Annotated in this window: 59 protein-coding genes, 1 tRNA gene and 1 pseudogene (2 of these 61 running past the window's edge); 31 read left to right on the forward strand and 30 right to left on the reverse strand. The window is 67.6% G+C overall.

All coding sequences use genetic code 11. From position 1 onward, the window contains the following. The 3 genes in view from SLQ33_RS30475 to SLQ33_RS30485 are tightly spaced (at most 46 nt apart) and all read left to right on the forward strand, a layout consistent with a single transcriptional unit that may run on beyond the window. Positions 1–442, forward strand: the end of a protein-coding gene (locus tag SLQ33_RS30475; protein ID WP_319457720.1) for an ABC transporter permease subunit. The gene continues 1,013 nt to the left of window position 1, outside the view; only the last 442 of its 1,455 coding nucleotides appear in the window; its start codon lies beyond the left edge, outside the window; it ends in the stop codon at positions 440–442. Continuing rightward, positions 439–1,215 (forward strand): amino acid ABC transporter ATP-binding protein, encoded by a 777-nt coding sequence (locus tag SLQ33_RS30480; protein WP_319457654.1) that lies wholly within the window; start codon positions 439–441, stop codon positions 1,213–1,215. Before SLQ33_RS30475 ends, SLQ33_RS30480 begins: the two co-directional genes overlap by 4 nt. Before the next feature lie 46 nt (positions 1,216–1,261). Continuing rightward, positions 1,262–4,081 (forward strand): DEAD/DEAH box helicase family protein, encoded by a 2,820-nt coding sequence (locus SLQ33_RS30485; protein ID WP_319457655.1) that lies wholly within the window; start codon positions 1,262–1,264, stop codon positions 4,079–4,081. A gap of 22 nt (positions 4,082–4,103) precedes the next feature. Here the strand turns inward: SLQ33_RS30485 and SLQ33_RS30490 are convergent, their stop codons facing one another. Together SLQ33_RS30490 and SLQ33_RS30495 are read right to left on the reverse strand one after the other, a co-directional pair. Next, entirely contained in the window at positions 4,104–5,750 is a 1,647-nt protein-coding gene (locus tag SLQ33_RS30490; protein ID WP_319457656.1) for an FAD-dependent monooxygenase, read from the reverse strand. A gap of 83 nt (positions 5,751–5,833) precedes the next feature. Then, positions 5,834–6,442 carry a TetR/AcrR family transcriptional regulator gene (locus SLQ33_RS30495; protein WP_319457657.1) on the reverse strand — a complete coding sequence of 203 codons (609 nt, stop codon included), beginning with the start codon at positions 6,440–6,442 and terminating at the stop codon, positions 5,834–5,836. Positions 6,443–6,532: 90 nt separating this feature from the next. On the opposite strand from SLQ33_RS30495, the gene SLQ33_RS30500 reads away from it, so the two are divergent. From SLQ33_RS30500 to SLQ33_RS30510, 3 genes and pseudogenes are all read left to right on the forward strand, one after another. Further along, complete coding sequence (locus tag SLQ33_RS30500) at positions 6,533–6,901, forward strand: DoxX family protein (RefSeq protein ID WP_319457658.1); 369 nt, start codon at positions 6,533–6,535, stop codon at positions 6,899–6,901. Between the two features lie 142 nt (positions 6,902–7,043). Then, positions 7,044–7,172, forward strand: a pseudogene (locus tag SLQ33_RS33670) (hypothetical protein); the annotation flags it as partial. A gap of 10 nt (positions 7,173–7,182) precedes the next feature. Beyond that, entirely contained in the window at positions 7,183–8,553 is a 1,371-nt protein-coding gene (locus SLQ33_RS30510) for a flavin monoamine oxidase family protein (protein WP_319457660.1), read from the forward strand. Here the strand turns inward: SLQ33_RS30510 and SLQ33_RS30515 are convergent. Then, positions 8,550–9,848, reverse strand: coding sequence for an acetyl-CoA hydrolase/transferase family protein (locus tag SLQ33_RS30515; protein ID WP_319457661.1), 1,299 nt, complete (start codon positions 9,846–9,848; stop codon positions 8,550–8,552). The two genes, SLQ33_RS30510 and SLQ33_RS30515, sit on opposite strands and share 4 nt — an antisense overlap. A 15-nt stretch (positions 9,849–9,863) precedes the next feature. Further along, a complete protein-coding gene (locus SLQ33_RS30520; protein WP_319457662.1) occupies positions 9,864–10,931 on the reverse strand; it encodes a helix-turn-helix transcriptional regulator in 1,068 nt (355 codons plus the stop codon). Positions 10,932–11,008: 77 nt separating this feature from the next. On the opposite strand from SLQ33_RS30520, the gene SLQ33_RS30525 reads away from it, so the two are divergent. Next, positions 11,009–11,305, forward strand: a complete 297-nt coding sequence (locus SLQ33_RS30525; protein ID WP_319457663.1) for a hypothetical protein — start codon at positions 11,009–11,011, stop codon at positions 11,303–11,305. Here the strand turns inward: SLQ33_RS30525 and SLQ33_RS30530 are convergent. Continuing rightward, positions 11,288–12,511, reverse strand: coding sequence for a cytochrome P450 (locus SLQ33_RS30530; protein WP_319457664.1), 1,224 nt, complete (start codon positions 12,509–12,511; stop codon positions 11,288–11,290). The genes SLQ33_RS30525 and SLQ33_RS30530 overlap by 18 nt on opposite strands. A 4-nt stretch (positions 12,512–12,515) precedes the next feature. Beyond that, positions 12,516–13,757 (reverse strand): tRNA guanosine(34) transglycosylase Tgt, encoded by a 1,242-nt coding sequence (tgt, locus tag SLQ33_RS30535; RefSeq protein WP_319457665.1) that lies wholly within the window; start codon positions 13,755–13,757, stop codon positions 12,516–12,518. Between the two features lie 19 nt (positions 13,758–13,776). Between tgt and SLQ33_RS30540 the strand changes: the two genes are divergently transcribed. The 3 genes from SLQ33_RS30540 to SLQ33_RS30550 all read left to right on the forward strand — a co-directional run bounded on the left by SLQ33_RS30540 (position 13,777) and on the right by SLQ33_RS30550 (position 16,553). After that, positions 13,777–14,208 carry a lipoprotein LpqH gene (locus SLQ33_RS30540; RefSeq protein WP_319457666.1) on the forward strand — a complete coding sequence of 144 codons (432 nt, stop codon included), beginning with the start codon at positions 13,777–13,779 and terminating at the stop codon, positions 14,206–14,208. Positions 14,209–14,405: 197 nt separating this feature from the next. After that, positions 14,406–14,903, forward strand: a complete 498-nt coding sequence (locus SLQ33_RS30545; protein WP_319457667.1) for a lipoprotein LpqH — start codon at positions 14,406–14,408, stop codon at positions 14,901–14,903. Between the two features lie 186 nt (positions 14,904–15,089). After that, a complete protein-coding gene (locus SLQ33_RS30550) occupies positions 15,090–16,553 on the forward strand; it encodes a PE-PPE domain-containing protein (RefSeq protein WP_319457668.1) in 1,464 nt (487 codons plus the stop codon). Here SLQ33_RS30550 and SLQ33_RS30555 read toward each other — a convergent pair. Beyond that, positions 16,550–17,185 carry a TetR/AcrR family transcriptional regulator gene (locus tag SLQ33_RS30555; protein ID WP_319457669.1) on the reverse strand — a complete coding sequence of 212 codons (636 nt, stop codon included), beginning with the start codon at positions 17,183–17,185 and terminating at the stop codon, positions 16,550–16,552. The two genes, SLQ33_RS30550 and SLQ33_RS30555, sit on opposite strands and share 4 nt — an antisense overlap. 152 nt (positions 17,186–17,337) lie before the next feature. Between SLQ33_RS30555 and SLQ33_RS30560 the strand changes: the two genes are divergently transcribed. The 7 genes from SLQ33_RS30560 (at position 17,338) to SLQ33_RS30590 (ending at position 21,354) form a co-directional block, all read left to right on the forward strand. Continuing rightward, the gene (locus SLQ33_RS30560; RefSeq protein WP_319457670.1) at positions 17,338–18,081 is read left to right on the forward strand and encodes a hypothetical protein; all 744 of its coding nucleotides are present in this window, start codon (positions 17,338–17,340) and stop codon (positions 18,079–18,081) included. Next, positions 18,078–18,821: a hypothetical protein gene (locus tag SLQ33_RS30565; RefSeq protein WP_319457671.1), complete on the forward strand. Its 744-nt coding sequence runs from the start codon at positions 18,078–18,080 to the stop codon at positions 18,819–18,821. Before SLQ33_RS30560 ends, SLQ33_RS30565 begins: the two co-directional genes overlap by 4 nt. A 10-nt stretch (positions 18,822–18,831) precedes the next feature. Next, positions 18,832–19,446, forward strand: a complete 615-nt coding sequence (locus SLQ33_RS30570; RefSeq protein WP_319457672.1) for a cytochrome c oxidase subunit 3 — start codon at positions 18,832–18,834, stop codon at positions 19,444–19,446. 2 nt (positions 19,447–19,448) lie between these two features. Next, the gene (locus SLQ33_RS30575) at positions 19,449–19,739 is read left to right on the forward strand and encodes a cytochrome C oxidase subunit IV family protein (protein ID WP_319457673.1); all 291 of its coding nucleotides are present in this window, start codon (positions 19,449–19,451) and stop codon (positions 19,737–19,739) included. Between the two features lie 28 nt (positions 19,740–19,767). Continuing rightward, positions 19,768–20,343, forward strand: a complete 576-nt coding sequence (locus tag SLQ33_RS30580; protein WP_319457721.1) for a helix-turn-helix domain-containing protein — start codon at positions 19,768–19,770, stop codon at positions 20,341–20,343. 307 nt (positions 20,344–20,650) lie between these two features. Beyond that, complete coding sequence (locus SLQ33_RS30585; RefSeq protein ID WP_319457674.1) at positions 20,651–20,932, forward strand: hypothetical protein; 282 nt, start codon at positions 20,651–20,653, stop codon at positions 20,930–20,932. Next, entirely contained in the window at positions 20,932–21,354 is a 423-nt protein-coding gene (locus SLQ33_RS30590) for a PASTA domain-containing protein (RefSeq protein WP_319457675.1), read from the forward strand. The genes SLQ33_RS30585 and SLQ33_RS30590 overlap by 1 nt, the downstream gene beginning before the upstream one ends. On the opposite strand, the gene SLQ33_RS30595 is transcribed toward SLQ33_RS30590, so the two are convergent. Beyond that, positions 21,351–22,025, reverse strand: coding sequence for a GAP family protein (locus SLQ33_RS30595; RefSeq protein WP_319457676.1), 675 nt, complete (start codon positions 22,023–22,025; stop codon positions 21,351–21,353). The genes SLQ33_RS30590 and SLQ33_RS30595 overlap by 4 nt on opposite strands. A gap of 96 nt (positions 22,026–22,121) precedes the next feature. Between SLQ33_RS30595 and SLQ33_RS30600 the strand changes: the two genes are divergently transcribed. Continuing rightward, positions 22,122–22,502, forward strand: coding sequence for a carboxymuconolactone decarboxylase family protein (locus tag SLQ33_RS30600; protein ID WP_319457677.1), 381 nt, complete (start codon positions 22,122–22,124; stop codon positions 22,500–22,502). A gap of 4 nt (positions 22,503–22,506) precedes the next feature. Here the strand turns inward: SLQ33_RS30600 and SLQ33_RS30605 are convergent, their stop codons facing one another. Together SLQ33_RS30605 and SLQ33_RS30610 are read right to left on the reverse strand one after the other, a co-directional pair. After that, positions 22,507–23,235, reverse strand: coding sequence for a YqjF family protein (locus tag SLQ33_RS30605; protein WP_319457678.1), 729 nt, complete (start codon positions 23,233–23,235; stop codon positions 22,507–22,509). Then, complete coding sequence (locus tag SLQ33_RS30610; RefSeq protein WP_319457679.1) at positions 23,232–23,831, reverse strand: helix-turn-helix domain-containing protein; 600 nt, start codon at positions 23,829–23,831, stop codon at positions 23,232–23,234. The genes SLQ33_RS30605 and SLQ33_RS30610 overlap by 4 nt, the downstream gene beginning before the upstream one ends. Positions 23,832–23,901: 70 nt before the next feature. Between SLQ33_RS30610 and SLQ33_RS30615 the strand changes: the two genes are divergently transcribed. Beyond that, entirely contained in the window at positions 23,902–25,320 is a 1,419-nt protein-coding gene (locus SLQ33_RS30615) for an AarF/ABC1/UbiB kinase family protein (RefSeq protein WP_319457680.1), read from the forward strand. Continuing rightward, entirely contained in the window at positions 25,307–26,491 is a 1,185-nt protein-coding gene (locus SLQ33_RS30620) for a cytochrome P450 (protein WP_319457681.1), read from the forward strand. The genes SLQ33_RS30615 and SLQ33_RS30620 overlap by 14 nt, the downstream gene beginning before the upstream one ends. Here the strand turns inward: SLQ33_RS30620 and SLQ33_RS30625 are convergent. Next, a complete protein-coding gene (locus SLQ33_RS30625; RefSeq protein ID WP_319457682.1) occupies positions 26,478–27,638 on the reverse strand; it encodes a zinc-binding dehydrogenase in 1,161 nt (386 codons plus the stop codon). The genes SLQ33_RS30620 and SLQ33_RS30625 overlap by 14 nt on opposite strands. Positions 27,639–27,765: 127 nt before the next feature. On the opposite strand from SLQ33_RS30625, the gene SLQ33_RS30630 reads away from it, so the two are divergent. Together SLQ33_RS30630 and SLQ33_RS30635 are read left to right on the forward strand one after the other, a co-directional pair. Next, positions 27,766–29,466: an alpha/beta hydrolase gene (locus SLQ33_RS30630; protein WP_319457683.1), complete on the forward strand. Its 1,701-nt coding sequence runs from the start codon at positions 27,766–27,768 to the stop codon at positions 29,464–29,466. A gap of 91 nt (positions 29,467–29,557) precedes the next feature. Beyond that, entirely contained in the window at positions 29,558–30,337 is a 780-nt protein-coding gene (locus SLQ33_RS30635) for an SDR family oxidoreductase (RefSeq protein WP_319457684.1), read from the forward strand. A gap of 7 nt (positions 30,338–30,344) precedes the next feature. Here SLQ33_RS30635 and SLQ33_RS30640 read toward each other — a convergent pair whose 3' ends face one another. Further along, positions 30,345–30,932, reverse strand: coding sequence for a TetR/AcrR family transcriptional regulator (locus SLQ33_RS30640; RefSeq protein WP_319457685.1), 588 nt, complete (start codon positions 30,930–30,932; stop codon positions 30,345–30,347). Between the two features lie 77 nt (positions 30,933–31,009). Between SLQ33_RS30640 and SLQ33_RS30645 the strand changes: the two genes are divergently transcribed. Together SLQ33_RS30645 and SLQ33_RS30650 are read left to right on the forward strand one after the other, a co-directional pair. Continuing rightward, positions 31,010–31,750, forward strand: a complete 741-nt coding sequence (locus SLQ33_RS30645; protein WP_319457686.1) for an SDR family NAD(P)-dependent oxidoreductase — start codon at positions 31,010–31,012, stop codon at positions 31,748–31,750. A 64-nt stretch (positions 31,751–31,814) separates the two neighbouring features. Next, positions 31,815–32,255 carry a hypothetical protein gene (locus SLQ33_RS30650; RefSeq protein ID WP_319457687.1) on the forward strand — a complete coding sequence of 147 codons (441 nt, stop codon included), beginning with the start codon at positions 31,815–31,817 and terminating at the stop codon, positions 32,253–32,255. 12 nt (positions 32,256–32,267) lie between these two features. On the opposite strand, the gene SLQ33_RS30655 is transcribed toward SLQ33_RS30650, so the two are convergent. The 4 genes from SLQ33_RS30655 to SLQ33_RS30670 all read right to left on the reverse strand — a co-directional run bounded on the left by SLQ33_RS30655 (position 32,268) and on the right by SLQ33_RS30670 (position 36,561). Next, entirely contained in the window at positions 32,268–33,026 is a 759-nt protein-coding gene (locus tag SLQ33_RS30655; protein ID WP_319457688.1) for an ATP-binding cassette domain-containing protein, read from the reverse strand. Next, the gene (locus SLQ33_RS30660) at positions 33,026–34,045 is read right to left on the reverse strand and encodes an ABC transporter permease (RefSeq protein ID WP_319457689.1); all 1,020 of its coding nucleotides are present in this window, start codon (positions 34,043–34,045) and stop codon (positions 33,026–33,028) included. Before SLQ33_RS30660 ends, SLQ33_RS30655 begins: the two co-directional genes overlap by 1 nt. Positions 34,046–34,049: 4 nt before the next feature. Next, positions 34,050–35,087 carry a substrate-binding domain-containing protein gene (locus SLQ33_RS30665; protein WP_319457690.1) on the reverse strand — a complete coding sequence of 346 codons (1,038 nt, stop codon included), beginning with the start codon at positions 35,085–35,087 and terminating at the stop codon, positions 34,050–34,052. Positions 35,088–35,229: 142 nt separating this feature from the next. Then, on the reverse strand, positions 35,230–36,561 hold the full coding sequence (locus tag SLQ33_RS30670; protein ID WP_319457691.1) for an FGGY family carbohydrate kinase: 1,332 nt from the start codon (positions 36,559–36,561) through the stop codon (positions 35,230–35,232). Positions 36,562–36,694: 133 nt separating this feature from the next. On the opposite strand from SLQ33_RS30670, the gene SLQ33_RS30675 reads away from it, so the two are divergent. From SLQ33_RS30675 to SLQ33_RS30685, 3 genes are read left to right on the forward strand one after another with little or no spacing between them, the layout of a single operon-like run. Next, entirely contained in the window at positions 36,695–37,702 is a 1,008-nt protein-coding gene (locus SLQ33_RS30675) for a ketose-bisphosphate aldolase (RefSeq protein WP_319457692.1), read from the forward strand. Positions 37,703–37,712: 10 nt separating this feature from the next. Then, the gene (locus tag SLQ33_RS30680; RefSeq protein WP_319457693.1) at positions 37,713–38,822 is read left to right on the forward strand and encodes a LacI family DNA-binding transcriptional regulator; all 1,110 of its coding nucleotides are present in this window, start codon (positions 37,713–37,715) and stop codon (positions 38,820–38,822) included. Further along, positions 38,819–40,039 carry an AGE family epimerase/isomerase gene (locus tag SLQ33_RS30685; protein ID WP_319457694.1) on the forward strand — a complete coding sequence of 407 codons (1,221 nt, stop codon included), beginning with the start codon at positions 38,819–38,821 and terminating at the stop codon, positions 40,037–40,039. The genes SLQ33_RS30680 and SLQ33_RS30685 overlap by 4 nt, the downstream gene beginning before the upstream one ends. Positions 40,040–40,060: 21 nt before the next feature. On the opposite strand, the gene SLQ33_RS30690 is transcribed toward SLQ33_RS30685, so the two are convergent. The 6 genes from SLQ33_RS30690 to SLQ33_RS30715 all read right to left on the reverse strand — a co-directional run bounded on the left by SLQ33_RS30690 (position 40,061) and on the right by SLQ33_RS30715 (position 46,899). Beyond that, positions 40,061–40,291 carry a hypothetical protein gene (locus SLQ33_RS30690; RefSeq protein WP_319457695.1) on the reverse strand — a complete coding sequence of 77 codons (231 nt, stop codon included), beginning with the start codon at positions 40,289–40,291 and terminating at the stop codon, positions 40,061–40,063. A 199-nt stretch (positions 40,292–40,490) separates the two neighbouring features. Further along, a complete protein-coding gene (locus SLQ33_RS30695) occupies positions 40,491–40,706 on the reverse strand; it encodes a hypothetical protein (RefSeq protein ID WP_319457696.1) in 216 nt (71 codons plus the stop codon). 104 nt (positions 40,707–40,810) lie between these two features. Then, a complete protein-coding gene (locus SLQ33_RS30700) occupies positions 40,811–43,885 on the reverse strand; it encodes a lantibiotic dehydratase (RefSeq protein WP_319457697.1) in 3,075 nt (1,024 codons plus the stop codon). Further along, positions 43,875–46,055: a peptidase domain-containing ABC transporter gene (locus tag SLQ33_RS30705; RefSeq protein WP_319457698.1), complete on the reverse strand. Its 2,181-nt coding sequence runs from the start codon at positions 46,053–46,055 to the stop codon at positions 43,875–43,877. Before SLQ33_RS30705 ends, SLQ33_RS30700 begins: the two co-directional genes overlap by 11 nt. Beyond that, positions 46,052–46,489, reverse strand: coding sequence for a hypothetical protein (locus tag SLQ33_RS30710; RefSeq protein ID WP_319457699.1), 438 nt, complete (start codon positions 46,487–46,489; stop codon positions 46,052–46,054). Before SLQ33_RS30710 ends, SLQ33_RS30705 begins: the two co-directional genes overlap by 4 nt. 59 nt (positions 46,490–46,548) lie before the next feature. Continuing rightward, complete coding sequence (locus SLQ33_RS30715) at positions 46,549–46,899, reverse strand: winged helix-turn-helix transcriptional regulator (protein ID WP_413467746.1); 351 nt, start codon at positions 46,897–46,899, stop codon at positions 46,549–46,551. Positions 46,900–47,043: 144 nt separating this feature from the next. On the opposite strand from SLQ33_RS30715, the gene SLQ33_RS30720 reads away from it, so the two are divergent. Beyond that, on the forward strand, positions 47,044–47,931 hold the full coding sequence (locus SLQ33_RS30720; RefSeq protein WP_319457701.1) for an NAD(P)-dependent oxidoreductase: 888 nt from the start codon (positions 47,044–47,046) through the stop codon (positions 47,929–47,931). A gap of 19 nt (positions 47,932–47,950) precedes the next feature. Here SLQ33_RS30720 and SLQ33_RS30725 read toward each other — a convergent pair. The 3 genes from SLQ33_RS30725 to SLQ33_RS30735 all read right to left on the reverse strand — a co-directional run bounded on the left by SLQ33_RS30725 (position 47,951) and on the right by SLQ33_RS30735 (position 49,058). Next, positions 47,951–48,041: transfer RNA gene (locus SLQ33_RS30725), tRNA-Ser, on the reverse strand. 49 nt (positions 48,042–48,090) lie between these two features. Beyond that, a complete protein-coding gene (locus SLQ33_RS30730) occupies positions 48,091–48,543 on the reverse strand; it encodes a nucleoside deaminase (protein WP_319457702.1) in 453 nt (150 codons plus the stop codon). Next, positions 48,540–49,058: a tRNA adenosine deaminase-associated protein gene (locus tag SLQ33_RS30735; RefSeq protein ID WP_319457703.1), complete on the reverse strand. Its 519-nt coding sequence runs from the start codon at positions 49,056–49,058 to the stop codon at positions 48,540–48,542. Before SLQ33_RS30735 ends, SLQ33_RS30730 begins: the two co-directional genes overlap by 4 nt. 104 nt (positions 49,059–49,162) lie before the next feature. Here SLQ33_RS30735 and SLQ33_RS30740 point away from each other — a divergent pair, with 104 nt between their 5' ends. After that, positions 49,163–50,107 (forward strand): prephenate dehydrogenase, encoded by a 945-nt coding sequence (locus SLQ33_RS30740; protein WP_319457722.1) that lies wholly within the window; start codon positions 49,163–49,165, stop codon positions 50,105–50,107. Here the strand turns inward: SLQ33_RS30740 and SLQ33_RS30745 are convergent. From SLQ33_RS30745 to SLQ33_RS30765, 5 genes are read right to left on the reverse strand one after another with little or no spacing between them, the layout of a single operon-like run. Next, the gene (locus SLQ33_RS30745; RefSeq protein ID WP_319457704.1) at positions 50,070–50,675 is read right to left on the reverse strand and encodes a putative glycolipid-binding domain-containing protein; all 606 of its coding nucleotides are present in this window, start codon (positions 50,673–50,675) and stop codon (positions 50,070–50,072) included. The two genes, SLQ33_RS30740 and SLQ33_RS30745, sit on opposite strands and share 38 nt — an antisense overlap. Then, on the reverse strand, positions 50,672–51,457 hold the full coding sequence (locus SLQ33_RS30750; RefSeq protein ID WP_319457705.1) for an ABC transporter permease: 786 nt from the start codon (positions 51,455–51,457) through the stop codon (positions 50,672–50,674). The genes SLQ33_RS30745 and SLQ33_RS30750 overlap by 4 nt, the downstream gene beginning before the upstream one ends. Continuing rightward, positions 51,454–52,128, reverse strand: coding sequence for an ABC transporter permease (locus SLQ33_RS30755; RefSeq protein ID WP_319457706.1), 675 nt, complete (start codon positions 52,126–52,128; stop codon positions 51,454–51,456). Before SLQ33_RS30755 ends, SLQ33_RS30750 begins: the two co-directional genes overlap by 4 nt. Continuing rightward, positions 52,128–53,228 carry an ABC transporter ATP-binding protein gene (locus SLQ33_RS30760; RefSeq protein WP_319457707.1) on the reverse strand — a complete coding sequence of 367 codons (1,101 nt, stop codon included), beginning with the start codon at positions 53,226–53,228 and terminating at the stop codon, positions 52,128–52,130. Before SLQ33_RS30760 ends, SLQ33_RS30755 begins: the two co-directional genes overlap by 1 nt. Positions 53,229–53,235: 7 nt before the next feature. Further along, positions 53,236–54,189, reverse strand: a complete 954-nt coding sequence (locus SLQ33_RS30765; RefSeq protein ID WP_319457708.1) for an ABC transporter substrate-binding protein — start codon at positions 54,187–54,189, stop codon at positions 53,236–53,238. 106 nt (positions 54,190–54,295) lie between these two features. On the opposite strand from SLQ33_RS30765, the gene SLQ33_RS30770 reads away from it, so the two are divergent. Next, entirely contained in the window at positions 54,296–54,676 is a 381-nt protein-coding gene (locus tag SLQ33_RS30770; RefSeq protein WP_319457709.1) for a lipopolysaccharide assembly LapA domain-containing protein, read from the forward strand. A gap of 189 nt (positions 54,677–54,865) precedes the next feature. Further along, positions 54,866–55,422 carry part of the coding region annotated (locus SLQ33_RS30775) for a hypothetical protein (protein ID WP_319457710.1) on the forward strand (this coding region is incomplete at its 3' end). 369 nt of the annotated region lie beyond the right edge of the window, so 557 of the 926 annotated nt are shown.

The raw sequence follows: 55,422 nt of genomic DNA on the forward strand, positions 1-55,422 counted from the left end.
GTTCTACGGCCTCCCGAAGTTCGGGGTCACGCTCCCGGCGTTCACCGCTGCCGTCATCGCGTTCTCACTGAACGTCGGTGGTTACGCCGCCGAGATCATCCGCTCGGCAATCCAAAGCATTCCCAAGGGTCAGTGGGAGGCTGCCGAGACCATCGGACTCAATTACACCAGCGCGCTGAGGCGGATCATCATCCCTCAGGCCACCCGCGTCGCGGTGCCTCCGCTGTCGAACACGCTGATCTCGCTGGTGAAGGACACCTCGTTGGCGTCGGTCATCTTGGTCACTGAATTGTTCCGCAAGGCACAGGAGATCGGTGCACCCACGTTCGACTTCTTCACGACGTATACCGCCGCTGCGGTGTACTACTGGGTGATCTGCCTGGTGCTGTCGTTCGGCCAGAGTCGCTTCGAACGTCGACTGGAAAGGCATGTAGCGCGATGACCGAGGAAGTCAAGGACGAAGTCGAGTATCGAGTCACCGCGGAAGGTGTCGAGAAGGCCTTCGGCGACAACAAGGTACTCAAGGGCGTGTCGTTCGACGTGGTGCGAGGCACGGCGACCACCATCATCGGGCCGTCCGGTTCGGGCAAGACGACGCTGCTGCGGGCGCTCAACGCGCTCGACGTGCCGGACGTCGGCGTGATCCGGGTCGGCGAAGAGGAGATTGACTTCTCGAAACCCGTTGCCAAGGACCAACTCCGGCGCTATCGGTCGCAGAGCGGCTTCGTGTTCCAAGGCCACAACCTGTTCCCCCACAAGACGGTGCTGCAAAACATCACCGAGGGGCCCGTCGTCGTGCAGAAGCGCCCGAAGGCCGAAGCGGAGGCCGACGCAGTCGAACTCCTCGAGCAGGTCGGGTTGGCGGCCAAGAAGGACCAGTATCCGTTTCAGCTCTCCGGCGGCCAGCAGCAGCGCGTCGGCATCGCGCGGGCCCTGGCACTCAAGCCGAAGGTGGTGCTCTTCGACGAGCCGACCTCGGCGCTGGACCCGGAGTTGGTCGGCGAGGTGCTCTCGGTGATCAAGGACCTCGCCGTCGAGGGTTGGACCCTGGTGATCGTCACGCACGAAATCCAGTTCGCCCGACAGGTTTCCAACCAGGTGCTGTTCACCGACCACGGCATCATCCTCGAGAAGGGCACCCCGGACGAAGTCATCGGGAACCCGAAGGAAGAGCGCACCCGGCAGTTCCTCGACAGGGTCCTCAACCCGCTGTAGCCCGGCCACTTCTTCCGCGAGCGCGAGCTCGCGGTTGAATGCTTCAGTGGAACCCGGTCGAGAGCTCGAGTCGCGAGGGTTCGTCGGGTCGTGGCGGGTGTATCAGAAGCAGGCGTTGGACGCGTTCGACGTCAACGTCCGAGCCGGTGACAGCCGCTCCTACCTAGTGCTGCCGCCCGGCGCAGGCAAGACGATGATCGGGTTGGAGGGGGCGCGCCGATTGGGGCGCCGGACGTTGGTGCTGGTTCCCAACACGGCGGTGCAGGCGCAGTGGGCGGCCGCGTGGGACAAGCACTTTCCGTCGACGGATCCTTCGGCGACGAAGTGTGGCACCGAGCGTGACCTCGGCTCAGCGATGAATGCACTGACGTATCAGTCGCTTGCGGTCATCGACGACGAAACGGATCAAGACTTCCGACGGGCAGTCCTGCGCCGCGGCGACCAGCAGGCGTTGTTGGGGCTGCTGCACCCGAACGGGCGGGCGCTGATCGAGCGGGCGGCGGAGCTGGGGCCCTGGACGCTGGTGCTCGACGAATGCCACCACTTGCTGGCGACGTGGGGCGCGTTGGTGAGCGCGTTGGCGTCGGTGTTGGGACCGCAAACGGCGTTGATCGGACTGACCGCAACTCCGGTGACGGCACTCACCGAGTGGCAGCGCACGCTGCACGACGAACTCTTCGGCACCGCTGACTTCGCAGTCGCCACACCGGCACTCGTCAAGGAAGGCGATCTCGCTCCGTACCAGGAGTTGGTGTATCTCACCGAGCCGACCCCCGAAGAGGAGGCCTGGGTCGCGACAGAGCGGACTCGCTTCGCGGACCTCGCGCTAGCGCTCGTCGACCAACGGGTGGGCAGCATGTCCCTCGCCGTGTGGCTGCACACCCGGATTGTGGATCGGGCGACGAACGACGGCCACCAGCTCGCGTGGTCGACGTTCGAGCGGGCCGAACCCGAACTGGCCACCAGCGGACTGCGCTTCGCGTACGACGGGTTGATTCCGCTGCCCGACGGTGCCCGCCTGCGGGAGCAGCACCGCGTCAAGCCCGCGGCTCAGGATTGGGTCAACGTGTTGACCGACTTCAGCGTCGGCCATTTGCAGCCGAGTCAGGATCCGCGTGACGCGCAGGCGTTGAGCGCCGTGAAGCGGGTGCTGCCCGGCTTGGGCTACCGGCTGACCAGTCGCGGGGTGCGGGTGGCGACCTCGCCGGTGGACAGGGTGTGCGCGCTGTCGGATTCGAAGGTCGCCGCGACGGCGCACATCCTCGATACCGAGGACGCGGTACTCGGATCGCGGATGCGCGCGTTGGTGCTGTGCGACTTCGAAAGAATGGCCGCCACCCTTCCGGCGTCGCTGACGGAGACATCGCTGAGCACGCAGTCGGGTTCGGCCCAGCTCGTGACGGCCATGCTCAGTGCGTCCGACGGTAGGCGGCGGTCCCCACTTCACCCGCTTCTCGTGACGGGGCAGAACTTCGCCTGTCCGGCTGACGTCGCCGCCGACGTGATCGCTTTCTGCGCCGCACGCGGCGTGCTCGTCACGGCCGAGCCGTTCGACGCCCACTCCGGGCTGCGGGTGATACGCGGCGACGGCAAGTTCACGCCCCGCGTCTGGGTCGGCTTGGCGACGGCGTACTTCGTCGCCGGGCACTCACGCGTGCTCGTCGGCACGCGCGCCCTGCTCGGTGAGGGCTGGGACTGCGCCGCGGTCAACGTCAGCGTCGATCTCACTAGTGCGACGACGCAGGCGGCGATCATCCAGATGCGCGGTCGCGCGCTGCGCCGCGATCCTGCCGACGCGGAGAAGGTCGCCGACAACTGGTCGGTCTGCTGCGTCGCCTCGGGGCACCCCCGCGGTGACGCCGATTACCTGCGGTTGGTGCGCAAGCACGACGCGTACTTCGCGGCCACCCCTCAGGGCCTCATCGAATCCGGTGTCACGCACTGTGATCCAGCGCTGTCGCCTTATGGCCCTCCTGCGCCGTCCGATGCACACGCCATCACCGCGCGAGCGCTTCAGCGCGTCGCCGAACGCGCACAGGCGAGGACCTGGTGGCGCATCGGTGAACCCTACGAGGGAAGGGATGTGGCGACCATCCGCGTCCGATCGGAGCGCCCACTCGGCATCGCCACCCCCCACACCTCCGGGTCGGCATTGACCCCAGCCCTGCCCGGCCATCGCCGCTTCGGATCCACGCGCGCAGCCATCGTCGCCGGACTGTCCGGCGTCGGCGCAGGGGCGACGGCCATCGCGACCGCCGGTGTCGGCCTGCTCGCCGGTGTCGCCACTGCCGGATCAGCGCTCGTCGCGGGTGCCGGCCTGCTCGGCTGGGCGGCGGCGACCGAAAGCCGCCGACTGGCCGACGCGCCGAACGCCCTCGAACAACTGGCCGCCACCGTCGCGGACGCGTTGAAGGCCGCAGCCGGCGCCGAGCGTGGCGCCGATGCCCTGCGGATCATGCCCGACGCCGACGGCTGGATCCGTTGCGAACTCGACGGCGTGCCGACCGAACAGGCCCAGCGGTTCTCCGCCGCACTGGATGAGCTCCTGGCCCCGCTGACCGAACCGCGGTACCTGATCGGACGCAAGATCCTGACGCCGCCGACCACGGGTCTTGCCCGGACGCTCTTCGCCGCCCGCGCAGTCATCGGGCTACCGCTGCCCGGCGCCGTCGCCTGGCATCCCGTGCCCCGCTGGTTCGCCCAGAATCAAAAGCGGCTGGGCGCGCTGACGTCCGCGTGGCAACAGCACATCGGCCCGCCGCGGCTGACCCGGGCCGATTCGCCGGACGGCCTCGCCATCCTCGACCTGTTCCGCGGCGAGAACCCGCTGTCGCTGATGACCCAGCTGCGCACTACCTGGCGGTGATCGACCTTGCCGAATGTAGTCACTATTGGGCGATCGACGTCACGCGAGTCTCTGGGTACGAGCCGAAGACGCGAATGTATTCATGCACAGCCGCGAAGTCGATTGTGTCGTCGCGGTAGCCGACGTACTTGTCCGGTCGGATCACATAGACGCTAGGTCGGCGCACGCCGTACCGGTTGTGCGCGTCGCTGTGAATGTCGGCGAAGACGCCCTCGGTCGGGGCTGTTGGCAGAAAGCATCGCGTGATCATATGGACCTCTCCGTGGCCAGCCATGACCTCCTCGGCCTGGCGCTGCCAATCGGCGAGGGTGCTCGGGTTGGATTCGTCTGCAGCGAAAAGCACTAGGTGGTGGCCAGGTCCTCGGTAAATGTGTCGCATCGCCACCGGCCCCGACCGCGTCTCGACGTAGCCGTCGGGCGCGACTTTGCCGGCCGCTGGCCCTGTATTGCTCGCGTCGCTCCACGGCGCGGCATGCGCATTGAACCAGTTTTCACGAACAAGTGTGCTGTCGTGGTAGTCGACCAGGTGCTCGCCGATGGCGTTGGAGAATTGCTTCTGGAGAGTGTCGAATCGACTGAAGAACCGCAAGGCATGACGGCGCGCGCGCCGGGCAACGAGTGCGGTGCCGGTGGCAACGCGGGTAGCCGTCGTGGTCGCATTGATGACGGCTACCGCCACCGGGCGGCGCTCGGCCTCATAACTGTCGAGCAGGGCAGGATCGCATCCGTCGGCAGCCACGAGTGCTAGTTTCCAGCCGAGGTTGTAGGCATCCTGCATGCCGGTGTTCATGCCTTGGCCGCCGATGGGGCTGTGGCTGTGGGCAGCGTCGCCGGCCAGTAACACTCGACCCCGGCGAAACTGTGCGGCCAGTCCCTCCCCGGCGACGAAGGACGAACTCCACTGCAGATCCCGCAGGTGTGAGTCCAGGGGGGTTCGTTCGGCGACGGCGGCGGCAAAGTCGGTCAACTGTGGGTCGTGGGGTGGACTGTCACCAGGTGTGCTGACCAGCGCCCGCCAGTAACCGCCAGGCATCGGGAAAACCGCCACCAATCCGCGCTTGGCGAACCACACGTGGAAGCGGTCGCGGGTGATGGTCCAGTCTGCTACGAAATCGCCCAGGACGAATCCACGACGGAGATCGTCTGTCTCCCAACCAATGCCGGCGGTTTCCCGTACTGTGCTGCGAGTGCCATCGCAGCCCACCAGCCATTCGGTTTCGAATGTTTCGGTGCGATCGTGTCGATCGATGATCTGTGCCCTGACACCTGGCTCGTCCGACTGATAGCCCGCCAAACGGGTATTCCACTCGATCGTCACGCCGAGTTCTGCGACCTTCTCGCGCAACAACCCGGTTGTCTGCCACTGGGCAATGCACAGGTCCATCGGGAAGGGCGAATCGACCGCAGTGACGTCGAGCTCGGCCAACAGAGTCGCGCCGTCATAAAAGTTCAGCGCACGCAGCGGGACTCCTTGCTCGATCGCCGCGGCCGCGATCCCAAGATCGTCGAGAATTTCCAGCGATCTCGCCACAACCGCGACCGCACGGCTCTCCCTCACATCGCTTGGACCGGCGTCGATGACGCGGGGCATGACACCGCGTCGAGCCAATTCGGCGGCCAGCACCAGCCCGGTCGGTCCAGCCCCGACGATGAGAACAGATGCGTCCATGGGTCACGCCTCCTCATAGAACGAATGATCGTTCTTTTTACTACAGCATCGGAAGTTGCTCTCGTCAAGGCCGAATGTTCGCGCTATTTGGTGGAGGGTGTACGGGCCGACATCAGTGCCCGCAGCCCGGCGCGGAACGCCGCAGGGTCGGCCGTCCCATGCATCGCACTCTGCACCATGAACCCGTCGATGAGCGCGATGAGGACGCGGGCGATGTCCTCGGGAGGAGTGTCATCTGGGATCAGCCCACGCCGCTGGTGATGGGCGACCAGGCCCCCAATTACGGCACGGCTTTCGGCCATCACGTCGGCCAGCTGTGCGGCCAGGGCCGGCGATCGGACTGCCTCTGACCAGATCTGAACCAGCAACTGGGCCGACTCGGGCGTCTCGGCCAGCGGCGGCTTCTCGACGTTGAGGACGAGATCGATGATGTCATCCAACGGGGGCGGGTTCTCGATGTCCGCCCCCTCGAATGTCCGCGCGACCTCGCTAAGCGCCTCAGCCACAATTGCGGCGATGATGTCGTCCTTGCTTTTGAAGTAGCGGTACATCGCACCGACCGACAATTCCGCCTCGGTCAGGATGTCCTGGACTGACGTGGCGTGAAAGCCGTTGCGAATGAAGCAACGCCGCGCCGCGTCGAGGATGTGGCGCCGGCGCGCGTCGAGATACTCCTGGGACACCCGGGCCATGGCTCCAGGCTAAAACGAACATTCGCTCTTGACAATTGGCCGCCTCGCGTTCAGGGTGAGGGAACGTTCGTTCATTTTGAAAGGCGTGCCATGTCGACGATCACCACAGCCCTGACTGTCGTTGCGGCGCTTGTCTTTCTGCTCGCCGGTGGGCAGAAAGTCCTGATGCGGCCCCGCGTGTCCACAAACCTGCGCCGCCTTGGCGTCGGTCAGGCGCTCACCCGCTTGATCGGTGTCTTGGAGATAGTTGGCGCCGTAGGCCTTATCGCCGGGGTCTGGGTGACACCGTTGGGGATCGCCGCGGCCGCTAGCCTCATTTGCCTGCTGATTGGCGCCTTGATCTACCACGCCCGTGCTGGCGACTTCGGCAACCGCGAACGTCGTGCCGAAGCTGTTGCACCGGCCGCGCTCCTCGTAACAACGGGATTAATCGGCGCGCTCTTGGTCAGTGCGCCGTGACTGCACAGCGCAAAACGCCCCACTCGACGCCACTCCGGGCGACCAGCCAAGGTCACTCGACGGGCGAGCGGCCATTCGAAGCCCGCTCAGCGGCGGCCAGCATCTCGTCACCGAAAGCCGCCGACCGGGCGCTCTGACGTCGTGGCAAGAGCACATCGGGCCACCTCGACTGACGCGCGCCGACTCGCCGGACGGCCTCGCCATCCTCGACCTGTTCCGCGGCGACAACCCGCTGTCGCTGGTGACCCAGCTGCGCACCACCCGGCGGTAGCGTCCACGGCATGTCGCAGCCACGGAGTCTGGAAGCGGACGTGATCATCGTCGGGGCGGGACTCTCGGGACTGATCGCGGCGCGCAAGGTGCTCGAGGCGGGCCTCGAACCGCTGATTCTAGAGGCCGACGAGCGCGTCGGAGGACGGATCCTCACCGAGGTCGTCGACGGCGTGCCGGTCGAGCTCGGCGCGCAGTGGATCGGCGACACCCACCAGCGCATGTTCGCACTCGCCGCCGAGCTCGGGGTCGAGACATTCCCCCAGTACGACGAGGGCGAGACATCCTACGAGCTCGATGGCTCGGGGGTGCTGCGCGAGAAGGACTTTCACGCCCGCTACGGAGCGGAGTTGGAGGAGCTCGATCGGGTGTTGCGCCGACTCGACGCGTTGGCGGCCGAGGTTCCGGTCGACGCGCCTTGGCAGGCACCGAGGGCCGCGGAGTGGGACTCCATCACGGCGGGCGCCTGGTACGACGCGCAGGGCCTCTCGGTCGTTGCCCGCACCCTGCTGGAGATCTGCACGGTCGGGATCCTCGCGGTACCGACGGCCGAGGTGTCGTTCCTGCACCTGTTGTTCACCATCCAGACCTGCGGCGTGACGGCCGAGCTCTTCGCCGAGTCCGAGGGCGGCGCGCAGACCACGCGGTTCGTCGGTGGCACCAGCGAGATACCCCGTCGACTGGCAGCCATGATCTCCGACCACCTGGTGCTCGAGGCGCCCGTGCTGCTGATCGAACACGCCGCCGACCGCGTCACCGTCCATTGCCGCGGCGGACTGGTGGCCCGCGGACGCCGCGTCATCGTCGCGATCTCCCCGACGCTCGCAGGAAGGATCATGTACGACCCGCCGCTGTCGGGGGTCCGCGACCAACTGACGCAACGGCTGCCCAACGGCTCGGCCATGAAGGCATTCTTCGGCTACGACGAACCCTTCTGGCGCGCAGCCGGATTCAACGGCCAACTCATCTCGGACGTCGGCCCCGCCCGGATGTCGAACGACACCTGCATTCCCGGCGATGGGCATGGCGTCATGCTGCTGTTCCTGGAAGGCGATCAAGCCCGCACGTTCGGGCGACTTCCCACCGACGAGCGCAGGACGGCGCTGACCGCGGAGTTGGTGCGCCACTACGGACAGAAGGCCGCGCACCCAGAGTTCTACGTCGACGGGGAGTGGTCGGATCGACAGTGGACCCGCGGGTGCTACAACGCCAACCACGGCCCGCACGTGTGGACCAAGTACGGCGCCGCCCTGTCGGCACCCATCGGTGTGATCCATTGGGCCTCAACCGATACCGCCACCCACTGGAGTGCCTACATGGAGGGCGCGGTCGATGCGGGCGAGCGGGCGGCGCGGGAAGTCGTCGACGCGTTGGTGCGCTAGAACTTTCGCGCGGCGGCCAGCAGGTCGTCACGGAACTGCGGGTGTGCGATCGCGGCAAGCGCCTCACCGCGCTCGCGCACGGTCTTGCCTTCCAGTTCGGCGACGCCGTACTCGGTGACGATCACGTCGACCTGGTGCCGCGGCGTGGTGATCACCGCGCCGGGGCCGAACGACGGCACGATCCGCGACTGGAGCCCGTCGTCCTTGGAGAACGTCGAGGGTAGGCAGATCAGCGAGCGGTCCGACAGCTCGAGCCCGGCGCCAGCCACGAAGTCCTCGGCTCCGCCGATCCCGCTGAACTGGTCGCCGGCGATCGTGTCGGCGACGACCTGGCCATGGATGTCGATCGCGAGGGCGCCATTGATCGAGATCATGTCGCTGTTGGCGCCGATCACCTCCGGCGAGTTGACGATCTCGACGGGCAGGAACGCGACGGTCTCGTTGCCGTCCAGCCACTCGTAGAGCTCCGGGGAGCCGAACGCGAACGTCGTCACGCTCACCCCGTCGTACTGCCCCTTGCGGGCGTTGCTGACCTTTCCTGCGCGATGCAGCTTCATGCAGCCGTCGGTGAACATCTCGCTGTGCAGCCCGTAGTTGCCGCCGGCTCCGTCGGCCAGCAGGGTCGCGAGCTGGTTGGGGATCGACCCGATCCCCGTCTGCAGGGTCGCGCCGGACGGGATGAACCCAACGGCGTGCCGCGCGATCGCCTTGTCGACGTCGGTGGGCGGCGCGTCGCCTCCGGGCAGCGCGAGCGGTGCGGCGGTCGAGTGCACCAGGATGTCGATCTCGTCGACGTGCAGCGCATGGCGGTGTTGGGTGCCGAGCCCGAATGTTCGCGGGTACGAGTCCGATACCTCGACGATGAGCAGTCGGTTGGGATCGGCGCCCGCGCGGCGCAACTCGCCGATCGTGCCGCCCGCGTGAAGCGACAGGGAGCACCAGCCGTCGGCATCGGGCGGAGTCGCGACGGTCGTCATCACCCGCGGTGCCTGTCGTTCGAGCAGCGGCCCGAAGCGCCGGAAGTCCGCGGGCGTGAACGCGATGTCGGCGCCCGTGGCCCGCAGCGCCCGCTCGAGCGGACCGAAGAAACCCGACAGGTAATGGACACCCGGGCGCGAGAACAGTTCGGTGAGCACCGCGAGCAGCGCGCCGTACACCCGCAGGTCGGTCCAGTCCTCGCGCTCGCCGAGGGCACGCAAAAAGTCTGGCGGCTGGCCGGGTCCGAGTGGCATACCCAGTGCGTCTTCGGGCTCGAGGCGGGCGGCGGCCTGCTCGGCGGTCAGCTCCTCTGGCATGGCGCGACCCTATCGCTAACCCGTTGGCGAACCGGAAGCCCGCGCGATCAGTTCGGCCCGGCTCGCCGTCGCCGACTTCGCGAACAGTTTCTTCAGGTGGTCCTGGACGGTGTATTCCGATACCCCGAGCCGCGCAGCCACGAGTCGAGTGGAGTCGCCCCGAGCCAGTTCGACGACGACGGCGGTCTCCCGCTCGGTGAAGCCGTGCGCGCGGCTGAACACGTCGAGCCGGTCACCGAGTCCTGTCGAGTCGATGGTGACGGCGATCGATGCCGCCATCGCCGGTCCCGACGGCCTCAGCCGCGCGGCTTGCAGTGTGACCCAGGCGCCGTCGTGCGAGTGCATGCGAGCCCTCGCAGGGGATTCGTCGACGCCGCCCTCGAGTGCGAGCAACTGCGCGGCGACGTTGAGCGCCGCGGCAGGTATCGGGGCATCCCTCGGATCGGTCGGCAGCAGCCGGCGAAAGTTCTGCTCGGCGGCTGGCGTTTCGGTGACGAGCCGGAGCTCGTCGTCCAGCAGTACCAACGCGGGACCACGGTCATCGACGGCCTCGGGCCCCGGTTCGAACATCTGGGCCACCCGCGCGCGCTGCGCGATGGTGAGGTCGGCGAGCAGCGAGCCGAGGAAGTCTGTGTCGGCGTCGGAGAACACCGGCCCGTCACTACGCCACAGGTCGAGAAAACCCCAGCAGCCATACCGATCTCGCAACACGGCCGACAGAACGTCGACCACGGGCAGTTCCTTGCTTGCGACGCGCCACAGCGCGCTGGCGTCGAGCTCACCGCCCGTCGTCGCGACCAGTCCCCCACACGCACCGGTCGACATGGAGGTCCAGCGGTTCACCGGACTCGCGTACTTCGCTGCAATGATGGTCGGCAGCATTCGCATGTCGAGGCCAGGCAGGTGCGCCAGCGGTGAAACACCCACCGAGGTAGCGGGATCCGTCAGCGCCCAGACGTACCCGTCGAACGGCAGGGCCGGTCTGAGCGCTTCCAGCACGGCGGCCCGGAACGCCCGGTCCTCGAGCGGGCTGGCGCACCGCTCGCCCACGGCCTTGCGGGTAGCGGCGTGCTGGTTGCCCACCATCTAAGCGTAGTCCCGCGCGATCCCCCAGAAAGTTGGGATACCGCGCACTGCCAGGCGAAATGGACACTCGACACATGTCCACACTGCACATCGAGCACGAGATCACCGACCTCGACACCTGGCTGCGAGCGTTCAATTCGTTCGAACCGGCCCGTCGCGCGGCCGGAGTCGTCGAGGAGCGCATTGCGCAGCCAGTCGACGACCCCCGCTACATCGTCGTCGACCTGGAGTTCGAATCATCTGCTGCCGCAGCACGATTTCGTGACTTCCTCGTCGAGCGGGTGTGGTCGTCACCCGACGCGTCACCGGCTTTGGTGGGTCGGCCTCGGTCGGTGATCCTGCACCCGGTGTTGCTAGAGGGCGATGGGTAGCGTGGCCAAACCGCGCAGCGTCACGTTCGGCTTGTAGACCGGCTCGCCCGCAATGTGGGCGTCGGGAAACCGGGCCGTCACCGCCGACAGCGCGACCGATGCCTCCAACCGAGCCAGCGGCGCACCGAGGCAGAAGTGCGGACCCTTGCCAAAGCCCAAGTGCCGGATGGTCTCCCGGTCCGGATCGAACTCGTCCGGCCGCTCGATCGCGTTGGGATCGCGATGGGAGGCAGCCGTCAGCAACAGCATGGAGTCACCCTTGGGGACGTCCACTTCACCAATGGTCATGTCCTCCCCTGCGATTCGCATGACCAGCTGCACCGGCGGGTCGTAGCGCATCGTCTCCTCGACCACGGCCCCAACCCGACTGGGTTCGGCACCGAGTGCGCGCCATTGTGCCGGCTCGCGCAGCATCGCCAGGACCGCATTGGCGATCAGGTTGACCGTGGTCTCGTGCCCGGCGATGAGCAGCAGGTTGCACGTGGCCACGATCTCGTCGACCGTCAGCTGGTCGCCGTCCTCCTCGGCCGCGATCAGGCCCGAAATCAGATCGTCTCGCGGAACCCCGCGACGTTCGTCGATGAGCCCATGTACGTACTCGCGCAACCAGCGGCCCGCCTCCAATCGCTGCTCGACGCCGTCCGGCGCATCGCCGGACAGGGTGATGAACGGGTCGAGACCCTGAGCCAGCAGTGCCGAGGCGTGGCTGAACTTCGGTTCGTCCTCGAGTGGGACACCGAGCAGCCGGCAGATCACGGCGACGGGAAGTGGGTAGGCCAGGTCGGCGATGACATCGAAGGAACCTCGAGCTTCGATCGCGTCGAGCAGTTCGTCGACCATCGCGGTGATGTCGGGTTCCAGCGCCTTGACCACCTTCGGCACGAACGCCTTGCTGACCAGCTTGCGCAGCCGGGTGTGGTCCGGCGGATCGAGGAACAGGAAGCCCGGCGGGCCGAGCGGTCGGAACGCGCCGCCTTCGGCGAGCTGACGCTGCACGACGGTGGACTTCATGCCATCGCTTGCCGAAGCCGGGTGCCGGAGCACGTCATCGCAGTCGCGAAACGACGAGAACACCGTCAGGTTGCCGTCCGGCAGGTGGAACGGACCGTGCGCGCGGATCTGCTCGTAGAGCGGATACGGGTCGGCCCGGTTCGTCGGGTCGAGCAGTTGCACCAGCAGCGTCTGCGCTTGGGCAGTGGCGGTCATACTCCTATTGTGCACGCGTTGAGTAGTAGCGCCTCAAAACGTGCTCGCGCAGTTCGTCGAACTCGCCGGCGACGATCGCCGCGCGGATCGCGTCGACGAGCCGGATCACGAAACGCTCGTTGTGGATCGTGCATAGCGTCGACGCCAGCATCTCCTTGGCCTTGAACAGATGCCGGACGTAGGCCCTGGTGTAGTGCGCGCACGTGTAGCAGTCGCATTCGGCGTCGAGCGGCGTGAAGTCTCGCTTGTAGCGGGCACCGGTGATGTTGTACCGACCCGTCGCGGAGTAGATCGACGCATTTCGCGCCACGCGCGACGGCGACACGCAGTCGAATGTGTCGGCGCCGGCGGCGACGGCCGCGAACAGGTCGTCCGGCTCGCTGATGCCGAGCAGGTGCCGCGGTTTGTCGTCGGGCAGTTCGTCGGTACACCAGCCGACGATCGTCGCGAGGTTCTGCTTCTCGAGCGCCCCGCCGATGCCGTACCCGGCGAACCCGCTGCCCGTCTCGTCGACCAACTCGGCCAGCCCGCGCGCGGCCTGCCGACGCAGGTCTTCGTACTGGGCGCCCTGCACGACACCGAACAAGGCTTGCGGCGGCTTGTCGGCCCGCTCGACGGACAGCCGCCGGTGTTCGGTCAAGCACCGCACCGCCCACTCGTGCGTGCGCTCCACCGAACTCTCCTGGTACTGGCGGGTGTTCACCAGCGTGGTGAGTTCGTCGAAGGCGAAGATGATGTCGGCGCCCAGTTGGTGCTGAATGCCGATCGACACCTCCGGGGTGAACCGGTGCGTCGATCCGTCCAGGTGTGAGCGGAACGTCACCCCGTCGTCGTCGACGTGAGCCAGCCGCTCCTTGCCCTCGGCGATGACGTCGTCGGCCTGCACGCGCGAGATGTCCATCGCGAGCACCTTCTTGAACCCCACGCCCAGCGACATCACCTGAAATCCGCCGCTGTCGGTGAAAGTGGGGCCCGGCCAGTTCATGAAGGCACCCAGCCCGCCCGCCTCGTCGAGTACGTCGGGCCCTGGTTGCAGATAGAGGTGGTAGGCGTTCGCCAGGACCGCTTGGGCACCAACGTCCTTCATCGAATCCGGCAGTACCGCCTTGACGGTCGCCTGGGTGCCAACGGCGATGAACGCGGGCGTGTGGATGTCGCCGTGGGGCGTGCGGATGACGCCGACGCGACCGGCTCGCCCCTCCAATTCGGCTTCAACTTCGAAGAAGTCCGGGGACGACGCGCTCACCGCTGTAGATTCTCACACCATGCGCATGGTGCTAGTGCTCGCCGCCGCGACGGCCATCGGCGTCGCCGGATGCTCGTCGCCGCCGCCCGAGAAGCCGCAGCAGGGGACGCTGGTCACCGGGACGGCCCAGGTCAAGGTCAACGACGCCGACGCCGGGACCACCGACGCGGTGCAATGCTCGATTGCAGGCCCGCTGACCACCATCACCACCGGCGACGACCAGTCGGGGGTGACGGCGTTGGTGAGCAACGCCGACGAGCTCACCGCCGAGTCGGTCACGATCCGGAACCTCGGCGGCTTCACTGGCAGCTACAACGCCGGCCTCGGAGGCGAGGTCAAGGTCACGCAGACCGGCCGCACCTACGACATCACGGGCACCGCCGACGGATTCCAGACCGACCAGCCGAGCTTCCGAACCACGGGTACGTTCACCGTCAAGGTGGCGTGCTGAGCTCACCGCGCGGCACGGTTGCTGAAGCGGCGGCATTCACAGGTTGCCGGCATCCAGCTGCTGGATTTCAGCCAACTGGCAGGCAATCCGGAGTCGAACAATTCTCCGAATCCCAAGTCACCCCGTGACCAGCCCCCCATACTGCTGGGGATGGCCCGCCGATCTTGACGGGTCGCAAACACAAAAGGAGCACGGGTGTGAAGCGTGGATTGCTGGTAGCCGTCGGTGGGGCGGCGATCCTGATCGCCGGATTGTCTGGGTGTTCGTCGGGTGACAAGAAGGCCGAAACGACGTCGAGTGCAGCGAGCTCGGAGAGCTCTGCGCCTGCCTCCGAGTCGGCAACTGCCGCCCCGAGTGGCGGCGAGACCAAACTGACCATCGACGGCGCCGACCAAGCGCTCAGTGGAACCCCGGTGTGCGCCACCATGGGTGGCACCGTCAACATCGCGATCGGCCAGGCGGGCACGGGCGTCGCCGCCGTCCTCAGCGAGGGCGACGCGCCCACGGTGACGTCGGTTGCGCTGGGCAACGTCGGCGGTGCCGCGTTGGCCGTCGGTCCCGGCGTCGGTGATGCCACCGCGACGAAGGACGGCAGCACCTACACGATCAAGGGCAACGCCACGGGTGCCGACATGGCCAACCCGATGGCAGGCATGGTCACCAAGCCATTCGAACTCGTGGTGGCCTGCCCATAGTTCGGGCGGGTTTCTAGTTCGTCGAGGCGGCGGCGTCCCCAACGGGACGCCGCCGCTTTGCCTTGCCGCGACAGCTAACGTCACCACAGCGCTGACGAGGGCGCCGAATCGGCCCTCGAACACCCAAAACCCGGAGTAGTGTGCGATCCGCAGCCAGGCATAGCACACGAATTCCAGGGGGACTCAGTGGCGAAGCATCGCATGCCGAAGACGCGCAGAGCGCACAAGGCAATGGTGGTGGCGGCCACCGCAGCAAGTATCTCCGGAACGTTGGTGCTCGGGCACGCCATCAACTACACCGCAGAACACCTCGACTTCGACCTGGCGAACTCCGTCATCGGCATCGGCGGACGCGGCGACTCGCTGTCGGCGAACATTCCGAACAAGCTGAGCGGCAACATCGCCCCGGCGGATTGGAACGGAACCTTCACCTACCAGGGCATCAACTACCCGGCCGACCTCAACTTCCAGGCCAGCGTCGACGACGGCGTCCCGAAGGTGGAGGATGCGATCGCCAACCCGCCCGAAGCGGGCCCCGTCCGCATCACGTCCTATTCCGAGGGCACGCTGGTGGCCGAACAGGTCAAGCGCAACCTGGCCACTGCGCCGGGTGCACCCGCACCGGGTGAGCTCAGCTTCCTGTTCATCGCATCGCCGTACGTTCCCAATGGCGGGTTGTTCGCGCGCTTCCCCGGCTTCCAAATTCCGGGCCTGCTCCCCGTGTTCGGCCCGGCGGAGCCGTCGGTGTACGACTCGACGTTCGTGATCAACGAGTACGACCCTTACGCCGACTTCCCCGCGTACTTCAATCCTCTGTCGTTGGCTAACAGCGCGCTGGCGATCCAATATGCCCACCCCGATGCGTACTACGACAACATCGACCTCTCCGCGCTGCCGGAAGGCTCGAGCTCCAACACCATCGGCAACACCACCTACGTCTTCGTGTACAACTCGGAACTTCCGCTGTTCGCACCGCTGCGGCAGTTCGGATCGATCACGATGCTGACGCCGCTGACCGAACCGATACTCGACGCCTTCGAGCCACTCGTCCGGCTCTTCGTCGACATGGGCTACACCGACCGGATCAACGCCAATCCCGAGGCGCCGACGCCGTTCTCGTTCATCACGCCACCCGGCAAGGTCATCGAGGCCCTCGTCGGGGTGCCCGGCGCACTGGCCCAAGGCGCGGCCAACGCGCTGTCCGGCGGACAGTCGCTGAATCTGCAACCGCTGTCCGTCAACGCGAAGGCCGCACCGGAGCCGGAGGCACCCGAGGTCGGCAACCAGCGGATGGCACTCGCCTCGGTCGCCGAGCCCGCCGCCGAAGCCGACGCGAAGGATCCCGTTGCAAAGGATCCCGTCGCGAAGGCCGAGGTCAAGAAGGACGCGGTCGAGAAGGACGAACCGATCACGCACCCGACGGTGACGTCCGACGGCAACAAGGTGACGCCCACGACCACCGCGGGCGGCGCCACGACGGGCAATCAGCAACCGGTCGAGGTCGTGCCCACGACGCCCACGAATCCCCCTGCCGAGAAGGAAGATTCGACGACGACGGTCCCGCCCGCCAAGCCCGAGGCGCCCGCTTCGACCACCGTCGACGCGAAGCAAGACACCACCCACGAGGCGACGGACGCCGCGGCCGCCTAACGCCCCGATTGATCAGCGCCGGCGATCTCCCCGGACCTGATGGCCGACACCACCTTCACCATCAGCCACTCCACTGCACCAAAGGCGGTCTGGTCGTCCAGTTTCCAGGCGCGCGCGAGGCGCTCGTAACTGGTGGGACTCCACAGCACGTCGAGCAGTCCGGCGGCGATTCGCTGCTGATCCTCGGTCAGGTCGGGCGCGGCTGCGCCGACCGCCCGCAGCAGTGCCGTGCGGCGGCGCTCGTCGGCTCCCACGAACGCGTGACCCGCGGGCGTGTGGACGGTCTCCTCGACGGCGAACCGGTGCAGTGACTCGAAGAACCGCGCGGTGACTGCCGTGAGGTTGCCGAGTTCGACGTCCTCGTAGGTGATGCCCGCCTCGTCCTCGAGCCGGGCCATCACGGCGTCGTGCAGGTGACGCTCGGTCGGGAAGTGGCGGTAGACGGTGCGCTCGCTAAGCCCGGCACGCTCGGCGACGGCACGGAACGTCAGGCCATCCCAGTCCCACGTGGTGAACTCCCGAACCAGGACCGCACCCGCTGCGACGATGCGTTCCCGGGATTCGGCGACCCGCTGGCGGCGGGCAGGGCTGTTGTACGGGCGCCTGGGCTGGGACGTCGCGGGCTCACTCACAGTCATGTCAGCGTACTGACTCGGATCGCCAGATGGGCTGAACGCCCCATTGCCATGGGGATAGCCGATCGGCTACTGTGTGACGGGGGACATGTCTGGCGGCCGAACCTTGCCACGGTGTTCCGCCTGCCCGACAACGGAATTGAGGTGCGATGCAGATACTTGCCGAGGCCGAGGACCTGCCGAAGACGGCCAACATCAAGACCCAACTCATCTCGCTGTGGACCGTCCCGGTGTTCGGCGTCATCTACGTGATCGCCTTCGTCGCCTTCCCGGGTTTCCTGCCGCCGATGTCGCCAACCCTGACCGCCGACCAGGTCGCCGCGTTCTACCAGGAGCACACCGCGGCCATCCGGTTCAGCATGGTCACCTACGACCTGCTCGGCGTCATGTTGATCCCGTTCTTCATGGTCATCGTCGTCCAGATGAAGCGGATGGCCACCCAGAGCCACGTATTCGCCTACTGCTACCTGACGGCCGTCGTCAGCGGCGCAACGGTTTTCGCGCTGGCGAACATCTTCTACCTGGTCGCCGCGTTCCGGCCGGAGCGCAACCCCGAGTTGACGATGCTGCTCAACGACATGGCCTGGATCACCTTCATCGCCCCGGTCGGCATGATCGTCGGCCAGAACCTGCTGCTGGGTCTCGCGGTCTACTTCGATAGGGGGCCGAACCCGGTGTTCCCCCGCTGGGTCGGACACTTCTCCGTCGCCACCGCCCTGGCCATGGCTCCGGCCGCCCTGGCGTCCATCGTCAAGACCGGCCCGCTGGCCTGGGACGGCCTGTTGTCGTTCTGGATGCGCAACGGCGCGTATGCCGCATTCCTGGTCGTGATGTTCTTCGTGGTGCGCGCTGCGCTGCAGCGGCAGGCGATCGAGGAAGGCGTCGCCGCATGACGGATACAGTCGAAGTCGCCTCGCCGCCAACGACTCCCAAGGCAGGCAAGCGCGACGTCTGGATCGTCTTCTTCATCGTTCCGGCCTTCTACACACTGTTCGGCATCATCTTCTTCGCGCTCGCCCGGACGATGCCGCCGCCGCGGCCGGACATCACCACCGCTCAGATGGTGGACTTCTTCAACGCTCACGAGACGACGATCCAAATCGGATTCGGCCTGCTAATCCTCATCGTCGGCGGCGCGGGCATCGCCAACGGCATCGTGCTGTACCACATGAAGCGCATGTCGACGGGGTCGGTGATGGCCTACTCGTACATGGGCGGCATGGCCGTCGGCGCCCTCCCGGGCTGCCTACTGGTGGCCATCTGCTTCCTGACCGCCACCTTCCGTGCCGACCGCGACCCCGAGTTGATCGGGTTCCTCTACGACCTGGGCCTGCTCTCCTACGTCGGCTCCCTCGGCTGTTTCTCGGTGGCGTACTTCGCCTTCGCGATTGCGATCCTGTACGACCGCAACGGGATCTTTCCCAAGTGGCTGGCCTACATCACCGTGTGGCAGATCGTCACCGAGATCCTCGCCGTCCCCGTGTTCGTCTCGAGGGCAGGCGCCTTCGCGTGGAATGGCTCGATCTCGTTCTGGATGGGCACGGTGGTCTTCGGAATCTGGCTGTCCTGCGTGATCATGTTCCTCAAGAAGGCCACCGAGCTCGAACCCGCCGACTCCCCACCGCTGGACTGAGGGCCTTGTCATGACCAACACCGAACAGACGGCTGCTGCGCCGACCGAGGACGTCGAGCCGGAAACCACGAGCGGACTGCCACACCTACCCGGTGACAGCGCCATGTGGGTCATGGTGCTCGGCGACCTCCTCATCTTCGGCGCCTACTTCATCATCTTCATGATCTACCGGACGATGGCGCCCGCGGAGTTCCTCGCCTCCCAACAACACCTCAGCGTCATCGTCGGTGTGGTGAACACCGTTGTGCTGCTGACGAGTTCCTGGTTCATCGCACGCAGCGTGCTCGCTGCTCGCGCCGGCAATCACAAGCGCGCCATCCGCCTGACGTACCTTGGCGGAGCCTTCGGCGTCGGGTTCATCCTCATCAAGGCTTACGAGTGGACGACCGAGCTCGCGCACGGCTACACGCTGTCGAGCAACGACTTCTTCATGTTCTATTACATGCTCACCGGCGTGCACGTGTTCCACGTCGCGCTCGGCCTGCTCATCCTCGGAATCGTGGTGCGCGAGTTGCGCAATCCGCGCAAGCGACGCACATCGATGGTCGAGTCGGGCGGCATCTACTGGCACATGGTCGACCTGCTCTGGATCGTCATCTTCGGACTGCTCTACGTGATGAGGTGAACGTGACGACGAATACCGAGTCCGCCAGCGATGCTCGCGCGATCACCTACGCGTGGCTGGTGCTCACCGCCATCACGATCGTGTCGTGGTGGCTGGCCCCCGGACACTCCGGCGGAGTGGCCGTGCCCAACGTGGCCATCACCGTGGCCGTCGTCGTACTGGGTTTCATCAAGGGCCGGCTCATCATCCGGTACTTCATGGAGGTGCGCGCCGCGCCCCGTTGGCTGAAGCTCGCCACGGACGCCTGGCTGGCGGTGCTGTGGGTGGGCATCCTGGCGATCTACCTGTTCTGAGCCGACCGCATACGCTGACGTGGTGGCCATCGCAGATCCACCCACCCGGCTCGACTCGACGCCACGCACCGCCGCGCAGGAGCGCATCCTCGACGCCGCTCTGGACCTCATCGGCGATCACGGGGTGGGCGGCACCTCGCTCCAGATGATCGCGGACGCCATCGGGGTGACCAAGGCCGCGGTCTACCACAAGTACAAGTCCAAGAGCGACATCGTGATCGCGCTCACCGTGCGCGAACTGGGCCTGTTGGAAGACGCGCTGGAGGCGGCGGAGGCAGAACCCGAACGGCTGCAGGCCCGTTACCTACTGCTGACGCGGCTCATCGAGATCGCCGTCGCTCGGCGGCGATGGATCGCGACCTTGCAGAACGACCCCGTCATCGTGCGACTGCTCGGCGAGCACGAGCCCTTCCGCGTGTTCATGAGCCGCATGTACGGGCTGCTGCTCGACGAACACGGCGACACGGAGGCCAGGGTGGCGGCGGCCGTCATGACCGCCGCCATCGCGGGCTCGGTGGTGAATCCGCTCGTCACCGAACTCGACGACGAAACGTTGCGCGCGACCCTGCTGCTGCTCACCAAGCGGGTGCTCGACCTGCCCTGAACGACGCCATTGTTTCCATCGAGTTTCGAGAAATTCGGCCTTCAGTCGACCGACAGGAGACTCTCGGACGCCGCGTGGTCGGCGGGCGGCGTCAGCCAACGTGCCCAGGTCCGCCAGCTGTCGTCGTAAGGTGCTGTGCGCGAACGTCGTTCGGCCTTCCCAGGCCCGGCTCCGCGGGTCACGATCCGTACCGCCCGACCGCCGCGCGCAGCCAACGCTCAGCCACCCCGACAGGTGCAGATACCGGGCCAGAAACGTCACAGCGTCACTTCAGTGATTCGTACGCTGTGCTCGCCACGATCTGGGAATGGACGACAACGAACCAACGATTCAGTACCGATATGCGAAGCGGGTGGGCACGGCGGCAGGGCTCGGCGCCGTCGCCGTCATGGCGGCGCTGAGCCTCGCCCACACTGGGTCCGCCCCCACCAGCACCACGTTGGCGGGCTCCGGCGACGCACCCGCCAACACCACCTACAGCCAGCCCGTCGTCGCCGGAATGAACATGGGCGCCACGGCCACGTGGGCGGCTCCTGCATCCACCCTGGCGACCAGCATGGCAGTCCCCCCGCTGAAGGCGGGTGGGTAGTGATCACGCGCGCAGCCGTCGGCGCCGGGGCCGCATTGTGTGCAGCGGCTGCGATGTCGCTGGCCACCGCAGGGCTGGCCAACGCGGCTTCACCACCAGACGTGACTGGCAAGACGTACAGCGACGCGTCGTCGGCTCTGACCAGTGCGGGATTCAAGCCGGTGGTGTCGACCACCGTCGGCGATCAGAAGTCGTGGAGCGACTGCCTCGTCACCAACGTGGTAAGCCGCTCGGTGCCTCCACCGGAGAACTCGTCCGGGTCGGCGACGAACGAGGCGCTGGTCTCGCTCAACTGCTACTCCGCCGAGGCGTCGGCGAAGGGATCGGGGTATTCGGCAGCCAGTCCCGAGGGGAAGGCCATCGCCGCGGCGGCCAAGGAGAAGGCGGACGAGGAGAAGGCCGCAGCCAAACCGGCGAGCTAGGTGGCGCGAATCCCCTGGAATAGCAATACGATTCCGATCACCAGCAGGATGGCGGCGGTGAGTTCGGCGTGCTGGCGCTCGATCCAGAGCTTCAGCCGTGTCAAGGTTCCGTCGAAGCGCGCCGGGGCCGACGCGTACACCAGGATCGGCATGACCGCCGAGGACGCGGCAAGCAGCGTGTAACCCACGACGGCGATCCACACCCCGAGGGCGCTGAGCCCGGCCGTCGCGATGCCCAGCCCCGCCGCGGCGTTCGCGAAGAGGAACTTGGGGTTGACCAGCGGCAGCACGACGCCGAGCGCCAGGGCCGCGGCGGGCCCGACCTTCGACAGCCCGTTCAGCCACGCGGGCGTGCGGGTGGCACGACCACGCGTCAGCCAGCGCACGACGCCCGCCACGACGAGTGCCGCGCCGATCCCGATGCGGACGTAGGCCGACCAGGCCCCCTGCTGCGAGTCGGTCCCGCCGATCGCCCGAGGCAGCAGCAGGAACACCGCCGTCGACAGTCCGAGTCCCATGAGCCAGCCGAGCGCGAACGCGACACCGCATGCGCGGGGCCGCGCCGTGTGAAGTACGAGCAGCAGCGGCGGAATGACGGAGAACGGCGACAGCGCCACGACCAATGCGAGCGGGACGAGCTCGCCGGTGAGGGCCTGCCAGGTCGCTGCCACATCAGGTCCTTCTCCGGCGGGATGGAACGTCGAACGTAACAGGCCCGCATGCGCTTTCCTTGTGGGGAACGACCGACGATTCCGATGGAGGACTTCATGGACCAGGCCACCTACGACAAGGGCCGGGAGATCCGCACGGCCGTGCTCGGCGCGGAGTATGTCGAGCGGGCCGCCGCGAACGCCGACGAGTTCACCCAGCCGCTGCAGGATCTGGTCACCGAGTACTGCTGGGGCGCAGTGTGGGGGCGCGACGGACTGCCCTTGAAGACCAGAAGCATGCTGAACCTCGCGATGATCGCCGTGCTCAACAGGCCGCAGGAACTACGCACCCACGTCAGGGGCGCCCTGAACAACGGCGTGACTCGCGACGAGATTCGCGAGATCTTCCTACAGGTCGGGATCTACGCCGGCATCCCCGCCGCCGTCGACAGCTTCCGCCTCGCCCGTGACGTGTTCGCCGAACTCGAAGGGGCGTAGCTCGTCAGGCCAGCGCACAGGGACGGCCGAATCGAGCGTGCACGCCCGGCGAAAACAGCGCGCGCAGTGGCTCCCCCGCCGTTGGCACGCCCGCGGCTCGGACCAGGTCGGTGTCGAGGTCGGTGAGTTCGGCGGCGCGCAGCGGCCATGGGCCGTGCTCGTTGGGCACCCACCACGTCCGCCCCGCCTTGCGGGTGTGCGCACCCCAGCGGGCCGTCAGCCAAGTCTCCAGCGGAGTCGGGTCCACCGGGTCGCCGACGACCACCTCCACCCGATTGCGTAGCCCACGGTGGGGCCAGCGCCGCACGCTGTCGTACGTGATGCGATCACCCGTACGGGTCAGCCGCATCTTCGCCCACGTGTACGGCACGCCGAGGCTGACCCGGATGGCGGGCACCATCGCGAGCCGTTCGGTCTCCAACGAACGGAAGAGCACGCCATGGCGGCCCGCGTCGTCGATCGAGTACAGCCGGACGTTTGTCTCCAGGAATCGCCCGTAGTAGGGGATCGGAGGCGAAACACCCACTGTCAGTTCGCTCATCACGAAGGGCACCAACCCGACGTAGGACAGGCCGTCGTCGAAGACGTCCGGTCGCGCGCCCGGCGGGTAGAGGTGCGCGACGGACTCGGGCCGCACCGGCCAGTGCACGAACGTCAACTCGCTCCACCGGTTCGTGCTGAAGACGGGGCGCGGCAGCGGCGGCGGGGTGACCGGGTAACCGGTCAGACTCATCCTGCCGCCTCGATGCGCAGCGCGAGGGTGACGGTCCACTCCTTCACGTAGGCCTCGTCGGGGACGGCCACGCCCTCGGCGTGAAAGAGCATCGCCGTTGCACGCTTGCCGAGCAGCGCGTCGACCCCGAGCACCGCGATGCCGCGGGCTTCGGCGGCGGGCAGCTTGGGCGCCCAGCCGCCGACCCAGTCGGCGAGTTCGGTGTAGAGCCCGTCGACGAGCGCCGCGTACGCGTCATCGAGCCGGGCCGAACGATTGGTCGGGGTGCGAGCGGCGATCTGAAGGAGCTGGCCTTCGGCGTCGATGACGTTGAGCAGGTATCTGCCCAACAGGGTGAGCTCGGTGTGCAAGTCGCCGAGGCCGGCGAACAGGGAGCGGATGTCGTGCATGGCGCGACGTCGGTCCAGCTGCCGGTCGATGCCCGCCTCGAGCAGGGATTCCTTGGACTTGAAGTGGTGGTAGAGCGCGCCCGATCCGGCCGCCAAACCTGCGGCGGCTTCGATCTGCGCGACGCTGGTCGCCCGATAGCCCTGTTCACCGAACAGCCGCATCGCCTCGGTGACCAGCCGGTCCCGGGTCGTCGTCGGCTCTGCCATTGTCGTTGACCTCACCAAAGTGTTTACTTAGTATCGTCAAGTGAGTACTTTAGCAGCGAGGGGGCGAGCGATGGTCGATTCCGAGCGACCGGTGCCGCGCGGACGGATTCGCCGCACGATGCCGTTGGCGGGGTTCACCGCACGCGCCGCCGGGGGTCGGGTGGTCGCCGGTCTGCGCAAGCGGGCCGGCGATTCCGACGCCGTCGACCGGCACCACGAGCGCACCGCTGAGCGGTACGCGGATCTGCTCGGACACTCGAAGGGCGTCCTGATGAAGGCAGGCCAGATGGTCTCGCTCATCGACATCGGCTCCATCGGACTCGATGACGTGTCGCCGTATCAGCGGGCGCTGACCAGATTGCAGGCCGACGCGCCGCCGATGGATGCAGCGTTGGCCCGCTCGGTACTCGAGGCCGAGCTCGGGCTCACTGTCGAGGAGGTCTTCGCCGAGTTCACCGACGAGCCGATGGCCGCCGCGTCGATTGGACAGGTTCACCGCGCGGTGATGCCCGACGGGCGGCAGGTCGCCGTCAAGATTCAATATCCGGGTGTGGCAGAAGCGATCCGCGACGATCTCGCGAACACCGAACTGCTCGTGACGTTCCTTCGGTTCATGCGGTCGACCACGGTGGGCACCATGCCCGACTTGCGGCAGGCGACCCAGGAACTGTCCGCACGAATCTCCGAGGAGCTCGACTACCGCCACGAAGCTGCCAACATCACGGCCTTCAGCGAGCTCTTCCGCGACCACCCCTTCATCCGCATTCCTGAAGTCGTCGCGGAGGCGTCCGCAGACCGGGTGCTAACGATGACGTATCTCGACGGCCTCGATTGGGCCGCCGCGCAGGACGCCGACCAGGACCTGAAGAACACCTGGGCCGAGGTCATTTCGCGCATGGTCACCGGGGCCTACCGGCATTCGAACCTGTTCCACGCCGATCCGCATCCCGGCAATTACCGCTTCGGGCTCGACGGGTCGGTGGGGTTCGTCGACTTCGGTTGCGTCAAGGTACTTCCCGAAGCGCAGCGCCGGCTCGTCATCGAACTTTGCCGCGCCGCCATCGACGGGCGCAAGGACGACCTCCACGGCGCCATGACTGAATCAGGTTTCCTTTCAGCGGATTCCACGCTCACCATCGAAGATACCTATCAGTGGTGGGCCACGGTTCTTCACGAACTGTTGATGGAGCAGCCGGCCACCTACACCGAGGAAGCCTTCGCACGCGCCGTTCGAGCGCTTATCGACCTTCGTCCCAGCGACCATCCCGTGCGTCGCATGTCGGTGCCACCCGACTTCGTGTTCTTCTCCCGGATCAACCTGTCCATGAACGCAATCCTCAGCGCACTGAACGCCACGTTCCACACCCGCGGTGTGCTGAACGACATGGATGGCGTCGCCGAGCCCGTCTCGGAACTGGGGAAGTTGCACAACGCTTGGGTCCGCAGCCGCGGCCTGCCGCACGGACTGGATCGCCGTGTCCAGCCCTGAGCTCGTCGCGCCACGGCTGCCATGGGATGCCGCGGATCCGCACTCCTATTACGAGGCGCGACGCCGGGACGGCGACGTGGTGTGGGACGACACGGCGCAGGCCTGGCTGGTGGTCGGCTACGAGGCGGCCCGGGAGGTGCTTGGCGGCTCCGCATGGACCAGCGACCCCGCGGCCAACCCGACCGTGCGCGCCGCGATGGATCCGCTCGGCCTCGAGATGTCCCGTCGGTCGATGCTCGTCACCGACGGTGCAACACATCAACGCCTGCGCGGATCGGTGCGCGACGTGTTCACCCGGACGTTCGTCACGGGGCTCACCGCCGGCGTCGAAGCCATCGCGTCCGCCGTGATCGACGAGCCCGCGACGAACGACGAGTTCGACTTCATGTCCCGGGTCGCGCTGCCGCTGCCGATCGGCGTCATCGCCGAGTGGCTCCATCTGGAGCCCGACACCACCGATCTGCTGGCCGAAACGTCCCCGGTGATCATCCGGATGCTCGGGGCGCTGCCCGACTCGGAGGCGACGCAGGCGGGGACGGCCGCGTCGGCGGCACTGATGACGGAGTTCCTACCGCTGGCCGCGGACCGCCGGGTGCACCCGGGCGACGATCTGCTCAGCTTCATCGCAGGCGACCCCGATCTCGAACTCGAGGACGTCGTCGTCACCACGATCTTGCTCGCCGTCGCCGGGCATGAGACCACGGCGAACCTGTTGGGCAACAGCATCGTTCGACTGCTGAGCCCCGAACACGAAGGCACCCGGCTGGCCGATCGGATCGACCCGACCGACCCCGGCTCGATTACCGAACTACTGCGCCTGGAAGGCCCCGTTCAGTCCGCGATCCGGGTCGCCACCGACGACACGACGATCGGCGGCGTCGAGATCTCGGCCGGCTCTGCGGCACTCGTCGCAGTGGCGGCGGCCAACCGCGACCCGGCCGCGTTCGACTCACCCGACGAGTTTCGGCCCGATCGAACCGGGCGCGCACCGCTGACGTTCGGTTACGGTGCGCACCACTGCCTTGGCGCCAACCTAGCCCGGCTGGAGTTCGCGACGGCGCTGCCGCGAATCCTCGCGCGTCGACCGGCCCTCGTTGGGGCGCCATCGTGGCGGGACACTCCGGCGATCCGCGGGCCCGAACGCGTCCCGGTCGTCTTCACGGCGCCGTAGCGGCACTCGCGGGATCGATGACGATCTTGGCGTGGCGTTCCGGATCTCCGAGCGCGCTGAACGCAGCATCGACGCCGTCGAGCCCGACCGTGCCCGTGACGAGCGCCGAGGCGTCCACCTTGCCCTCGGCCAGCAGGTACAGGCAATCCCGGAATTCCAGTGGCGTCGAACCGAATACGAAGCGCAGGTCGATCTCCTTGGCAATCGCCATACCAGGCCGCAGGCGGTCCTCACCCATGCATACCCCGACGACCACCACCCGCGCTTGGAACGGGGCAGCGCCGACGATCCCGTCGATCACGCCGGGTACGCCGACGCATTCGAAGATCACCGGCCGCCTCGGGCTTGCGGCACCGAACTTGTCGGCCAGCCGGTACACATGGGCCCAACCAGGCACCTTTCGCAGCTTCTCCATGGAGCCGACGCCGAGTTCGTAGAGCTGTGGCGCCTTGGTCAGGATGCCCTTCTGGGCCGCCACCACGTCATGGGGCGAGTCCGTCGCCGGGTCGACGACGACGTCCGCGCCGCATCGCGTCGCCAACTCCCTTCGGCCAAGGGAGAAGTCGCTGGCGATGATGGTGCCGACGCCCTTCGCCTTGAGGTGGCAGATGACCGCCAACCCGACGGGCCCACAGCCGACGACCACCGCGACGTCCCGCTTGCCGATGTCGCTACGCCGCACCGCGTGGAGGGCAACCGCCATCGGTTCGGTCAGCGCTGCGATGTCAGGGGCAAGGCCGTTGGGCACCACGAAGGTCATCGACGCCTCGCTCAGCACCTGCTCGGCATACGCGCCGGGCGCGTTCGGCGAGAGCCCGGTGAGGTGGACACCGCCACTGGCGCGCAGCAGTGGGAACGCCACCACCGTGGTGCCCGGCTTGAACTCCTTGGCCGCGCCGCGCCCGCGTTCGACCACTTCGCCACAGAACTCATGCCCCATCACCACCGGGGTGTCGCTGCGCATGAAGCCGTCGTAGTCGACGGCCGCCATCACGTCGGTGAGCTCGCCCGCGTGATCCTTGGCATGCAGGTCCGATCCACAGATGCCGCAGCGCCGCACGTCGAGCAGCAATTGGCCGTCAGCGGGTTGCGGTGACGGCAAGTCGACGACGGACAATGTGCCCTCGAGGCAGCTGACGGCCTTCATGGCGGCTCCTTTGCTCTCCCTCGAGCCTATTGACACGGCGTCGACTACGTCGAAACGCCCCTCCTGGCCGAGGCACCACTGTCAGGATCACCTCTCGAGGAATCGACGACGACGTCAGGGGTTGTGCATGGAGCAGTTGTCGGCATGGATGGGCGCCGGAATCGTGACCGCGGGAGTCTCGGCAGCGTTGCTCGCCGGGGCGGGAGCAGCCAGTGCCGACACTGGCTCCGGTTCTGAGTCGGGCGGCTCGACGTCGTCGGGGTCGACGAGTTCCGATGCGGGCAAGCCGGACTCGACCAAGGACAAGACGGACCCCGCGAGCCCGAAGAAGGACGCCGAGTCCACGGACGCGGACACCGAGAAAGATAAGGACAAGCCCGACGCGAAGGACGATCAGAAGGACGTCGAGAAGGCGCCCGAGACGACGGACCCCGACGGCACCACGGCGGTGACCCCGGCCAAGCCCGACGTCCCGAAGAAGAAGTCGGCGGCCACCGAGCCACAGGAGGCCGAGAAGCCCCAGATGACCGAAGCGTCTCAGGTGACCGAGAAGACCGAGGTAGCCGAGGTGACCGAGCCCGCCGCCCCCGCCGTAGAAGCGGCGGTTCACACGTCCATCGAACCGGACGCGAAACGCGCCGCACCGCAGGCGTCGTCGTTGGCCCCAGCCCTCGCCCCGCCGGCCGCGCCGTCGCTACTGGGCTTCGTCGGGTCGGTGATCGGCGCCGTCGTCGTCAACGTCGGATCGGTCGCGTTGAGTGCCCTGCAGGCGGTCGAGGCGCTGGCCTCGGGACCGCCGGTGCTTCCGCCCGGCAGCACGGTCACCGTGAAGGACTCGTGGATCACGCTGCGCACCGGGCAACGCGTCGCCGCCAACTGGTACTACCCCGAGGTCGACGAAGGCGACCCTCCCCCGGACCGGATGATCCTGCTCAACCACGGCTTCCTGGCGCTCGGTCCGATGTACAGCTACACGGCGGCGAACCTCGCCCAGAGCACCGGGAGCATCGTCGTCACCCCGTCGATACCGTCCAACTTCTTCCTCGGCGACGACTACTGGCTCGGTGGCACGGGGATGGCATCGGCGATCGCCGACCTGTTCGTCGGTGACCGGGCCGCGCTGACGCAGAGCGCGCTCGACGCCGGCTACGCGACCCAGTACGGACTGGACCCGACGACCGCGAAGCTGCCGCAGAAGTTCGGGTTGGCGGGTCACTCGCTCGGCGGCAACCTCGTCCCCGGGGTGGCCGGCTTCCTGGCCACGAACGGCGCCGCGAGCGATCTGGTCGGTGTGATCACGCTCGACGGCGTGCCGCTTGGGACCACGCTCACCGACGCCCTCGCCAAACTGGACGCTTACGACGCGGCGACTCCGGGCGACCAGTTCATCCCGATCCGGGAGATCGGCGCACCCGCCAATCTGTTCAACTCGCTCAGCACCCTCAAGCAGGACCTCTCGTCCGCGCGCCCCGACCGATTCACCGGTGTCGAGCTCACCAACGGCGTCCACATGGACTCGATGCGCGGCGGCAACCCGCTGATCCAGTTCTCCGCGTACGTCGCCGCAGGCTTCCCCGTACCGCAGAACCCACCCGCCGTCGACGCATTGATGGCGCAGTGGTTCAACGAGTGGTTCGCCGGCGACACCGGAATCGGCGACGACCTGGTGCCGGGATCGACGATCGACATCACCACCCCACAGGGCACGGCGCACGGCGTCGTGATCGGCGCTGCCGCCGCACACGAGTTGCTCGTACCCGGGCCGCTCGAGCCGTCGGCACCGACCACGCTGCCCGAGCTGAACCCGACGCTGGCCGTCGCCGTCTGAGCCAGGGCAAGCGGGTCAGCTTAGGCAATCCTTTGTCGACGCTCTAGGGTAACGAGAACCGTATTACCGTGCTTGCCGAAGGTGGTTTCCAGTGACTGCTCAACATGCCGATGCCGAAGGGCTGCGCCTGCTCGTCGTCGGGGCGTCGTCGGGGATCGGCCACGCGGTGGCGACCAGCGCTGCCGGGCGCGGCGCCAAGGTGGCCGTCGCCGCGCGCCGCCTCGACCTGCTGACGAAGTTGGCCGACGCGATCGGCGGTTCGGCGTTCGAGCTCGACGTGGAGGACGCGGCGGCCATCAAGCGCGTCGTCGGGGAGGCGGCGGAAGCGCTCGGCGGCCTCGATGCGGTGGTGTTCACCAGCACCGTCGTGCCGTTCGCCCACATCGAGGACACGGACGTCGTCACGTGGATCCACGCGTTCAGCGTCAACGCGGTGGGGGCTAACAACGTGTTGCGGGCAGCCCTGCCGCACCTGTCCGAGCGGGGCGTAGTGCTCGTCGCCTCGAGCAACGACGTCGGCCGTCCGCGCGCGGGAACCGCCGCCTACGACGCCAGCAAGGCCGCCCTCGACGAGGTCCTGCGCGCGTGGCGCAGCGAGCATCCCGACCTGTCGATCGTGCGGGTCGGCATGTGCCCCACCGAGGACACCGAGATCCTCCGCGGCGCCGACCGGGACCTGCTGTCCGTGCTCTTCAATTCGTGGGTGGAACACGGTCAGCTGCCGGCGCAGATGGCCACCCTCAACGACGTTGCGAACACCCTGGTTTCACTCGTCACGACGGCGTACGCAAATCCGAGCGTCGTGCCCGAGGACGTCCGGCTCGCCCCGCGCATCAAGAAGAAGAAGACGACCATCGCCGCGACGCCGTGAAGGCCGGCTAGTCCAGGATCGACTCGGTCAGGCTGTCGACCGCATCCATCAGCACGTCTCGTTCCGTCCCGGCGGAGGCCAAGGCTTCGAGTCCGCGCAGTGTCGCGAGCAGGTGTCGGCCGGTCTTCCTGGGATCGCGGGAGGCGTCGATGGCGCCGGCCCGCTGAGCCGCCTTGACGTTTCCGACGAGAAGGTTCTCCAGCTGGTCGAAGGTGCGTCGTGCCACGGCTTGCACGTCGTCATCGAGCGCGGCGAGTTCGGCCGTCGCCTTCGCGAGGAAGCAGCCCCGCGGCACCGCCGTGGAGGCGCTGACTCCTGCGACCCCTTCGAGCAGTGCGCGCAGCCGTTCGACGGCCGTCTCGTCGGGACCGTCGAGATGCGCGGCAACCTGCGCGACGACGCCGTCGCAGTAGCGCTCGAAGGTGCGCAGATAGAGCGCGCGCTTGTTGCCAAAGGTGTTGTAGATGCTGCCCTTGCTCAGGCCGGTCGCCTTGACCAGGTCGTCGAGGCCGGTCGCCGCGTATCCGAATGACCAGAACCGGTCCTGCGCGGCTTCGATGACGGCGCTTTCGTCGAATGCTCTCGGGCGTGCCACGACACCAGAGTACCCGTTTTGGACCGATTGGTGTAGAACTGTTTTAGAACGATTGGTCCATAACGGAGGAGAACACGATGGGACAGCTGGACGGCAAGACGGCGCTGGTGACGGGCGCGAGCGATGGGATCGGCCTCGGGGCGGCACGGAGATTCATCGCAGAAGGCGCGCGGGTGTTCATCACGGGCAGGCGCAAGGACGCACTCGCCACCGCGGCGGAGCAGTTGGGCGAGCGGGCCGTCCCAGTGGTGGGCGATGTTTCCGATCCCTCTGATCTGGACCGGCTGTTCGATGAAGTGCGCGCGAGCGGGGCCGGTCTCGACGTGGTGTTCGCGAATGCCGGCATCGGCGAGCTCGCGACCATCGACGACATCACCCCGGAGGGGCTCGAGCACGTGTTCGGGGTCAATGTGGGCGGGACGGTGTTCACCGTTCAGAAGGCTCTTCCGCTGTTGAATGCCGGGGCGAGCATCGTGGTCAACGGATCCAGCTCGGCGTATCGGGGCATTCCGGGCTTCGGCGCCTACTCGGCGACGAAGGCCGCGTTGCGTCAGTTCGTCCGTGTGTGGGCGGCCGAGCTCGCTCCACGCGGTTTCCGGGTGAACATCGTCGTCCCCGGCCCGACCGACACTCCGGGGCTGCGCGGGGCCGCACCCGACGGGTTCCTCCAGTGGGCGGCGGGGTCGACATCGATGGGCCGCCTTGGCGACCCCGACGAGATCGCCGCGGCGGTGCTCTTCCTGTCGACGGCGCAGTCCAGCTTCATGACGGGCAGTGAGGTGTTCGTCGACGGCGGCGAGGTTCAGGTCTACCACTGAGGGGCGCAGTGCCGACACGGTCGAGAATCCCGTTGTGGGACAACCGCGCTGATACGTTCGGGCAGTGCACGCCAGATTCGACTTCGACTTCGTCACGACTGCCAGACCCGACCAGGTCATCGAGTTGATGACCGACTTCTCACCGAACCGACCGCATCGCTGGCCGGCATCGTCGGAGAAGGCGTTCGAGGTGTATCACCTCGGCGAGACCGAGGCCGACATCCGCGAAGGCCAGGACTTTCCGAAGCTGTGGGCCACGTGGCACTACGACTGGTCGACGCCAGGCACCGTGACGCTGACGGTCGTGGACAGCGATGCGATCGCGGCGGGGAGCGTCATGTCGCTGACCGCGACGCCCACCGCCGGCGGCGGCAGTTCGGTCCACGGGGTGTGGGAGCAGACCTCGAAGAATCTCATCGCACTCATTGGGGTGACCACGATGCGATTCATCGGGCCACGGGCGTTGTCCACGTACTACAAGAAGGTCTACGACGGGCTCGACTAAGTCGCACCGCGATCAGGTGAACGAATTCGCCCCGGTGACCTGTGCGACGAGCTCGGCTCCGGTCACGTCGGCGGTGCGCGCTCCCGACACGACGCGTCCGGCGCGCATCACCCACACCTGCTGGGACAGCCGCATGACCTGCTCGAAGTTGTGACTGATGATCAGCACCGACGTGCCACCGCCGACGATGCGGCGGATGAGCTCCTCGACCTGGGCGGTTTCTCGCAGGCCGAGCGCGGCGGTCGGCTCGTCCATGATCACGAACTGGTTGGACCACATCACCGCTCGCGAAATGGCCACGGCTTGCCGCTGTCCGCCGGAGAGGCGCTTGACCGTCGACGTCACGGACGGAACGTTGACCGCCAGACTCGAAACCAGGTCGTGGGCTTGGCGCCGCATCTCGGCCCGCCTGATGAAGCGCAGCGGCCCCAATCCGCGAGTCAACTCCCGATTCAGGAAGATGTTCTGCCAGACCGTCAGCTGGTCGGCCAGCGCCAGGTCTTGATAGACGGTCTCGATGCCGGCGCGTCGGGCATCCAGCGGCGAGCCGAAGTGAACGGGTTTGCCGTCGACGAGGAGCTGTCCGCCGTCGGGTGCGTGATAGCCCGAGAGGCACTTGATCAGGGTCGACTTGCCTGCGCCGTTGTCGCCGACGATCGCGGTGACCTCACCGGGACGCGCGTACAGGGACGCGCTCTTGAGTGCCTCGACGTTTCCGAAGGACTTGGTCAGCTCGGTGACCTGGATCTTGTGCTCAGCGGTGCTCGTCATCACTTGCGCCCCCGCATCAGGGTGGCCGCCGCCAGCACGATGACGCCCACCACGGCCGGCTCGAAGAACGCCTCGACACCCACCATGGTCAGCCCGGTCTGCACCACGGTGAGCAGCACCGCGCCGAGCATCGGTCCCCACACCGTGGCCCGCCCGCCGAACAGGCTGGTGCCGCCCAGCACCGTGGCCGCGACGGCCTTCATGACGTAGTCGGTGTTGACGGCTGGCTGCGTCGATCCGACGTAGAGGATCAAGAAGATCGCCGAGATGCCGGCGAGGGCACCGCCGATCATGTACCCGACGAGCTTGACGCGCGGCACCCGAATGCCCATCGCCTTGCTGGCATCCATGCTGTCGCCGACGGCAAGGAGGTGTGTGCCGATTGCGGTGTGCGTCAACACGATGTGCAGCAGCGCGCCGATGACGAGCACGATGACGAAGTTCCACCGCAACGGACCCAGCGACTCCCTGGCGATGATCCGGAGGGTGTCGTCGGCGATCGGCATCGGGATTCCGCGCGAGGCGACCAGCCCGATGCCCATCACGACGCCCATGGTGCCGAGAGTGACGATCATGTCCGGGATGCGGACGCGGCCAACGAAGAATCCGTTCGCCGCGCCGACCAGAACACCCACGCCGATCGCCAGCAGACACGAGCCGAACAACCCCCACCCGGCCTGGTAGCCGAGGCCGAACACGACGCTGGCAAGTGCCAGCGTCGCGGCCATGGACAGGTCGATACCGGCGAGCATGACGGCGAACGTCATGCCAACGGCCAGCAGCACGGGGATCGCGGCGTCGGCGAGCATCGCGTTGACGTTGTGCCAGGTCGCGAAGTTCGGCGCCACCAGCGAGAACACCACGAACGCGACGACCAGTGCCGTCGGCGCAGTGGCCTTGGTCCACGTCTCCTCAAGCGCGGCGACGCGCGCGACCCGGTGCCAGCGGGATGGCCGCAGCGCGTCCTTCGCGGCGGGTCGTTCCTCGGCGGCTGCCTCGTGCACGGTTCCGATCGTCATCGAGTCAGCCCTCGAAGGGGTTGGGAACGTTGAAACCTGCCGGAGGAGCCGGGGCCGTGGCCAACGCGTCAGCGGCGTTGGACTTGTCGACGATCAGGACCGGGGTGTCGACGCGCTCGGGCAGGCTCTTCCCGTCAGACGCGGCGATGCAGGCCTGAACCGCCTGGTAGCCCATCAAGTACGGGAACTGCTCGACGGTCGAGGCGAGGCTGCCGTCGACGATGGATTGCAGCTCCTCCTTGGTGCCGTCCACTCCGACGACGACGACGTCGCCCGTGCGGCCTTCCTGTTCGATGGCCTCCTGAATGCCCATGGCCTGGGTACCTGCCGGGGTGAAGAAGCCCTTGACCTCGGGGTTGGCGCGCATGATCGCTGCCGCGGCGTTCTTGGCCTTGACGCGGTCGGCGTCGGCCGAGACCGTCTGGACGGTGTCAAGCTTGCCGTCGACGACGCTGTGGAAGCCGGCTTGGCGTGCGATGTTGCCGGCGTCCTGGGCCAGGGTGCCGATCACGGCCACCTTCGAACCCTCGGGGACGAGTTTGAGCAGCGCCTCGCCGCCCGCGGCGCCGGCTTGTTCATTGACGGTGCCGATGTACGTGCGCAGGTTGACGCCCTCGGCCTTGGCCGCGTCGAGGTCCATCTCCAGATCGATGTTGACGACCGTGGCGTCACCCGCCTGCGCCAGCGGAGTGATCAGGTTTGTGGGGCTGGTCGGATTGACCACATAGCAGCCGTAGCCCTCCGAGACCAGCGCCGAGAGCTTGGACGCCTGCCCGGTGTCGTCCGAGACGTTCTGTGCGGCCTGGACGTTCAGGGTGACGCCGAGCTTCTTGGCCGCATCCTCGGCCCCGCTGACCATCGCGCCGAAATACGTGTTGTCCAGCGGCTTGGTCACGAAGGCGACCCGCAGGCCGCCTTCCTGGCCGCCGGAGGCGCTCCCGGTTTCGCCGCTGGTCCCCGAGGAACACGCAACGAGGCCGGCCGCCGAGACGAGGGCAAGCATGGTCAGCAACGGTGTGCGCCGTGAGTCGGAACTTTGCATGGGATTTTCTCCTCGTCGAGAACGATTTTTGGTGACGAGCGCCACATGCGGCCCGTCCTGTAGCCGCCATCATTCACATTTCTGACATCGTTGTCTAGATCCTTCTTCGATTGTCTTGAATCGTCCCGCTTCGGCGTCGGCCTTACGACGAGCCGGTCCCGGGCATCGCCGCAGCGTCGGGCCACCAGCCCAGCGCTGCGCCTACGATCGCCGCACCGCCGCGGGTGACGGTCTCGGTGATGTCGGAGATCACGGGCTCTTGGGCGCCGAACCAGTGTTTTGCGAACATCCAGCGGGTGGACCGCGTCCCGCCGCCGGTCAGCACGGTCCGGCCGGCGGCGGCGGAGTCGGCCCGAAGGGCGGCCTCTTGGTCGGCCGCCAGCCGTGCGTAGTGATCGATGACGCTCGCCCAGGTGAGGGGATCGCACCGGAGTTTCCCCAATTCGCCGCGCTCGAGCGCGAGCGATTCGCTCCGGTCGAGGTCGGGGGCGATACCGGGCGGCGGTGCGGCGGCGTCGAGCGCGGCTCTGCTGGTCGTGGACTCCTCGAGCAATGTTTGCATGGCAAGCCCGGGGCGCAGACCTTCCGCCATGACCACGAGATCGGCTGTGCCCGGCCAGGTTTCGATCGTGAAGCCGTCAGCGACCAACGGTCCCGGACCTGCCGCCTTGGCGAGCTGCTCACGGGACATCGCGACGAGCAGGCCCTCGCTGGTGCCCACGGAGTCGACCACGTCGCCGGGCGCGGCGCCGGTGCCCACGGCGGCGACGGGGTGGTCGTGGCCCGCGATGACCACGGGACAACTCGGTCGAAGACCGAGTGTGCGGGCCAGCGTCGCGCCTGCAGGCTTGCCGGTGCCTGCGGGTTCCACGCCCGGTGGTGTGACGGATCGTAGCCCGGCGGCGTTCCAGAGCGCGGGCAGATAGCGCAGCCCGACGGGGTCGAAGGCGCCGCTGGTCGACGCCAAACCGGCCTCCTGGGTGACGGCGCCCGTGAGGCGCCACGCCAGTGCCCCCGCGACCCCGAGGAAGGTGCCAGGCGGACACCCCCGGTGCGCGGCGAGCCAGCCCAGCTTGGCGATCGTCGAGGTCGCCCGCGCGTGCCCGCCGGTGACCGTGGCGAGTTCTCGCCGTCCGTACGAAGCTTCCAGCGCAGCCACGACGTCGGCGCCGCGGTCGTCGTACCACGCCGGAAAGTGCAGGTCAGCTAGCTGCCGGTCGGTCAGAATCGTGCCGACCTCGCCCATTGAGGCGATGCCGACGCCGGCCACCGGGCCGACCGTGGCGACCACCTCGGCGAGCACCTGCTCGGCCGCGGCAAGGACGTCGAGCACCGGAAAGTCGAGCCCGCCGTCGGATCGCCGGGTCGGTGTCGGCACTGTGCGCGCCGCCACGACGACACCCGCGCGGTCGTAGGCGAGCGCCTTGGTGCCGGAACTGCCGATATCGATGCCGATCAGCACGTCGTCGTGCATCGCACCTCCTGTCGACCGGCGACGGGTTGGGGTTCCCCGCTAGCAATTGTCGCAGTAGTCTGTCTATCGTTGTCAGAGAAGACAAGGCCGCAACAGCCGGCCGACCGAGCCAAGGTTCTCAGGAGGACATTCAATGACGCTCATCACCCTTCGCACCGCTCTGGACGCGGCCCGGCGCGGTGGCTACGGTATCGGGGCGTTCAATGTCACCGATCTCGTGCAGGTCGAGGCGGTTCTGGACGCGGCGGAACAGACCCGATCGCCGGTCATCGTCCAGACGCTCGCTGGCTCCTCCGCCTTCGGATCCGATGAACTGTATTGGGACCTGCTGCTGCGGACGGTAGACCGGTATTCGTCGGTTCCGACCGTGGTTCACCTCGATCACGGGCCCGACGCGGCTACCTGCCGCCGTGCGATCGACGCAGGGTTCAGCAGCGTCATGATCGACGGCAGCCTCGACCCGCAGACCCACCAGCCGGCCAGCTTCGAGGCGAACGTCGCCGTCACGGCGGAGGTGGTGGAATTTGCGCATGCACGCGGTGTCTCGGTCGAGGGCGAACTCGGCACGATCGGCGGTTCGGAGGACGGCGGGACGCACAAGGAGATCGTGCTCGCCGACCCCGCTGAGGCGGAAGCCTTCGTCGCGCAGACGCACGTCGACGCGCTCGCGGTGGCGATCGGAACCTCGCACGGTGCGTACAAGTTCTCCAGCCCCCCTGACGGTTCCGTGCTGCACATGAGGCTGATCGAGGAGATCGCCGAGAAGGTGCCGGGAACGCACTTGGTCATGCATGGCTCGTCCTCCTTGCCTGCGGACCTGCGCGCGGTGATCAACGCCCATGGGGGAACCTTGCCGGAGTCCTGGGGTGTGCCAGAGGACGAGAAGGCACGTTCGACCAAGCTCGGCGTCACCAAGATCAACCAGGGCATGGACTCCCACATGGCGTTCATGGCGGCGCTGCGACGGAGCCTGGCCAGCGACGGCGTGACGGTCGACCCGGCAACTGGGCTGAGCGCGGGCCGGGAGGCGATGCGCGACATCATCGCCGAGCGCATGGTGGTCTTCGGGCAAGCGGGCCGGGCCGGCGACTTCGCCGACGCCGAGCCGTTCGTCGCGGCGGCGGCGCTGGTGCGGGGCTAGTCTCCCCGTCATGGACGACGGCAACCCGGGTGGGGCGTCGACCGGTACCGATCAACCGCGGGGTTTTCAGCGCGCCGCACGGTTGACCGACATCGCGCAGCACGCCGGGGTGTCCATCAAGTCGGTCTCGCGGGTACTCAACGATGAGCCCTACGTCACCGACGAGCTGCGCGCAAAGGTGCTCATCGCGGTCGAGGAGCTCGGGTACGTCACCGACAACCGGGCCCGAGTGTTGCGTACCAACAAGTCGGGATTCCTCGGCATCATCGTCCCCGACATCCGAAATGGCTTCTTCGCCGGGCTCATTCATCAGTTCGAGAAGAGGTTGTCGGTCAGCAGTCAGACGTTGCTCCTGGGGATCTCGAGCGAACGTCCGGAGAAGGAGGAGAAGTACCTCCGGCTGTTCCGGCAGCAGCGGGTGGACGGACTCGTCGTACTCCCCACCGGCGCGCCCAGCCTTGCCGACGTCGCCAAGCGGGTCCCGACGGTGGTGCTCGACCGCACTCACGACGGCATCAGAGACAGCGTCGACCACGTCCTGGTCCGCAACCAGGACGCGGCGTACACGCTGACCCGACACCTGATCGATCGGCATGGGCTGCAACGGATTGCGATGGTCACCGGCGAGGCGACGATCTCCAGCGTGCGTGAGCGCCAGCTCGGGTACCTGGCCGCAGTCGAAGAGTCCGGGCTCGAGGCGTCCAGCAGCGCCGGGCACACGTCGCGGGATGAAGCGGTCGACGGCGCAATCGAACTCATGTCGCGGCTCGAGCCGCCGTTCGGAGTGCTCGCCACCGGCAACCGGATGTTCTGGGCGGTGATGACGGCGGCAAGCCACTTGCGGCTCTCGGTTCCCCGCGATGTCGCCGTCGTGACCTTCGACGGTGTCGGTGACACTGCGGCCCCTGGGCTGCCGCCGACGCAGGCGGTGCTCCCCGTGCCGACGATGGTCGCCCGCGCGCTGCAACTGTTGGCCGAGCGGGAGAACGAGCCCGATCGTCCTTACCAATCGGTGCTGCTGGACTGCGATATCGAATACGGGGTGACCTGCGGGTGCGTCGAACCCGTTCCCCTCTCTCGGCCGCCGGTGGCTCGCCGTCAATCGCGGGCGCGCGGGTGACCCTTCCCGCGGACCGGGTATGGCTTGCCGCCGAGTGCGTCCGCCTGCTGGCGTTCGGCCGGCGGACTGGCTTGGAGGCCGGCGGCGCCGCCTATCTGGATGACGCAGGGGTGCCAGCGCCGCAGTTCGGGGTACAGACGTGGATCACCGCCCGGATGGCGTACGTGTACTGCCTGGGTCACCTGCTGGGTGTTCCCGGAAGCGGCCCGATCGCCGACGCGGCGCTCGCGGGTCTGACGGGGCGGCTGCGCGATCGGGAGCACGGTGGCTGGTTCCATGCGCTGGACGCGTCGGGGTCACCGGTCACCGCGGCCGGGAAGAGCTGCTACGACCACGCGTTCGTGATGCTGGCGGCCGCCAGCGCGGTGCTTGCTCGGCGCCCGGGTGCCCAGTCGTTGCTCAGTGATTCGACGGCGGACTACCTGGAGTACTTCTGGGACGAGGCCGTAGGCCTGCCGGTGGACACCTGGGACGTGGCGTTCACCCGAGCTCACGACTACCGCGGGGTGAACGCGACCATGCACTCGGTCGAGGCGCTGCTCGCGGTCGCCGACGCCGTGCCAGCCGACGAGGCCGATGCGTGGCGAGCGCGGGCACTTTCAGTGGTGCGATTTGTCGTGGAGGTCTCGCTGTCGCACGCCGGCCGGATCCCCGAGCACTACAGCGCGGGTTGGGAACCCGACCTGGAGCTCAACCGGGACCGTCCGGGCGACCAGTTCAAACCGTTCGGTGCCACGCCGGGCCACGGGTTGGAGTGGGCACGACTGATCCTGCACACCGAGGCGGCCACGGCCCCGGACCCCGGCCTGGTGGCTGCGGCGACGGGGTTGTTCGACCGTGCGGTAGCGGACGGCTGGGCCTCCGACGGTGCCGACGGATTCGTCTATACAACGGACTGGGACGGTGTCCCGGTGGTGCGTCAACGGATGCACTGGGTGGTCGCCGAGGCAATCAACTGCGCCGCAGCGCTTTACGAGCGCACTGCCGAGCAACAGTTCGCGGACTGGTACGCCGTCTGGTGGGATTACGTGCGGCGCAACCTGATCGACGTCGAGCGGGGGTCGTGGTTCCACGAGCTCGACACCGACAACAGGCCTGCGGCCACGGTGTGGCAGGGCAAGCCGGACCTGTACCACGCGGTGCAGGCCACCCTCATCCCGCGGGTGCCGCTGACCCCGACGCTAGCCCGCGCGCTTCGTGACGGGCTGCTGCGCTGAGCGGTGCGTACCGCGCTGTCGTCAGTTCGGCTTGACCGATATCTGCTTGATGATGGAGGTGCCGCCGCTGGGGCTCTGGCGGATGATGGTGGTACCGGTCGTAATGGTGGTGCCGCTCTCGCGGTTGGAACCGGTCTGACCGTTGGTCGTCGCGGGCGCGGGCGACGTATTGCCGCCGTGGACGCCGCGCAGTTCGTCGGTGGTCAGGGTGCGGATGCTGCGGCGGCGCAGGGCGAGTGTGGTGGTCTGCATGATGTCTCCTTGGGTGGGCGTGAGTTCGGTTCTGGTGCCGGTCGTGGTGGCCGGTTGACACAGACTCTGCGGTGGACGCCTTGGCGGATTCTTGGCGCACACCGGCCTCATCCCAGAACGAACACCGCCCCACAACCGACGTCGAGTCGGCTATGGGGCGGTGGACTGGTGTGGCGATGTCACTCGTCGTTGTGGCCACTCACCAGATCATGACCTTCGTGGGAGGCGGGGGCGGCGGCGGCTTGGGGTGCCGCGTGCCGGTGCCGGTTCCATTGCCCGTTCCCGTGCCGGTGCCGTTGCCGGTGCCCGTTCCGGTTCCGTTGCCGCCACCGCCGTGAGCCATGCTCAGCTCGCTGGGGGTGAGCGTGCGGATGCTGTGCTTGCGCAGCTCCAGCTTGGTGCTCTTTGTGCCCATGATGTCTCCTTCGTTGGGTGATCGCCGCCGGTTGGCCGCGCTCACAGGTAGGAGCATTCGACTGCGCGCAGCCGGACATTTTTTCTCGAGGTTTTTTTCGGGCTTTAATTCGTGCTGCCGCCGCGGGGCGCCCGCGCGACTTGGCTTGCGTAGTGGCGATCGAGGAAACCGAGCACGACGAGTTCGTGGGTGCGTGCGGCCGAGCGCAGCAGCCGGATCGCATGGAGATGGTCGAAGCTGTGCAGCAGGTCCGGGAGCGGTTGGCTCAGCGCCCCGCGGCGGGATCGATCGGCGAGCTCGGCCAGCAGGGGGGCGAGGCGCTCGGACCGCCGCCGAAACACCTGGCGTGCGAGTTCGTACGGATGCTCCACGGTGTCGTCGAGTAGCGCGGTGAGGTCCGCGCGCTCGCTACGCCAGCGCGCTCCGATGCCCGAGTCGAGGTTGTGCGCATTCGGATACTCGCCGCGGTACCCGGCCGCGCCGGCCTTGGCCCAGTCGCGCCGTTGTTGGATGTCGAAACCGGCGTCGGCCAGCAGCCGATCGGTCGCGTAAACGCACATCTTCCATCGGACGTCGGGCCCGTCGTCGTCATCGAGCAGGCCCAGCACTTCCAGCACGGCGTCGCTGTCCGCGGCGTGAATCTGCTCGGCCAGTTCGATGCCTGCGTCGCCGCCGTAGCGTTCGAGCTCGCGGTGGTAGGTGTCGAGCACGACGTCGCGGATCGTTCCGTCGGCGAGGTACGGGGCGAACGCGTCGGTGAGTTGGGGTAATGCGTTGTTCCGCAGTGCATCCGGCTCACCGTGCAGTCGGAGCCGCACATGATGCTCGGGGTCTGCGTAGCGCAGGAAGAACCAGTGGTCGACGACCCCGGTGTCACCCAGCCGCCCGATGACGGGGCCGACGGCTTCGGTGAGGACGCGGTCGGCTGACGCGCTGCCGGTGTAGACCTTGAGGTAGAGCCACTCGCTTCCCGGGGCAAAGGTGCGCCGTGCCCGGGGCGCCGTCCACGGCTCCGGCGGCGGCGCGGGTTCACCGCGGCGCAAGAACGGCACGATGAGCTCGTGGGCGAAACGGCCCTGCGGCCCAGTCGCGACCCCGGTGGTGAGCACCTCCTCGACGACCGCCCCCGACCGCCCGCGCAATACCTTCGACGCGGCGGAAATCATTGCCGCGCTGGAGGTGTCGACGTAGAGCCGGTTGTCACCGTCGGCGATGAGTAGCTCGCCGGGGAGCCCGCGGTCGCGGGTCAGCGTCGCCCAACCGGCTGCGGCGTCGGGTCCGGTCACGGTGCCCAGCTCGGCCGCCGAGAGCCGCCAGCGGGCCCGGGCCAGCACCAGCTGCCCAGAGGTGACGCGGGGCAGCGTCGGCGCTACGGACAATGCACCCCAATGCCACCCGAGCGCGCTCGCCACCCCGTCATGCTGCAGCGCCGCGAGGAATCGGTACACCCCGAAGCCACGCCATGCCGGATTGTGCGCGGTGGTCAGCCGCGGCCGAACTTCGGTGCCCAGCCGGGGGCTGTAGAGGACGAGCCGTCCGCGGTCGAGCCGCAGGGTCAGTTCATCAACGCGCAGTTGACGTTCCGCGGGTGCCCCCGAGCGTCCCAGTAGAACAAGCTCGTAGTCGCGCAGCACCGGCCGGGCCAAGATGTTGCCGATGCGCCCTTCGGGCAGGTGGACGAGCTCGGCGAACACCACCCCCGGCGTATGGGCCTCCTCGGCACGTAGGTGGGCCCGCACGGCGTCGTGCAGCCGGGGGTCGCCGTGACAGAAACGCCCGAGCACCTCCGCGCCCGAAGGGCCGTAGGCGGCGTGGATCTCGATGCCGTCGTCGAGCAGGCTGGCGTTGACCGCCAGCGCGTCGGGCAACGGCAATGGCGCCGCCTCGGCAAGACGAGCGATGGCATCTGCGTCGAGTTCAAGCCTGCTGGAACCACTTTCGCCGGTCCGCATCAACAGCTCGAGCAGTACTGCGTCGCGTGCGGTGAACACGTGATCCGAGGCCACGCCGCCGAGGTCGAGCCCAGCCAGCAGCGGTGACTCGTCGGCGGCAGGATGGTTCGACCGGTCGAACCCGATGCCAAGCTCCTCGTCGAGCGCCTCCATCAGGGGGACCTCGCGGTCCTCGTATCGAGCGCCGAACTCGGACCTGAAACGACCGAGCGCCGGATCCTCACCGGCCGGGGTCAGCCGGTAGAGCAGGTCCACTGCGTCGGTGAGCAGCCGCACCGTATCCGGCCCAAGGGTCAGCCCCGCGCCGGCCCGGTGCAGGTCGACCTGGACCAGCCGCCCGTCGTCACCGTCGGCGTCGCCGGTCAACTCGAGCAGCGCGGCGGCCACGGAGTCGTAGGCCCGGGGCGGGTTGCCGAGCCCGGCGGCATCCAGCGCGGCGAGCTCACCGGACACCCGCTCCAACGCCTCCAACGTCGCGGCGAGGCCCTGCCCGCTGAGCGTCGACAGCACGTACGCCAAAGGCTCTTGGCCCGTCACCGCGGGCTCGGCCACCGGGGTCAGCACGCGGGCCTCGACCAGTGCATCCACGTAGTCGCGGGCCTCGTCGTGCTCGACGCCGGCGTGGGCCGCGACGGCGTCGACGACCCGCTCGACCGAACAGCCGCCGGAGGCCGCGTCCAACGCGCACCGCAGTGGCGCGTCATCCTCGATCACGACCAAGTGGTGGCTGCGGCGGCCCTCTCGCAGTCGGCTCTCGATGAGCCGCATCGCGCCGGCCGCGGGGTAGCGGCTGGAGTTGGGTTCGACCTCCATCGCGGGCCGCGTCTGTGGGTCTACCAGTAGCCGCTCGACCAGTGCCGCCAACACCTCGGTGTCGGGGCGACTGTGCCGCGCCGTGCCCTCCGGGCCGTCGACCACCAGCGCCGTATCGTCACCCACCACGCCAAACGCGCAGCCCGCGAACAAGCCGAACGGTGTTGCACGGGTGCACATTCGGCTCAGATAGGCGGTCACCGAGGCGGCCACCCGGTCATCTGGGTCACCGGCCGCCAACCGGCGCATCAACCCCGGTGACGCCAGGTGCAGCGCCTCGGCGACTTCCGGGCGCGCAGCCAAGGTGCGCCAGTACGTCGGGTCGGCGCGCAGTCGGTCCAACTCCTCCAACGGCAGCAAGGGTGCGCGCATGACGAAGAAGCCACTGGGCTTGAGCGACGCTTTACTGGACATCCGAATCGCCCCCGCCTGCGTGCTTCTCGCCGACGAGCTGCCCGCCCACCAGCTGCGCGTAGTGTCCGCCCGCAGCTAAAAGTTCGGCGTGGCAGCCGGTTTCGACCACCCGTCCAGCATCCATGACGACGATGCGGTCCGCGTCGATCACGGTGGCCAGCCGGTGCGCGATCACGATGACGGTGCACCCGAGCCCCGCGATGTTGGCGTGCACTTGGGCCTCGGTGACGGTGTCGAGGCTGCTGGTGGCCTCGTCGAGGAGCAGGATTCGTGGCTGAGGCGCCAGCGCCCGAGCCAGCGCCAACCGCTGGCGTTGACCGCCCGACAGGGAGGCGCCCGCGTCGACGAGCGGGGTTTCCCACCCCATCGGCATCGCGCGGATGTCGTCGGCGATGCCGGCCAGTTCGGCGGCGGCCTCGAGCCGCTCCAGCGACAGACTGGGGTCGCCGAGAATGAGGTTGTCGCGGATCGACAGTCCGAAGATGTACGGGTTCTGGGTGACCACCCCGATCTGGGATCGCACACTGCGCGGGTACAGGGTGGCCAGGTCGATCCCATCGAGCAGGACGCGCCCCGCCGACGGCGCGTAGAGCCCAAGCAGCAGTCGTCCCATCGTCGACTTGCCCGAACCGGAGCGCCCGACGATGGCCAGCACCTGGCCGGGGCTCACCTCGAGGTCGACGCCGTCGACGGCCGGTGGACCGTGCGGCTGGTAGCGGAAGGTGACCCCTTCGGCACGCACCGCTCCGGCGAGCGGAGGGGCGTGCTGCAGGTCGCGCCCCTGGGTCTCCGTCGGGGTGTTGAGGACGTCGTCGATACGGGCCAGATAGCTGCCGAGCAGCTGGACCTGCAACGCCGTCGCGACCAGTGTGGCGAGGGGTTCCAGGAACGCCCCGGCCAGCGCAGCCAGCGCGAGCATGGTGCCCAGCGAAAGCTGCCCGGTGCCAACGAGATACGCGCCGACCAACAACACCGCGATCGGAGCCAGCAGCCCCAGCCCGTGAAACGCCGTGTCCACCACGGCCGAAAGGCGCCCCTGGCGCAGCGAGACGTTCATCTCGGCGATGAACAGGTTGGTCCAGTGCGATACGGCGCGACGCTCGGCGCCGGCCGCCTTGAGCGTTTCCACCGCCGAGAACATCTCGTAGGCATACGACTGCGATTTCGCCTCGGTGGCCAGGGCTTCACCCATCAGATGCTGGTTGCGTCGGCGCGCGGCCATCAACACCGTGACCTCGAGGACGGCCAGCACCGCGACGAGAGCTCCCAGCAGCGGTGACAGCGCGACGATGAGGACCAGATACACCACGGCCAGCGCGCCGTCGAGCAGTGCCGCGATGGTGCCGGTGGTCAGGATCTCGCGGACGGTCGCGTTGCTGCGCAACCGCATCATCAAGTCGCCCGAGGAGCGCTTCAGGAAGAACGTATACGGCAGGTCCACCAGATGTTCGAGGAAGCCCAGCGTCATGTCGACGTCCAGCCGGCTGCGCAGCCGCAGCAGCAGATGCGACCGCAGGAAGGTCGCGATCATCGAGTAGCCGATCAACGCGACCATCACTGCGGCAACGACTTTCAGCAGGCGCCCGTCGTCGGCGGGTACGAGCTGGTCCACGACGATGCCCGTAAGCACCGGCACCGCCAACGCCATCAACCGCACCACCACCGAGGTGGCCAGGACCTTGCCGATTCCACTGGAGCCGGTCAGCATCCGGCGGGCATGGTGCAGCGCTCCCGGCGCCTTCTGCCCGCCGGCGACGAACGTGGCCGCAGGCTCGAGCATGATGGCGACCCCGCTGTACAGGCCTCCGACGGCGGGCCAGCCGACCCGGTAGCGCCCGGCCATCGGGTCGACGATGGTGACACCGTTGCGTGACGTCGAGTCCAGGACCACGAAATGCGCTGCGCCCCAATGGAGGATGGTGCCGCGGGGCAGCACGGCCAGGTCATCGAGTTCGGTGGCGACTCCGCGGGCGCGCAATCCGTAGGAGGTGGCGGCTTCGGCGAGCCGTAGGGCGTCCACGCCGTCGCGCCCGGTGCCGGTGGCCGCGTGCATCTCCGCCAGCGACACGTGCCTGCCGTGATAGCCAAGCGCCATGGCCAGCGCGGCGGCACCGCAATCGGCCATCTCGGCCTGCGCGATGTAGGGGATCGCGCGCCGGCGCCACCTCACCCCAGCCTCGGCAGCAATACGCTGATCAACCGTTGCCGCCCAGCTGGGAGCAGCAGTTCGCCCGCCGACGCGGAACCGGGTTGGTCCAGCTTGGCCACTACTTCCGTCGCGGTCACCTCGACGACCACCGCGTCGACGGTGGTCCCGGATGCGTCCCGGTACTGCGCAGAAGTACCCGGGGCGGGCGCCACCTCGCCGCGCACTGCCGTGACCGACGTGCCCTGCACCACCGCGGGCAAGGCCGCGGTCCGAGCGACCGTCACCGTCGAGGCCGCCACGGCGCCCGCGGCCAACAGCACGCCAAGGGCCACGAGTCCCGCATCGATCCACCCGGGCTGCTTGATCAACTCACCCGGGCGAACTCCGGTCGTCTGGCGGTCGCGCCAACTCTTGCGAAAGATCGTCTCGCGAGCGACCGCGTCCCCCTCGCTCACGACGACCTCACCCGCTAAGTGTGGCTGCAGCGGCGCCGGTGTGCTGCCGGATCTGAAACCTAGTCGATCGAGGCGAGCAGATTCCCCAGTAGTTCGTCCCGGTTCTTATCGCCCCACACCTCCAGCGGGCGCAGCGCCACTTCCAACTCCTCGCCGAGCGGCGTGAGTGAGTACTCGACGCGTGGCGGAATCTCGGGGTAGATCTCACGGTGCACCACGCCGCTGCCCTCGAGCTGGCGCAGATTTTCGGCGAGGACCTTCTCACTGACACCGGCCAACAGCTTGCGAAGCTGGCCGAAGCGTTGCGGCCCACCGGCGAGCGCCCACATCAAGTGCAGTTTCCACTTACCGCCGACCACATCGATCGCCAGGCTCATGCCGCATACATCGTGAGCTGTGTCACTACTCATGTCCACCGCACTCCTTCTGACCTGAATTCGAACCTCTGGGTAAGCAACCCCACCTCAACGTTCGGTCTTCCCGACTCTACTTGCGGCGACGGAGTATTGAGCTCGGCGCCGACAACAATCCACCGAGAACCGAAGGGACACAAAATGTCCGAGCAGCACACTTCCCGCTCAGTCTCCGTCGTCGGCTTGGGTCCGATGGGCCAGGGCATGGTCCGAGCCTTCCTGGCGGCCGGTGTGGACGTCACGGTGTGGAATCGCAGCACCGACAAGATCGACGCCATGGTCGAACTGGGCGCCAAGCCTGCCGCATCGGTGGCCGAGGCGCTGGATGCGAACGAAGTGACCGTCCTGAGCCTCACCCACTACGCCGCGATGTACGACGTGCTCGGTCCGGCGACAGAGCACCTGGCCGGCAAGGTGATCGCCAACCTGTCCTCGGATTCCCCGGAGCAGGCGCGCAAGGGTGCGGCCTGGGTCCGCGAGCACGGTGCGCAGTTCATCTCCGGCGGGGTGATGTCAGCCGGTGAGAACATCGCCCATCCGGCGTCGTACATCTTCTACAGCGGTCCACGTGAGGTGTTCGACGCACACGCCGAACTGCTGCGCCCGCTGAGCCCGCAGGAATACCTCGGGACGGACGACGGCCTGGCCCAGGTCTTCTACCAGGCCCTGTTGACCATCTTCCATCCCTGGTTGCTGGCCTTCGACCAAGCGACCGCGGTCATCGACCGTTCCGGCCACAGCGTCGCCCAATTCGTACCGTTCGCCATCCGTTCTGCCGCCGCCTTCCCCTACTTCATGGAGGAGTTCTCGGTCGCCAACCAGAACGGCGGCTGGGCCACCTTGGCGAGCCTGAAGATGATGGACGCTGGCGCGCAGCACATCATCGACGCCAGCGAAGAGGTAGGCGTCGACGCCACCTTCTCGCACACCGCCCAATCCTTCTGGCGCAAGGCGATTGCCCGAAGCGAAGAGAAGGGTCAACCGGTCTCCACCTACGCCCTGATGCACGCAAAAACCGCCCTTGCCTGAAATAGCAGGAGGGCGGTTATGGCGGTGGCGGAGGGATTTGAACCCTCGGACGGGGGTTACCCGTCACACGCTTTCGAGGCGTGCTCCTTAGGCCGCTCGGACACGCCACCGTCGGGCAGCTTACCGGCATCGCGCCACGGCCCATAATCGCCGCCGAACTCAGCGCTGCCGCGCGAAGAACTCCTCCAACGGTCTGGCGCACTCCTCAGCCAGCACCCCGCCGCGCACCTCCGGCCGATGCGACAACCGCCGATCGCGCACCACGTCCCACAGCGATCCGACCGCTCCCGTCTTGGGCTCCCACGCGCCGAACACCAGCCGCGCCACCCGCGCCATCACCAGTGCGCCCGCGCACATCGTGCACGGTTCGACGGTCACCGCCAGCGTCGTGCCCTCCAGCCGCCAGCCGTCGCCGACGACCGCGGCGGCCGCGCGCAAGGCGAGGATCTCCGCGTGCGCGGTCGGGTCTCCAGACTGCTCGCGGGCATTGGCGGCGCGGGCCAACTCAGTTCCGTCGGCGGCGAACACCACTGCACCGATGGGGACGTCGCGTGGATCGGCTGCCGCAGCCGCCTCGAGCGCAAGGCGGACGCAGTCCTCGTCGGTGCTCACCGATCGAGTTTGTCGAGCACCGCCGTCAACTCGTCACCGAAGCCCATCTCCTGCGCGATCCGGACCAGTTGCTCGTCGGCGTAGTCGTCGGTGTCGAGGATGATGCTCAGCACACCCTCGGAGAGCCCCACGTCGGACAACACACCCAGGTCGCCCTCCTCGAACGGGTCCTCGTCATCGAGGTCGTCCAGGCTGATGTCGGCGTCGAGCTTCTCGAGCACCTCTTGCGCGATGTCGTAGTCCAGCGCGGCCGTCGCATCGGACAGGAACAGCCGTGTGCCCGCAGGGGCGGGCCGGACGATCACGAAGAATTCGTCGTCGACGTCGAGCAGCCCGAAGACCGCCCCCGCACTGCGCAACTCCCGCAACTCCGTCTCGGCGGCACCGAGACTCCCCAGCGCAGCCTTACGCAGCGGCGAGCAACGCCACTTGCCGTCCTCCCGGACGACTGCAATGCCGAAGCCGTCGGGGAGTTCGGCGGCCTGGTTTTGCGCCTGTGCACGCTGTGCTCCCATGAAAGTAACGCTAGCCCCACGCCAGGGCTTTGACCAGGAACCGAGATCAAGCCCGGCGCGAGCGTGGCGTAGCCGTATGCCAACCTAGGAGCGTGACGACTCCGGTGTGCGTGCTGGGCTTGGGCCTGATCGGTGGATCGGTGATGCGGGCCCTGAAGGTGGCCGGCCGGGAGGCCTTCGGCTACAACCGCTCGATCGACGGCGTCGAGGCCGCCCGGTTCGACGGATTCGACGCCAGCGACCACCTCACCGAGGTCCTGGCCCGCGCCGCCGCCACGAACGCACTCATCGTGCTCGCCGTCCCCGTGCCCGCGCTGCCCATCATGCTCGACCACATCCGCACCACGGCGCCCCACTGCCCGCTCACCGACGTCGTCAGCGTCAAGGGTGCACTGCTGCAACTGGTCCAGCAGTACGGCCTGCTGGACCGCTACGTCGGCGGGCATCCCATGGCTGGCACCGCCCGGTCGGGTTGGGCGGCTGGCAACCCGCACCTCTTCGTCGGCGCGCCGTGGGTGATCAGCGTCGACGACCACGTCGACGCGGGAGTGTGGGCCCAGGTCATGCACCTCGCGCTGGACTGCCGCGCCATCGTCGTGCCTGCCCGCTCCGACGAGCACGACGCGGCCGCCGCGGCCATCTCGCACCTGCCCCACCTGCTCGCCGAGGCGCTCGCCGTAACGGCAGGCGACGTGCCTCTGGCGTTCGCGCTGGCGGCGGGTTCGTTCCGGGACGGCACCCGTGTCGCGGCGACGGTCCCCGACCTGGTGCGCGCGATGTGCGAGGCCAACTCCGAACAGCTGACGTCGGCCCTGGACCGGGCCATCGACCTGCTCGTGCACGCTCGCGACGGGCTGGCCAGCACCGGATCGGTGGCCGACCTGGTCAACAGCGGCCACGCCGCCCGCATGCGCTACGACAGCTTCGGCCGGCCGGACATCTCGCTGATCACCGTCGGGGCCGACGACTGGCGCAACGAACTCGCCGCGGCGGGGCGCGCAGGCGGCGTGATCAGATCCGCACTGCCAGTCCGGGGTAGTCGAGGATGAAGCCTTCGGCGTCGACGGTGATCGGAGTGTCGGCGACCGGGGAGTTCAGCGTGAATCCGGCGGCGCCATTGGAGTACGTGATGGTCTCGAGCTCCACCGAGAGGTCCGGCAGCCGCACGTAGACGACCGGAATCGAGATCGAGTCGACGCTGCGGTAGATGCCGGTGCGCCGGATCGGCAGCGCGTTGAAGAACGGGCTGAATACCACGTCGACGTCCAGTGCGCCGTCGTAACTCTCGCGCTTGGTCTGGTTCTGGTGGTCCTGAACCATCCACATGTTCTCTTCGTCGCGCGCGATCGACAGCTGGCGTTCACGTTCGGCGAGCGTGACGGTCAGCGACAGGCGTTTGGTGGCGCCGTTCTCGTCGGTGACCAGGTCGTACGAAGCGCTGAACGCCGGATGCGACGGGGTGGCAGCGGCGACGATTCGCCCGTACGCCTTGATGCGGTTGCCCGACAACTGCACCCTCACCGATTCCATCCGCGGCACGTCATGCGCGCGCCACGTCAAGATTGCCGGCCAGGCCGGGTCGTTGGCGTCCTTGGTGGGCGGCTGGGCTGCACTCACCCATCTACCGTAGGCGACGGAGCCCTCGCTTCGTAGCCGCCTTGAGAAGAGCCACCAGATCGAGACGAAGCCGCCGATTCAAGGGCAACCTCGTCGCCAAGCAGCGGCTGCGGCATCCGCCGGAACCTGTCGGTGCCCGGTTCGGACAACCACACCGCCAACGCAAGGACGGCATCGAGGATCAGCGCAAGCGCCGTCACCATCAGGGCGCCGACCAGCGCGAGGTAGAACTCGCGCACCTTGATGCCGTCGATGAGGTAGCGGCCGAGGCCGCCCAGACTCGCGTACGCAGCGACGGTGGCGGTCGCCACGATTTGCAGTGTGGCAGTGCGCAGTCCGCCGACGATCAGCGGCAGCGCATTGGGTACCTCGACGCGCAGCAACACCCGGGCCTCGGTCATGCCCATCGACCTGGCTGCGTCGACGACGTTGCGGTCGACGTTCGCGATGCCCGCGTAGGTGCCCGCCAGCAACGGCGGAATGCCCAGCAGCATGAGCGCGACGGTCGGCGGCACCAGCCCGAGCCCCCACAGCAGCACCCCGAGCAGCAGCACGCCGAGCGTGGGCAGCGCACGCAGCGCGTTCACCCCGGTGACCACGAGGAACGTGCCGCGGCCGGTGTGTCCGATGGCCATCCCGATGGGGATGGCGATCAGCGCGGAGAAGAACACCGCGACGACCGTGTACTGCAGATGCTCGAGCACGCGCGCCGTCAGTCCGGCGGGGCCGGCCCAGTTGGCGGCGGTGAAGATGAAAGACAGGGCCTCCTGGAGGAAGTTCATGCGGCCGCCTTGGCCCGGGCCGCCCGTCGGCTGACTTGGCCCGCCCTTGTCCACGGAGTGATGGCCTTGCCCGCGAACATGATGAGGGTGTCGACGACGACGGCGAGCAGGAAGATGGCGATGATGCCCGCGATGATCTGGTCGCTCTTGTCGGACTGGTAGCCGTCGGTGAACCAGGTGCCGAGTCCGCCGATGCCGATCACCGAACCGACCGACACCATCGAGATGTTGGTGACGGCCACCACGCGAAGGCTGGCCACCAGCACCGGAATCGCCAGTGGCAGTTCGACTTTCAGCATCCGGCTCAGCGGCCGGTAGCCGACGGCCGTCGCCGCGTCGAGCACGGCGGGCGAGACGGCGTCGAGCGCCTCGGGGACGGCGCGCACCAACAGCGCCACGGTGTACAGCGTGAGGGCCACGATGACGTTGGCTGGTGCGAGGATCGTCGTCGGGATGATCAGCGGTAGCACCACGAACAGCGCCAGCGACGGGATCGTGAAGATGATGCTCGCGGTGACGGTGGTCAGCCTGCGCAACAGCCTGGTCCGGTGCACCAGTGCGCCCAGCGGTACCGCGATAACCAAACCCAGCACCAGCGGCAGCAACGACAACCACAGGTGGATGACCGTGAGCTCCCACGCGTCGTCGAGATGGGTGAGCAGATAGTTCACTAGGTGGTCCCGCGTTTGTTCTTCAATGCCGCGACGACGTCATCGGCCTTGATGCCCCCGATGACCTGTTTGCGCGCGTCGACGGCCACTCCGAGCCCCGCCGGGGACGACAGCGCCGCATCGAGCGCCAACCGCATCGTTCCACCCGGCAGGAAGAGTGATCCACCGGCAATGCTGCTGTCGTACAACGACTTTCCCTGCCGGTGCAGGCCGACGCCGTTGGCGTCGATCCACGCGTACGGCGAACCGTCCGGCTTGGTCACCAGGGCCCACTCCCCCGGGCCCAGCTGCAGGGCGTCGATGGCGGCCTCTTCGACCGTGCGGATGTCGTGGAGCGGCAGCCCGGTACCGGGGGCGAACTGCAACCCCCGATAGCCGCGGTCGGCGCCGATGAAGCCCGCTACGAAGTCGTTGGCCGGGTTGGACAGCAGTCGGCCGGGGACGTCGTACTGTTCGAGCACGCCTCCGCGACCGAACACGGCGACCTTCTCACCGAGCTTGATCGCCTCGTCGATGTCGTGGGTGACGAAGACGATGGTCTTGCGCAATTCGCTTTGCAGCCGCAGGATTTCGGTCTGCAACTCCTCCCGCACCACCGGGTCGACGGCGCTGAACGGCTCGTCCATCAAGAGGATCGGGGGGTCGGCGGCCAGCGCCCGCGCTACGCCGACGCGCTGCTGCTGGCCACCGGACAGCTGAGCCGGATAACGTTCGGCCAGCTTCGGGTCAAGGCCGACGCGCTCCAGCACGCCCAACGCGGCTTTCCTTGCGCTGCGCCGAGATTCGCCCTTGAGCACCGGGACCGTCGCCACGTTATCGACGACGCGAAGGTGCGGCATCAGCCCGGCGCTCTGGATGACGTAGCCGATGCCGAGCCGCAGCTTCACCGGGTCGACCTTGGTGACGTCCTTGCCGTCGACCGTCAGGGTGCCCGAGGTGGGCTCGATCATCCGGTTGATCATCCGCATCGACGTCGTCTTACCACAGCCGGAGGGGCCGACGAATACGGTGAGCGTCCCGTCGGGCACGTCGAGAGTCAGCTCGTCGACGGCGACGGTGCCGTCGGGGTACTTCTTGGTGACCTTGTCGAAGGTGATCACGTTGCGTTTATCCCCCCACCGGCTTGTCGAACCCGTTGTCCTTGACCCACTTGGCCGCCGCCTCGTCGGGGTCGATGCCGGCGTTGCCGGAAGTCTCCGTGTTCATCTCGATGAGCGCGTCGGTGGTGAGCTTCGCCGAGACGGCGTTGAGCACCGTCTTGAGTTGGTCGGACAGCTTCTGCGACGCCACGAGTGGGACCACGTTGGCGGCCAGGAAGTTGTTCTTCGGGTCGCCGAGCACGATGAGCTTGTTCTGCGGGATCGCCGGTGAGGTGCTGAAGATGTCGGCAGCGGTGACCGACCCCTCGACGAGGGCCCGCACCGTGGCGGGGCCGCCCCCGTCGCTGATCGCGATGAAGTTGGCGGGTGCGACGTCCAGGCCGTACTTCTCCTTCAGCCCGGGCAGCCCTTCCTTGCGGCTGAGGAACTCCGACGGCGCACCGAACTTCACCTCCGGTGAGTGTGCGGCGAGGTCGGCGATGGTCTTGAGGTTCCACTTCGCCGCGGTCTCGGAGGTGACGGCGACGGTGTCCTGGTCGTTGGCCGGCGACGGGGTGAGAATCGAAAGGTCGCCCGGCAGCGCGTCGTACAGCGCCAACAGCACCGCGTCGGGATCGGTGGCGGTGGTGTTCTTGTCGAAGTACTGCAGCAGGTTGCCGGTGTATTCGGGGATCAGGTCGATCGAATGGTCCTTGACCGCAGGGACGTAGGTCTCGCGGCTACCGATGCCGAACTGACGACTGACGTCGAAACCGTTGGCCTCCAACGCCTGTGCGTAGATCTCGGCGATGATCTTGGACTCGGGAAAATCCGCAGAGCCCACCTTGATCGACTTCAGGTCGCCCGAGATCGGGCCGCCGCCGAGCGGGTTCGCGCTGCCACATGCCGTGGCGAGGAAGGCAATCAACGTGGCCAGCAGCGCCAGCCCGCGGAGGTACACGGTTCGTCGCGCGGGGTTCATGGATGCGTCCCTTCGGCGTCACCAAATTGACCTGACCCTAACCGCCAACCGCTGCTCTTGCCCTGGTTTGACTCTCCTCGACGCCAACGAGGGGCAAGATGGGTCCATGAGCAGCGAACCATCGACACCCAAGGAACCCGACCTCGAACCGCTGCCGCCCGAACCGCTCGAGCCGCAGGTCAACGATCCGGACCCGGATACCAAGGCCCCCAAGCCGAAGGACGAGGCCGGCCAGTTCACCAGGGCGGGGGCGCTGTGGACGGCACTGGTCATCGGCTTCCTGGTGCTGATCCTGCTGCTGGTGTTCATCATGCAGAACATGGACTACACGACGGTCCAGCTGTTCGGGTGGGCGTGGCAGCTACCCGTCGGGGTGGCACTGCTTCTCGGCGCGATCGCAGGCGGATTGTTGACGTTCCTGGTGGGGACGGTGCGCATCCTGCAGCTGCGTCGCGCCGCGAAGAAGAACCTGAAGGCCGGGTTCTAGTCAACTCCGGGTTGCCAGCTGTTGGTCAGTTGGTTGGCCGTGGTCGGTCACGGGGTCGTTTGTCGGTGGCGTTTGAGATGGTCGGGTGATGAGCGCACGCACTCGCCGACGGTGTTCACGGCCAGCGTTGAGCGAGACGAATCGGCGTTGCGCCGCGGTGGCAGCCGAGACCAGCAGCGGTGTTGCTCTATGACGGCCAAGAAGTTGCGGCAATGGCGTGGCGTGACGCCGGTCGCGGCGCCGGCGGGGGTGGCGATCACGACCCGGCTGCGGACCACACCAGCCGATGAACATGTACTCGACCAAGTGGCCGAGCATCTGGGCCGGTTGCGCCGCACTGACCTGAGCACGGTTTGTCGTCCCGAGCCGCTGGCACCGGATCTGGATAACGGTGCGCGGCGCGACGCTCGCAGGGGCCGGCTCAACACCCGCAAGAAGGCGTTGACCGCACAGTCCAGTGCGCGATGGGCCAACGCGATCATCGCCGCCAACGACGACCAGTACCGACTGTCCCGTGAGGCGCAGTACCGCCACATCGTCGGCTTGCACGCGGCGATCGCCACGATCGAGAAGCGCCTAGCCCTACCCAGCCTTGACATGCTGACGGTCGCGCAGCGCAAAGCACGACGCGAAGCGAAGTCACCGAAAGGGTATGCGACCCAAGCGGAACGGTTCGCCAAGCAGCGTCGGCTGCAGCATCTACGCGCCGAGCTGACCCGCGTGGAGGCCGACAGGGCCGCTAACCG

The sequence above is a fragment of the Mycobacterium sp. RTGN6 genome, assembly GCF_033804605.1.
In the GTDB taxonomy this organism is placed as follows: Bacteria; Actinomycetota; Actinomycetes; order Mycobacteriales; family Mycobacteriaceae; genus Mycobacterium.

Bases quoted from the DNA above. Each gene is read 5' to 3' on its own strand.
- SLQ33_RS30480 (WP_319457654.1), top strand. From the start codon at position 439: ATGACCGAGGAAGTCAAGGACGAAGTCGAGTATCGAGTCACCGCGGAA.
- SLQ33_RS30490 (WP_319457656.1), bottom strand. From the start codon at position 5,750: ATGGACGCATCTGTTCTCATCGTCGGGGCTGGACCGACCGGGCTGGTG.
- SLQ33_RS30495 (WP_319457657.1), bottom strand. From the start codon at position 6,442: ATGGCCCGGGTGTCCCAGGAGTATCTCGACGCGCGCCGGCGCCACATC.
- SLQ33_RS30500 (WP_319457658.1), top strand. From the start codon at position 6,533: ATGTCGACGATCACCACAGCCCTGACTGTCGTTGCGGCGCTTGTCTTT.
- SLQ33_RS30510 (WP_319457660.1), top strand. From the start codon at position 7,183: ATGTCGCAGCCACGGAGTCTGGAAGCGGACGTGATCATCGTCGGGGCG.
- SLQ33_RS30515 (WP_319457661.1), bottom strand. From the start codon at position 9,848: ATGCCAGAGGAGCTGACCGCCGAGCAGGCCGCCGCCCGCCTCGAGCCC.
- SLQ33_RS30525 (WP_319457663.1), top strand. From the start codon at position 11,009: ATGTCCACACTGCACATCGAGCACGAGATCACCGACCTCGACACCTGG.
- SLQ33_RS30530 (WP_319457664.1), bottom strand. From the start codon at position 12,511: ATGACCGCCACTGCCCAAGCGCAGACGCTGCTGGTGCAACTGCTCGAC.
- SLQ33_RS30540 (WP_319457666.1), top strand. From the start codon at position 13,777: ATGCGCATGGTGCTAGTGCTCGCCGCCGCGACGGCCATCGGCGTCGCC.
- SLQ33_RS30560 (WP_319457670.1), top strand. From the start codon at position 17,338: ATGCAGATACTTGCCGAGGCCGAGGACCTGCCGAAGACGGCCAACATC.
- SLQ33_RS30565 (WP_319457671.1), top strand. From the start codon at position 18,078: ATGACGGATACAGTCGAAGTCGCCTCGCCGCCAACGACTCCCAAGGCA.
- SLQ33_RS30570 (WP_319457672.1), top strand. From the start codon at position 18,832: ATGACCAACACCGAACAGACGGCTGCTGCGCCGACCGAGGACGTCGAG.
- SLQ33_RS30585 (WP_319457674.1), top strand. From the start codon at position 20,651: ATGGACGACAACGAACCAACGATTCAGTACCGATATGCGAAGCGGGTG.
- SLQ33_RS30600 (WP_319457677.1), top strand. From the start codon at position 22,122: ATGGACCAGGCCACCTACGACAAGGGCCGGGAGATCCGCACGGCCGTG.
- SLQ33_RS30605 (WP_319457678.1), bottom strand. From the start codon at position 23,235: ATGAGTCTGACCGGTTACCCGGTCACCCCGCCGCCGCTGCCGCGCCCC.
- SLQ33_RS30610 (WP_319457679.1), bottom strand. From the start codon at position 23,831: ATGGCAGAGCCGACGACGACCCGGGACCGGCTGGTCACCGAGGCGATG.
- SLQ33_RS30615 (WP_319457680.1), top strand. From the start codon at position 23,902: ATGGTCGATTCCGAGCGACCGGTGCCGCGCGGACGGATTCGCCGCACG.
- SLQ33_RS30625 (WP_319457682.1), bottom strand. From the start codon at position 27,638: ATGAAGGCCGTCAGCTGCCTCGAGGGCACATTGTCCGTCGTCGACTTG.
- SLQ33_RS30630 (WP_319457683.1), top strand. From the start codon at position 27,766: ATGGAGCAGTTGTCGGCATGGATGGGCGCCGGAATCGTGACCGCGGGA.
- SLQ33_RS30645 (WP_319457686.1), top strand. From the start codon at position 31,010: ATGGGACAGCTGGACGGCAAGACGGCGCTGGTGACGGGCGCGAGCGAT.
- SLQ33_RS30655 (WP_319457688.1), bottom strand. From the start codon at position 33,026: ATGACGAGCACCGCTGAGCACAAGATCCAGGTCACCGAGCTGACCAAG.
- SLQ33_RS30660 (WP_319457689.1), bottom strand. From the start codon at position 34,045: ATGACGATCGGAACCGTGCACGAGGCAGCCGCCGAGGAACGACCCGCC.
- SLQ33_RS30665 (WP_319457690.1), bottom strand. From the start codon at position 35,087: ATGCAAAGTTCCGACTCACGGCGCACACCGTTGCTGACCATGCTTGCC.
- SLQ33_RS30670 (WP_319457691.1), bottom strand. From the start codon at position 36,561: ATGCACGACGACGTGCTGATCGGCATCGATATCGGCAGTTCCGGCACC.
- SLQ33_RS30675 (WP_319457692.1), top strand. From the start codon at position 36,695: ATGACGCTCATCACCCTTCGCACCGCTCTGGACGCGGCCCGGCGCGGT.
- SLQ33_RS30680 (WP_319457693.1), top strand. From the start codon at position 37,713: ATGGACGACGGCAACCCGGGTGGGGCGTCGACCGGTACCGATCAACCG.
- SLQ33_RS30690 (WP_319457695.1), bottom strand. From the start codon at position 40,291: ATGCAGACCACCACACTCGCCCTGCGCCGCCGCAGCATCCGCACCCTG.
- SLQ33_RS30695 (WP_319457696.1), bottom strand. From the start codon at position 40,706: ATGGGCACAAAGAGCACCAAGCTGGAGCTGCGCAAGCACAGCATCCGC.
- SLQ33_RS30700 (WP_319457697.1), bottom strand. From the start codon at position 43,885: ATGTCCAGTAAAGCGTCGCTCAAGCCCAGTGGCTTCTTCGTCATGCGC.
- SLQ33_RS30715 (WP_413467746.1), bottom strand. From the start codon at position 46,899: ATGAGTAGTGACACAGCTCACGATGTATGCGGCATGAGCCTGGCGATC.
- SLQ33_RS30720 (WP_319457701.1), top strand. From the start codon at position 47,044: ATGTCCGAGCAGCACACTTCCCGCTCAGTCTCCGTCGTCGGCTTGGGT.
- SLQ33_RS30735 (WP_319457703.1), bottom strand. From the start codon at position 49,058: ATGGGAGCACAGCGTGCACAGGCGCAAAACCAGGCCGCCGAACTCCCC.
- SLQ33_RS30750 (WP_319457705.1), bottom strand. From the start codon at position 51,457: ATGAACTTCCTCCAGGAGGCCCTGTCTTTCATCTTCACCGCCGCCAAC.
- SLQ33_RS30765 (WP_319457708.1), bottom strand. From the start codon at position 54,189: ATGAACCCCGCGCGACGAACCGTGTACCTCCGCGGGCTGGCGCTGCTG.
- SLQ33_RS30770 (WP_319457709.1), top strand. From the start codon at position 54,296: ATGAGCAGCGAACCATCGACACCCAAGGAACCCGACCTCGAACCGCTG.